At 72.2% G+C, this 56,779-nt stretch carries 48 protein-coding genes (1 of these 48 cut by a window edge); 32 read left to right on the forward strand and 16 right to left on the reverse strand.

Features of this window, described 5'->3' with window-relative positions; translation table 11 throughout:
• Window positions 1-340 precede the first annotated feature (340 nt).
• Entirely contained in the window at window positions 341-1,042 is a 702-nt protein-coding gene (locus AB0C84_RS26085) for a class I SAM-dependent methyltransferase (protein WP_361071174.1), read from the reverse strand.
• Window positions 1,043-1,324: 282 nt separating this feature from the next.
• Between AB0C84_RS26085 and AB0C84_RS26090 the strand changes: the two genes are divergently transcribed.
• The 5 genes from AB0C84_RS26090 (at window position 1,325) to AB0C84_RS26110 (ending at window position 5,961) form a co-directional block, all read left to right on the forward strand.
• Window positions 1,325-2,536, forward strand: coding sequence for a DUF6004 family protein (locus AB0C84_RS26090; protein ID WP_312879732.1), 1,212 nt, complete (start codon window positions 1,325-1,327; stop codon window positions 2,534-2,536).
• Window positions 2,537-2,668: 132 nt separating this feature from the next.
• Window positions 2,669-3,553, forward strand: coding sequence for a 50S ribosomal protein L11 methyltransferase (locus tag AB0C84_RS26095; RefSeq protein ID WP_361071178.1), 885 nt, complete (start codon window positions 2,669-2,671; stop codon window positions 3,551-3,553).
• Complete coding sequence (locus tag AB0C84_RS26100) at window positions 3,553-4,218, forward strand: PQQ-like beta-propeller repeat protein (RefSeq protein ID WP_258943037.1); 666 nt, start codon at window positions 3,553-3,555, stop codon at window positions 4,216-4,218. Before AB0C84_RS26095 ends, AB0C84_RS26100 begins: the two co-directional genes overlap by 1 nt.
• Window positions 4,199-5,530 (forward strand): AarF/UbiB family protein, encoded by a 1,332-nt coding sequence (locus AB0C84_RS26105; protein ID WP_361071182.1) that lies wholly within the window; start codon window positions 4,199-4,201, stop codon window positions 5,528-5,530. The genes AB0C84_RS26100 and AB0C84_RS26105 overlap by 20 nt, the downstream gene beginning before the upstream one ends.
• Window positions 5,531-5,601: 71 nt before the next feature.
• A complete protein-coding gene (locus AB0C84_RS26110) occupies window positions 5,602-5,961 on the forward strand; it encodes a metalloregulator ArsR/SmtB family transcription factor (RefSeq protein WP_361071185.1) in 360 nt (119 codons plus the stop codon).
• 48 nt (window positions 5,962-6,009) lie between these two features.
• On the opposite strand, the gene AB0C84_RS26115 is transcribed toward AB0C84_RS26110, so the two are convergent.
• Window positions 6,010-7,161, reverse strand: a complete 1,152-nt coding sequence (locus AB0C84_RS26115) for a nucleotide disphospho-sugar-binding domain-containing protein (RefSeq protein WP_361071188.1) — start codon at window positions 7,159-7,161, stop codon at window positions 6,010-6,012.
• Window positions 7,162-7,248: 87 nt separating this feature from the next.
• Here AB0C84_RS26115 and AB0C84_RS26120 point away from each other — a divergent pair, with 87 nt between their 5' ends.
• The 4 genes from AB0C84_RS26120 to AB0C84_RS26135 all read left to right on the forward strand — a co-directional run bounded on the left by AB0C84_RS26120 (window position 7,249) and on the right by AB0C84_RS26135 (window position 10,246).
• Window positions 7,249-7,728, forward strand: coding sequence for an SRPBCC domain-containing protein (locus tag AB0C84_RS26120; RefSeq protein WP_361071191.1), 480 nt, complete (start codon window positions 7,249-7,251; stop codon window positions 7,726-7,728).
• A 47-nt stretch (window positions 7,729-7,775) separates the two neighbouring features.
• Window positions 7,776-8,264, forward strand: coding sequence for an EF-hand domain-containing protein (locus tag AB0C84_RS26125; protein WP_361071194.1), 489 nt, complete (start codon window positions 7,776-7,778; stop codon window positions 8,262-8,264).
• 109 nt (window positions 8,265-8,373) lie between these two features.
• Window positions 8,374-9,210, forward strand: coding sequence for an ABC transporter permease (locus tag AB0C84_RS26130; protein WP_361071197.1), 837 nt, complete (start codon window positions 8,374-8,376; stop codon window positions 9,208-9,210).
• Window positions 9,211-9,325: 115 nt separating this feature from the next.
• Window positions 9,326-10,246, forward strand: a complete 921-nt coding sequence (locus AB0C84_RS26135; protein ID WP_361071200.1) for an arylamine N-acetyltransferase — start codon at window positions 9,326-9,328, stop codon at window positions 10,244-10,246.
• A gap of 52 nt (window positions 10,247-10,298) precedes the next feature.
• Here the strand turns inward: AB0C84_RS26135 and AB0C84_RS26140 are convergent, their stop codons facing one another.
• From AB0C84_RS26140 to AB0C84_RS26150, 3 genes are read right to left on the reverse strand one after another with little or no spacing between them, the layout of a single operon-like run.
• Entirely contained in the window at window positions 10,299-11,354 is a 1,056-nt protein-coding gene (locus AB0C84_RS26140; RefSeq protein WP_258943029.1) for a glucose-1-phosphate thymidylyltransferase, read from the reverse strand.
• Entirely contained in the window at window positions 11,351-11,959 is a 609-nt protein-coding gene (locus tag AB0C84_RS26145) for a dTDP-4-dehydrorhamnose 3,5-epimerase family protein (protein WP_361071203.1), read from the reverse strand. The genes AB0C84_RS26140 and AB0C84_RS26145 overlap by 4 nt, the downstream gene beginning before the upstream one ends.
• A 38-nt stretch (window positions 11,960-11,997) precedes the next feature.
• Window positions 11,998-12,732 (reverse strand): FkbM family methyltransferase, encoded by a 735-nt coding sequence (locus AB0C84_RS26150; RefSeq protein ID WP_361071206.1) that lies wholly within the window; start codon window positions 12,730-12,732, stop codon window positions 11,998-12,000.
• A gap of 165 nt (window positions 12,733-12,897) precedes the next feature.
• Here AB0C84_RS26150 and AB0C84_RS26155 point away from each other — a divergent pair, with 165 nt between their 5' ends.
• The 12 genes from AB0C84_RS26155 (at window position 12,898) to AB0C84_RS26210 (ending at window position 30,621) form a co-directional block, all read left to right on the forward strand.
• Window positions 12,898-14,400 (forward strand): radical SAM protein, encoded by a 1,503-nt coding sequence (locus AB0C84_RS26155; RefSeq protein WP_361071209.1) that lies wholly within the window; start codon window positions 12,898-12,900, stop codon window positions 14,398-14,400.
• Window positions 14,401-14,552: 152 nt separating this feature from the next.
• Window positions 14,553-15,203 (forward strand): winged helix-turn-helix transcriptional regulator, encoded by a 651-nt coding sequence (locus AB0C84_RS26160; protein WP_361071212.1) that lies wholly within the window; start codon window positions 14,553-14,555, stop codon window positions 15,201-15,203.
• 379 nt (window positions 15,204-15,582) lie between these two features.
• A complete protein-coding gene (locus AB0C84_RS26165; RefSeq protein ID WP_258943024.1) occupies window positions 15,583-16,314 on the forward strand; it encodes a hypothetical protein in 732 nt (243 codons plus the stop codon).
• Between the two features lie 2 nt (window positions 16,315-16,316).
• On the forward strand, window positions 16,317-17,600 hold the full coding sequence (locus AB0C84_RS26170) for an AarF/UbiB family protein (RefSeq protein WP_361071216.1): 1,284 nt from the start codon (window positions 16,317-16,319) through the stop codon (window positions 17,598-17,600).
• Between the two features lie 648 nt (window positions 17,601-18,248).
• A complete protein-coding gene (locus AB0C84_RS26175; RefSeq protein ID WP_361071409.1) occupies window positions 18,249-18,596 on the forward strand; it encodes a transposase in 348 nt (115 codons plus the stop codon).
• 508 nt (window positions 18,597-19,104) lie between these two features.
• On the forward strand, window positions 19,105-19,689 hold the full coding sequence (locus AB0C84_RS26180) for an LmbU family transcriptional regulator (RefSeq protein ID WP_361071219.1): 585 nt from the start codon (window positions 19,105-19,107) through the stop codon (window positions 19,687-19,689).
• Window positions 19,690-19,896: 207 nt separating this feature from the next.
• Window positions 19,897-20,853 carry a DUF1702 family protein gene (locus tag AB0C84_RS26185; RefSeq protein ID WP_361071222.1) on the forward strand — a complete coding sequence of 319 codons (957 nt, stop codon included), beginning with the start codon at window positions 19,897-19,899 and terminating at the stop codon, window positions 20,851-20,853.
• Window positions 20,854-20,857: 4 nt separating this feature from the next.
• A complete protein-coding gene (locus AB0C84_RS26190) occupies window positions 20,858-22,804 on the forward strand; it encodes a VCBS repeat-containing protein (RefSeq protein WP_361071225.1) in 1,947 nt (648 codons plus the stop codon).
• Window positions 22,801-23,850 (forward strand): enediyne biosynthesis protein UnbU, encoded by a 1,050-nt coding sequence (locus AB0C84_RS26195; RefSeq protein ID WP_361071228.1) that lies wholly within the window; start codon window positions 22,801-22,803, stop codon window positions 23,848-23,850. The genes AB0C84_RS26190 and AB0C84_RS26195 overlap by 4 nt, the downstream gene beginning before the upstream one ends.
• Window positions 23,847-29,471, forward strand: coding sequence for an SDR family NAD(P)-dependent oxidoreductase (locus AB0C84_RS26200; RefSeq protein WP_361071231.1), 5,625 nt, complete (start codon window positions 23,847-23,849; stop codon window positions 29,469-29,471). Before AB0C84_RS26195 ends, AB0C84_RS26200 begins: the two co-directional genes overlap by 4 nt.
• Window positions 29,468-29,938, forward strand: a complete 471-nt coding sequence (locus tag AB0C84_RS26205; RefSeq protein ID WP_361071234.1) for an acyl-CoA thioesterase — start codon at window positions 29,468-29,470, stop codon at window positions 29,936-29,938. Before AB0C84_RS26200 ends, AB0C84_RS26205 begins: the two co-directional genes overlap by 4 nt.
• On the forward strand, window positions 29,935-30,621 hold the full coding sequence (locus AB0C84_RS26210) for an NAD(P)-binding domain-containing protein (protein WP_361071237.1): 687 nt from the start codon (window positions 29,935-29,937) through the stop codon (window positions 30,619-30,621). The genes AB0C84_RS26205 and AB0C84_RS26210 overlap by 4 nt, the downstream gene beginning before the upstream one ends.
• 35 nt (window positions 30,622-30,656) lie before the next feature.
• Here AB0C84_RS26210 and AB0C84_RS26215 read toward each other — a convergent pair whose 3' ends face one another.
• Genes AB0C84_RS26215 through AB0C84_RS26225 form a run of 3 tightly spaced genes read right to left on the reverse strand, consistent with a single transcriptional unit; the run spans window position 30,657 to window position 34,626 of the window.
• Window positions 30,657-31,880 (reverse strand): cytochrome P450, encoded by a 1,224-nt coding sequence (locus AB0C84_RS26215; protein WP_361071240.1) that lies wholly within the window; start codon window positions 31,878-31,880, stop codon window positions 30,657-30,659.
• Between the two features lie 51 nt (window positions 31,881-31,931).
• The gene (locus AB0C84_RS26220; protein ID WP_258943014.1) at window positions 31,932-33,017 is read right to left on the reverse strand and encodes a methyltransferase; all 1,086 of its coding nucleotides are present in this window, start codon (window positions 33,015-33,017) and stop codon (window positions 31,932-31,934) included.
• 19 nt (window positions 33,018-33,036) lie between these two features.
• Window positions 33,037-34,626 carry a CoA-transferase gene (locus AB0C84_RS26225; protein WP_361071244.1) on the reverse strand — a complete coding sequence of 530 codons (1,590 nt, stop codon included), beginning with the start codon at window positions 34,624-34,626 and terminating at the stop codon, window positions 33,037-33,039.
• Window positions 34,627-34,855: 229 nt separating this feature from the next.
• On the opposite strand from AB0C84_RS26225, the gene AB0C84_RS26230 reads away from it, so the two are divergent.
• Both AB0C84_RS26230 and AB0C84_RS26235 read left to right on the forward strand, forming a co-directional pair.
• Window positions 34,856-36,364: a TldD/PmbA family protein gene (locus AB0C84_RS26230; RefSeq protein WP_361071247.1), complete on the forward strand. Its 1,509-nt coding sequence runs from the start codon at window positions 34,856-34,858 to the stop codon at window positions 36,362-36,364.
• Complete coding sequence (locus AB0C84_RS26235; protein WP_361071250.1) at window positions 36,361-37,767, forward strand: metallopeptidase TldD-related protein; 1,407 nt, start codon at window positions 36,361-36,363, stop codon at window positions 37,765-37,767. The genes AB0C84_RS26230 and AB0C84_RS26235 overlap by 4 nt, the downstream gene beginning before the upstream one ends.
• Here AB0C84_RS26235 and rfbB read toward each other — a convergent pair.
• A complete protein-coding gene (rfbB, locus tag AB0C84_RS26240) occupies window positions 37,751-38,764 on the reverse strand; it encodes a dTDP-glucose 4,6-dehydratase (protein WP_361071253.1) in 1,014 nt (337 codons plus the stop codon). The two genes, AB0C84_RS26235 and rfbB, sit on opposite strands and share 17 nt — an antisense overlap.
• 89 nt (window positions 38,765-38,853) lie before the next feature.
• Window positions 38,854-40,191 carry an acyltransferase gene (locus AB0C84_RS26245; protein WP_361071256.1) on the reverse strand — a complete coding sequence of 446 codons (1,338 nt, stop codon included), beginning with the start codon at window positions 40,189-40,191 and terminating at the stop codon, window positions 38,854-38,856.
• 289 nt (window positions 40,192-40,480) lie between these two features.
• On the opposite strand from AB0C84_RS26245, the gene AB0C84_RS26250 reads away from it, so the two are divergent.
• Together AB0C84_RS26250 and AB0C84_RS26255 are read left to right on the forward strand one after the other, a co-directional pair.
• On the forward strand, window positions 40,481-41,482 hold the full coding sequence (locus tag AB0C84_RS26250; RefSeq protein WP_179848710.1) for an aldo/keto reductase: 1,002 nt from the start codon (window positions 40,481-40,483) through the stop codon (window positions 41,480-41,482).
• A gap of 41 nt (window positions 41,483-41,523) precedes the next feature.
• Window positions 41,524-42,297 carry a class I SAM-dependent methyltransferase gene (locus AB0C84_RS26255; protein ID WP_361071260.1) on the forward strand — a complete coding sequence of 258 codons (774 nt, stop codon included), beginning with the start codon at window positions 41,524-41,526 and terminating at the stop codon, window positions 42,295-42,297.
• On the opposite strand, the gene AB0C84_RS26260 is transcribed toward AB0C84_RS26255, so the two are convergent.
• Complete coding sequence (locus AB0C84_RS26260; RefSeq protein ID WP_361071263.1) at window positions 42,272-43,060, reverse strand: methyltransferase domain-containing protein; 789 nt, start codon at window positions 43,058-43,060, stop codon at window positions 42,272-42,274. The two genes, AB0C84_RS26255 and AB0C84_RS26260, sit on opposite strands and share 26 nt — an antisense overlap.
• A gap of 45 nt (window positions 43,061-43,105) precedes the next feature.
• Here AB0C84_RS26260 and AB0C84_RS26265 point away from each other — a divergent pair, with 45 nt between their 5' ends.
• Window positions 43,106-44,596, forward strand: coding sequence for an NDP-hexose 2,3-dehydratase family protein (locus AB0C84_RS26265; protein WP_361071266.1), 1,491 nt, complete (start codon window positions 43,106-43,108; stop codon window positions 44,594-44,596).
• Between the two features lie 4 nt (window positions 44,597-44,600).
• Here AB0C84_RS26265 and AB0C84_RS26270 read toward each other — a convergent pair whose 3' ends face one another.
• Window positions 44,601-45,428 (reverse strand): ABC transporter permease, encoded by an 828-nt coding sequence (locus AB0C84_RS26270; protein ID WP_179848713.1) that lies wholly within the window; start codon window positions 45,426-45,428, stop codon window positions 44,601-44,603.
• 13 nt (window positions 45,429-45,441) lie between these two features.
• Window positions 45,442-46,485: an ATP-binding cassette domain-containing protein gene (locus tag AB0C84_RS26275; protein WP_361071270.1), complete on the reverse strand. Its 1,044-nt coding sequence runs from the start codon at window positions 46,483-46,485 to the stop codon at window positions 45,442-45,444.
• 184 nt (window positions 46,486-46,669) lie between these two features.
• Between AB0C84_RS26275 and AB0C84_RS26280 the strand changes: the two genes are divergently transcribed.
• Genes AB0C84_RS26280 through AB0C84_RS26290 form a run of 3 tightly spaced genes read left to right on the forward strand, consistent with a single transcriptional unit; the run spans window position 46,670 to window position 49,657 of the window.
• Window positions 46,670-47,908, forward strand: a complete 1,239-nt coding sequence (locus AB0C84_RS26280) for a macrolide family glycosyltransferase (protein WP_361071274.1) — start codon at window positions 46,670-46,672, stop codon at window positions 47,906-47,908.
• Between the two features lie 53 nt (window positions 47,909-47,961).
• Window positions 47,962-49,014 carry an NAD-dependent epimerase/dehydratase family protein gene (locus tag AB0C84_RS26285; protein WP_361071277.1) on the forward strand — a complete coding sequence of 351 codons (1,053 nt, stop codon included), beginning with the start codon at window positions 47,962-47,964 and terminating at the stop codon, window positions 49,012-49,014.
• Window positions 49,001-49,657, forward strand: coding sequence for a hypothetical protein (locus tag AB0C84_RS26290; RefSeq protein WP_361071280.1), 657 nt, complete (start codon window positions 49,001-49,003; stop codon window positions 49,655-49,657). The genes AB0C84_RS26285 and AB0C84_RS26290 overlap by 14 nt, the downstream gene beginning before the upstream one ends.
• Before the next feature lie 23 nt (window positions 49,658-49,680).
• Here AB0C84_RS26290 and AB0C84_RS26295 read toward each other — a convergent pair whose 3' ends face one another.
• The gene (locus tag AB0C84_RS26295) at window positions 49,681-50,352 is read right to left on the reverse strand and encodes a DNA alkylation repair protein (protein WP_361071283.1); all 672 of its coding nucleotides are present in this window, start codon (window positions 50,350-50,352) and stop codon (window positions 49,681-49,683) included.
• Window positions 50,353-50,694: 342 nt separating this feature from the next.
• Between AB0C84_RS26295 and AB0C84_RS26300 the strand changes: the two genes are divergently transcribed.
• The 3 genes from AB0C84_RS26300 to AB0C84_RS26310 all read left to right on the forward strand — a co-directional run bounded on the left by AB0C84_RS26300 (window position 50,695) and on the right by AB0C84_RS26310 (window position 53,965).
• Window positions 50,695-51,396 carry a DUF899 family protein gene (locus AB0C84_RS26300; RefSeq protein WP_361071286.1) on the forward strand — a complete coding sequence of 234 codons (702 nt, stop codon included), beginning with the start codon at window positions 50,695-50,697 and terminating at the stop codon, window positions 51,394-51,396.
• Window positions 51,397-51,456: 60 nt separating this feature from the next.
• A complete protein-coding gene (locus tag AB0C84_RS26305; RefSeq protein ID WP_361071289.1) occupies window positions 51,457-52,680 on the forward strand; it encodes a cytochrome P450 in 1,224 nt (407 codons plus the stop codon).
• A gap of 151 nt (window positions 52,681-52,831) precedes the next feature.
• Complete coding sequence (locus AB0C84_RS26310) at window positions 52,832-53,965, forward strand: nucleotide disphospho-sugar-binding domain-containing protein (protein ID WP_338743103.1); 1,134 nt, start codon at window positions 52,832-52,834, stop codon at window positions 53,963-53,965.
• Here AB0C84_RS26310 and AB0C84_RS26315 read toward each other — a convergent pair.
• Both AB0C84_RS26315 and AB0C84_RS26320 read right to left on the reverse strand, forming a co-directional pair.
• The gene (locus AB0C84_RS26315; protein ID WP_361071293.1) at window positions 53,946-55,184 is read right to left on the reverse strand and encodes a DUF885 domain-containing protein; all 1,239 of its coding nucleotides are present in this window, start codon (window positions 55,182-55,184) and stop codon (window positions 53,946-53,948) included. The genes AB0C84_RS26310 and AB0C84_RS26315 overlap by 20 nt on opposite strands.
• 33 nt (window positions 55,185-55,217) lie before the next feature.
• A protein-coding gene (locus AB0C84_RS26320; protein ID WP_361071296.1) for an ABC transporter substrate-binding protein crosses the window boundary here: on the reverse strand, window positions 55,218-56,779 show its 3' portion. It continues 199 nt past the right edge of the window; 1,562 of the gene's 1,761 nt are visible here — the last part of the coding sequence; its start codon lies off the right edge, out of view; its stop codon occupies window positions 55,218-55,220.

Here is a 56,779-nt window from a genome sequence, read left to right on the forward strand (position 1 = left end):
TCGGTGCCGATGTAGTTGTGGTTGAGCATCCTGGCCTCTTCCTGAGCCAGAACAACAACCCGCCGCGCGCGGTCGGTGAACCTCTCGAACATCTCCTCGCTCCTCCCGGGGCCGCCGGTTACTATCAGATTCTAAAGTGATTTGGCGAGGATCGGTGGATGTTCGCAGTGGGCGTAAGAGCCCGGGACGTCCCCGGCCCCGGCCGGTCGTCCGCGCGCCGGCCCGCGACCTGGAGGGGATCCATGTCTCTCGAGAACCATCCCATGGTCGACGCGCTGGTCTCGGGTCGCACCGATCAGTCCGGCGACCCGCGCGCCCCGCACGAGCGCCCCGAGCGCGATCAGTCCCGCTTGCGGATCAGCGTGACGCCGTCCCCGATCGAGAGGATGACCGCCTCGACCCGGCCGTCCGCGGCGACGTGATCGTTGAACTCGCGGATCGCCCGGGTGTCGGCGTCCCTCGCGCGCCTGGTCTCCGAGACCTCCGCGGGGGGAGTGTCGGCGACGGGGTCGACGACGTGGCCGCGCCACAGGACGTTGTCGGCGAGGACGGCGCCGCCCGGCCGCATGCGCGGGAGCAGCTCCTCGTAGTAGGCGATGTAGTTCTCCTTGTCGGCGTCGATGAAGGCGAGATCGACGACCGGGCCGGGGGCGAGCGTCCGTAGTGTGTCCAGCGCGGGGCCGAGCCGCAGCTGGATCCGGTCCGCCACGCCGGCCTCCGTCCACGCCTCGCGGGCGATCCGCGCCCATTCCTTGTCGACGTCGCAGCAGAGAAGGTCGCCGCCGGGGGCGAGCCCCCGGGCGATGCACAGCGCCGAGTAGCCGGTGAACGTGCCGATCTCGATCGCCCGGCGGGCCCCCATGAGCCGGGCCAGCAAGGTCAGGAACGCCCCCTCGTCGGGCCCGATCTGCATCCGGGCCACCGGGCCGAGCCGGGCGGTCCGCTCCATGAGCCGGCGCTGCGCGCCGTCCGCGGGGAGGCTGTGCGCGGTGAGGTAGTCGTACAGTTCCGCCGTCACCGGCGTGGTCTTGAGCGCGCACATGGACCTGGCCTCTCCGTGATTCTCCTAGAAACTTTAATAAATTGTAGCAACATCCTTCTCATTTCCAGGGGGCCCGCGCCGTCCTCATCGGCCCGCCGTGCTCGCTTTGAGCTGGTCAGTTAAGTGCCCACTGAAATCCTCCGCCGCGCGGGCGCTGGCGGGAGGGTGTCGGGGTAGGGCTTGACGACGAAGAATCGCTATATAAAACTTCAGCGACAGGGCCCCGTCAACGATCCGCGGACCAGGCAGGTGCCCACCACACGTTCTCGACAGACGCTGGAGGTGTCTGGTTTGAGCTCTCTCCGTGAGACGTACGAGTCCCTCAACCTCGAACCCAAGCCGATTCGTCCGCACATCCTCGCCGCGGCCACCGTCGTGTTCGGCGACGACTACTACGCCGGCCGGCGGGAGACCATCAACCTGTCCGGCTTCGTCCAGCTGAACAAGTGGCCGATGCCGGGCTTCGAGCACCGGGTGGACGAGAAGGGCCACGCCGAGCTGGAGACCGAACTCATCAGCGCGCCCGAGGTCGGCATCAAGGGGTACAGCTACGAGCTGGACGACCGCATCCAGGTCCTGTCCAACCCGTTCCTCCCCAACTCCGGCCACGTGCGCCAGATCGTCCCGGGCAAGAACTTCCCGGCCGAGTTCTACATCCGGCGCTTCGGCATCCTGGAGACCAGCACCCTGCGGCTGGCCCACCGCAACGTCATCGACATCTACGGCGTGGTCGACAGCATCCCGCCGTACAAGAAGCCGCTGACCGGCCCGTACCTGGGCAGCCCGCGCGGCGACGGTCCGTTCGACGTGGTGCAGGCGCCCAACGTGGTGCGCGGGACCACCCTGCCCGAGGCCTGGTACCCGGCCAACGACGACAACGAGCCGGTCGGCCTGACGCCCACGGTGTTCTTCGCCGCGAGCGCCGGCCCCTGCATGTCGATGCTGGTCGACCCCTCCATGATCATGCAGGTCTCGCTGGAGGGCCAGATCGAGGTCGAGGTCGACGGCAGGACCGAGGTCATCGAGCTGGAGGGCGACTACCGCAAGGCGGCCGGCACGGAGATCCTCCTGTTCGGCCCCGACAAGCACGACGAGGGCCAGGGCGTTCTCGCCCAGATGGCCCGGGTCGCCATGGTCGGCCACAACGAGGCCCTCGGCGGCCGCGTGATGCTGCGGGCGAGCTGGCCGCGGCCGTCGGGCGGCACGCTGGGCGACGGCACCGAGGACAGCCTCAGCCGGGTCCGGTTCCCGAGCGAGCTGCACATCGACGCCGAGTTCGAGCTCGTGACGCCGCACGGCAACCTGTACGCGGCCCGGCCCGCCCACGTGGCCGGCAAGCTCAGGGACCTCGAGGCCACCGGCAGCGAGCTGAGCATGGTCGGCGCGGACGCGCCGCTCGTCACCACCGACGGCACGGTCAAGGCACGGCTGACCGGCGTCCGGCTGGCGATGCGCGACGCCCACGTCGGTGAGACGGCGGCGGTCAACATCTGAGGTTTCCCGCGAACCTCTTGACGTGTCCGGCGGGACTGGATCTGATGGAAATTCCAATAGTTCCAGTCTCGCCGGGACGTATGTGCGGCCCGCCCCGCCGGCCGTTCCGGGTACCTGCGAAGGGGAGGCGTCGTGGACCAGCGACTGCTGCTGATGCACCAGGCGATGCTCGCCGACCGGCCCCGGCTGGAGGCCTACGAGCGGGCGCTCGAAGACGCGATACCGCCCGGCGGGGTGGTCGCCGACGTCGGGGCCGGCACGCTCGCGCTGTCCCTGCTCGCGCTGCGGTGCGGCGCCGAGCACGTCTACGCCGTCGAGGCCGACCCTGAGACGGCCCAGGTCGCGGCCAGGATCGCCGAGCAGAACGACCTCAAGGGCCGGCTCACCCTCGTCCAGGGAGACGCGCGCCGCGTGCGGCTGCCGGTCAAGGCGGACGTCGTGGTCTCGGAGATGATGGGCAACCTCGGGCCGGAGGAGCAGATGATGGAGGTCCTCGGCTCCTTCGCGCGGCGCAACCTCGCCCCCGGCGGCCGGGTCGTGCCGGAGCGCCTGGTCACCCGGCTGGCGGCCATCGAGTTCGACGGCGAGGGCTGGGGGCTCTGGAACGAGGACTTCTTCGGCTACCGGCTGGACGCGGTTCAGGATTGTGTAGTTCCCGCCGCCCAGCTGCACTTCTTCCAGCGCCCGCCCACGATGCTCGGCGAACCGGCGGCCATCGCCGACCAGCACGGCGGCAAGGGGGCCTACCAGCGGGCGAGCCGGCGGCTGACCATCAACCGGGCCGGCCGGCTGCACGCCATCGCCGGATACTTCACCGCCACCCTCGCGCCGGGCGTGACGCTGTCCAACCTCCCCTCGTATCCGGGCTGCAACTGGGCGGTCTGGATCTGGCCGCTGCGGCACACCGCGGTGGCGGCGGGGGACGTCCTGCACGTCCGGATGCACCGGCCCGATGACGTCCGGGCGGCCACCGACTGGCGGCTCGAGTGCGGCCTCAGCAAGAAAGGAGGGGGCTGATGCCTTACGCGGCGGGGTCGGTGCGCGACATCCCGGTTCGCGGCGGCCTGAAACTGTGCGGGCTGACCTGGAGCGGGCAGTACCTCTGGTACTCGGAAGCGGTGCAGAACCAGATCGCGGCGATGGACCCCCGGACCGGCGAGGTGGTGCGGAGGATCCCGTGCCCCGGCGTCCGCACCGACCTGACCACGCTCGGCGGCAGCCTCGTCCAGGTCGTGGGCGAGCGGCGGACCCTGCGCGTCTTCGACCCAGAGTCCGGCGACGTCGTCGGCGAGCTGCCCAACCCGCGGCCGGGGCGGCAACTGTGCGGGCTGGAGGCCACCAGCCAGGGCGTGTGGACGGGATACGAGGACCTGCAGGTCATCGACCTGCGCAGCGTCGAGGACCTGCGGCTCATCGCCAGCTACCCGGTGCGTCGCCCGGTCGCCGGGGTCACCGTCTCCGACGACTACCTGGCCTACGCCGACTACCGCGGATGCTCCATCAACCTGATCGATCTGAACCAGGGGCGCGAGGTGGCCTCGATCACGGTCAACGGCAGTCCCACCGGGATCGCCTGGGACGGCAGGCTGATCTGGTACTGCGACCACGCGACCCTCCAGCTGCGGGCGATCGAGGTGCCGGGAATCACCGGAGGCAGGCAGCATGACGACGACAGGCGCTGAGCGGCGACCGGCGGTCCCCGCCGCACGCGTGGCCCCCGCACGCCTCGCGCTCGCCGGCCGGGGCGCGCGCGTGCTGGCGATCGTCGCCGTCACCCTCGTGCCGGCCGGGATCGCCGGCCTCGTCCGGACGGCGCTGCGCGGACGCGCGGCGGGACGCCGGTACCTCTACCGCCGGACGGCCGTCCTGCTGATGAGGCTCGGCCCCACGTTCATCAAGGCCGGCCAGGTCCTCGGCACCCGGCGGGACGTGCTTCCCGCGGAGCTCTGCGACGAGCTGTCCGTCCTCCAGGACTCGGTGGCGCCGCTGAACCGCGCCGAGACCCGCCGCGCCTTCGCGGAGGCCTACGGGACGCAGCCCCTCGGCGGGCGCTTCGCCCGCGTCGACCAGCGGCCGGTCGCCAGCGGGAGCGTCGCCTCCGTCTACCGGGGCGCGCTCGCGTCCGGCGACCAGGTGGCGATCAAGCTGCGCCGCCCCGGCATCGACCGGGTGATGCGGCAGGACCTGGCGCTGATGAGGGCGGGCGCCGGGCTGGCGGCCCGCCTGCCCGTGTTCCGCGGCGTCCCGGTCACCGACGTGGTGGACAACATGTGCGCCGCCGTCCTCGGCCAGCTCGACTTCGGCCGGGAGGCCGACAGCCTGACGCGGCTGCGCGACAACCTCGCGCCCGTGCCCCGGGTGTGGGTCCCGCAGGTGCACCAGGCCGAGTCGAGACCGCGCTGCATCGTCATGGAGTTCATCCCGGACCTGGACGTGGGCGCCGCGGCGAGATGCCCCCTGGCGATGCGGAAGCGGTTCGCGGTGTCGGCGCTGACCGCCATCTACCAGATGCTGTTCGTCGACGGCTTCGTGCACTGCGACATGCACCCCGGGAACCTCTACTTCACCCGCCAGGGGCAGGTCGTCGTGCTCGACGCGGGGTTCAGCGTGCAGCTGACCGAGCGCCTGCGCCGGCTGTTCGCCGAGTTCTTCATGAACATGTCCACCGGCCGGGGCCGCCGCTGCGCCGAGATCGTCATCGAGAGCTCGGCGGGGGTGCGCGGCGACGCCGACCTCGAGGGCTTCATCGTGCGGATGGCCGACCTGGTCGAGCGCAGCCACGGCCTGCCGGCCAAGGAGTTCAGCCTGATCGCCTTCGCCACGGAGATGTTCGACCTGCAGCGCCGGTTCGGCATCCACGCCGCGCCCGAGCTGATCTTCCCGCTGCTGTCGCTGCTCGTCATCGAGGGGACCATCCGCGAACTCGACCCGGAGATCGACTTCCAGGAGACCGCGAAGCCCGTCCTGAACCGCGGCCTCTTCGGCGCCCGGTAGCGGCTCGGGAGCGCGCACGGCCGGCGGCCGGCGTTCGAGGCCGAGTTATATAAGTTTGATATTATTATCCCGTGCACGCGTTCGATGTTCTCGGCGATCCGGTCCGCCGCCGCATCCTGGAGCTGCTGTCCGGTGGCGGACACTCCTCCGGGGAGATCTGCGCCGTCATCCAGGAGGAGTTCGGCATCTCCCAGCCGGCGGTGTCGCAGCATCTGAAGGTGCTGCGCGACAACGGGTTCGCCTCCGTCCGGCCCGAGGGGACGCGGCGGCTGTACGCGATCGACCCCGCGCCGCTGCGCGAGGTCGACGGTTGGCTGGAGCAGTTCCGGCGGTTCTGGTCCCAGCCGCTCGACGCACTGGCCACGGAGGTCGCCAGGGGACGGCGCGAGAGCCGCGGCCCGGCCGGGAGCCGGGCGCCGGGGAAGGGCTGATCCCCCTCAGTCGCCCCGCCCCAGGCGGCGCGATGGCGAACGGATCGGCTACAGGCGCGCGACGAGGTCGGTGAGCTCGGCGGCGACGGCCGTGGGAGAGGGCAGGCCCGCGACCTCCGTGCGGACCTCGGCGGTAGCCGTCCGCAGCGTCTCGTCTCCGAGCAGGCGTTCCAGCATCGTCGCGGTGATCTCATCGGCCGGCGCCGTCAGCCCGATCCCCCGGTCGCGCACGTCCTGCCCGATGGCCTCGGAGGCCACGTCCTGCGGGTCGAGCGCGACCATCTGGGGGACCCCGGCCTCGACCGCGGTCAGGACGGTGTTGGCGCCGCCGTGGTGCACGACCGCCGAGCACGTCCGGAACAGCTCGCCGAAGGGGACCCAGCCGTCGGCGGGACGGACGTTCGGCGGCAGCGTGCCGAGGGCGGAGGTGTCGACGTTGCCGAGGGCGAGCACGAAGTCGGCGTCCACCTTCGACGCGGCCTCGATGACCGGCGGCAGCGTGCCGAGGCCGAAGAACCTGGCCGAGAAGCCGCCGCCGAGCGAGAGCACGACTCTCGGCCGCCGCGGCCGCTGCCGCCAGAGCCCACCTAGGACCCCGCCGCCGTCGTAGGAGTGCCCGCCCATGAACCCGCCCTCGGGCCTGGCGTGCAGCATGCTCGGCGGCAGCCGCTCCAGGATCATCGCGGGCCGCGGGATCGCCGGTATCCCGTACTCGTCGCACTGGTCCGACAGCAGGCCGGCCGTCAGCTGATGGGTCCGCCCGGTGGTGAAGGGCCCCAGGTTCCGCTGGACGGCCGGAACGCCGAGCCTGGCCGCCGCCATCGCCCCGGCGGTGGTCGTCTGCTCGTAGACGACGAGGTCCGGCCGCCACTGGTCGACCACCTCCATGGTCCCGGGGACCAGCGGCCGGTTGAACCCGGCGAACATGGGCGCCCGGGGGGAGATGTCCCTGTCCGGCCCGACACTCCGGAACCACGTCTCCGCGAACTCCGGATCGTCCTGGAGTACTTTCTGGGCGATCGCCACGGCGTCGTAGCCCGGCGCGACGTCGACCACCGGCAGGCCGGCGCCGGTCGCCCACTCGGGGCGTTCCGCGAGCGCCACGAGCACCTCGTGACCCGCGGAGCGGAAGGCCCAGGCCAGGGGCACGAGCGTGAAGACGTGGCCGGCCGCGGGGACGGAGATGAACAGCACGCGCATGGTGGGATCCTCCCTGGGGGCGTGGACCGGGCGCCGACGAGGAAATCTCCGGTCTACTCCTCCAGGAGATTACTATATATAGTTCAAGTGTCTAGCGAGCTGGAGGAGTTCGTGACGCCGCCGATCTGCCCGCCCGACCTGTCGGCCAGGCCGTACCGCGCGATCGTGGACCATCCCGCGGGCGTTCCGGCCGGCACGGTGTTCCGCGCCTGGACGGAGCGCTTCGACCAGTGGTTCGCCCAGCCGGGTGAGATCGTGATGAGGGCCGAGGTCAACGCGCCCTACTTCTTCCAGACGTTCCACGAGGGGCGGCGCCATCCGCACTACGGCCGGTTCCTCCGGGTCGACCCGGGCCGGCTGATCGAGCTGACCTGGCTCAACGAGGCGGGGACCCGCGGGGTCGAGACGGTGCTGACCGTCGAGACGTCGCCCCGGCCGAGCGGCTCCCTACTGCGCCTGACGCACGCGGGCTTCCCGGACGACAGGACGAGGGAAGAGCACGAGACCGCGTGGAGATCGATCCTCCTGAATCGCCTCGACCCCGTGCTGCGAGGGGCGGAGGCCTGACCGGTGGCGACGCGCGCCACGCGTTCCCGACCCGAGGAGTGTTCCGCATGGCCACTGCCGAAGAGTACGAAGCCCTCTTCAAGGCCTTCGACCACGACGGCGACGGCGTCATCGAGCAGACCGACGTCGACCTGCTCGTGCAGCGGTGGTGCCGCGCGCTGCACGTGGTGCCCGGCTCTCCCCAATGGCTGGCGATAACGAGACCGTCCAACAGGCTGTGGCAGCACCTGGAGGGAACCGTCGACGCGGCCGGGGACAAGAAGGTGAGCAAGCAGGACTGGGTCGCCTCGCACGAGCTGCCGGGCTTCATCGAGAACGTCGCCATCCCATGGGGCGTCGCCGTGTTCGACATGGGCGCGGACGCCGACAAGCGGGTCTCCCTCCAGGTGTGGATGACGACGCATTCGGCGACGGGTTACCCGCAACTGGAGAGCCTGGCCGGGTTCCAGCGCCTCGATGAGGACGGGGACGGGTACCTCGACAGGGATCCCTTCGTGAAGTACATCGAGGCCTTCTACCACCGAGAGCACGCCTGATCCCTCCCAGGGCGGTCCGCGGGGCATGGCATTAGACTTGCCTTATATAAGCTGCGGGTTTATCATTTGCCCTGGACGGCCTGAGCGCGGAGTGAGGGAGGCGGGCGAGATGACGACGTCCCAGCCGGTGGCGGGCGAGACAGTGCGCGGACCCCTGCTGACGCCCCGCGAGCGCCCGCCGAGGGTGGGCGCTCTCTCGGCGTCGCTGACCTTCGCGTCCCGCTCGCTTCTGAAGATCAAGCGAGCGCCTGAGGGGCTGTTCGGCGCCCTGCTGCAGGCGGTCATGTTCACCCTGCTCTTCACCTACCTCTTCGGCGGTGCGATCGCGGGGTCTCCCGGCAGGTACCTGGACTTCTTCCTCCCCGGGGTGTCGGTCATCGCGATCGTGCTCGCGAGCATGAACACGGGGTTCGTGCTGAACGTGGACATCGACCAGGGGGTCTTCGACCGGCTGCGGTCGCTGCCGGTGTGGCAGCCGTCGGTGCTGGTCGGGGCGATGCTGGGAGACGTGGTCCGGTACGCGGTGGCGTCGGTCGTGCCGCTGCTGCTCGGGCTGGCGCTCGGGTTCCGCCCTGACGGCGGGCTGGGCGGCGTGGTGCTGGCGCTGCTGTTCCTCCAGGTGTTCGCCTTCAGCCTCGCCTGGGTCTGGGCCCTGGTCGGCGTGGCGGTGCGCCAGGCGGCGTCGGCGCAGATGCTCATCATCACGCTGGACTCGGTCCTGCTGTTCGGCAGCAACATCATCGCGCCGCGCGAGACCATGCCGTCGTGGCTGCAGACCGCCATCGGGGTCAACCCGATCACCCACGCGGCGACGGCCGTGCGCGGGCTGATGCAGGGCACCGAGACGGCGGGCCAGATGGGGCGGGCGTTCCTGGCCTGCGCGATCCTCGTCGCGGTCTTCGCGCCCCTGACGGCGTACGCCTACTCGCGGCGCGGCCGCGCCTAAGCGGCGAGCGGCCGCCGCGCCTCCCTCCGGGACGCGAGTACGGGCTGTGCTACGTTATTTTAAAGTCAGCTCGGTGGAGCGGTGGCGCGACCGCACCCGGTCCGGACGGAGGGTCATGCCTGGCCAGCACACTTCGGGTCCCGCGCCCGTCCCGGCGGAGCCGGGCGGGCCCCGGTACGTCGCCGACTACCTGGAACGCCTCGGCGTCGGCGACCCGGGCGGGCCGTCGCGCTCCGGGCTCTTCGTGCTGCACCGGGCCCACGTGGAGCGGGTGCCGTACGAGGTGCTGGAGATCCAGCTGGGACGGCCGACCACCGCGGACCCGCGTGACGCGGCCGGCCAGGTGCTGAAGGGGCGCGGCGGGTACTGCGTGCAGCTCAACGGCGCGTTCTCCACCCTGCTCGCGGCGCTCGGATACGACGTCACGTGGCACCGGGCCGGCGTTCACGCGAGCCGCAAGCTGCCGCCGGTCGGCCCGGCCGAACCGGCTCCGCACCTGGTGCTCACCGTGAGCGTCGAGGGTGAGTCCTGGATGGTGGACGTCGGCCTCGGCGACGGGCTGCACGAACCCCTGCCGTTGCGTCCCGGCGAGTACCGGCAGGGACCCTTCGCCTTCCGGCTCGGTTCCTCGGAGTTCGGGCCCGGCTGCTGGCGCTTCGAGCACGACCCCGGCGGCGCGATCGCCGGGCTCGACTTCTCGACGGCGCCCGCCGGTCCGGCGGACTTCGCCGAGTGGCACCCCTACCTGGCCACGGACCCCGAATCGCGCCTGGTGAGGACGGTCGCGGTGATGCGGCGCGACGCGACGAGCGTCGACAGCCTGACGGGATGCATGCTGCGGCACACCGACGACTCCGGCGGGACGACGAGAGCACTCGGCACCTCGGAGGAGTGGTACGGCGCGCTCGCCGAGGTCTTCGGTCTCCCGCTGGCGGACGTGGGCCCGCAGGAGCGGACCGCGCTGTGGGCGAAGGTGCGGGGCGCCCACGAGGCCTGGCTCGAAGCGCGGGCCCGGCGCTCCGCCGCCCGCGCCTGAGCGCACCGCACGGTCCCGGGCGAACCGCACGGTCCCGGGCGCACCCGCCGGGCTAGGCCGGAACCTCGACCCGCGTGTCGTCGCCGACGACCAGCCGGGGCCGGGCCGAGGCGCTCACGCTGGCGTTGCGGCCGATGATCGAGTCGTGCAGGCCGGCGAAGCCGGAGACGGACGCGTTGTCGAGGACGATGGAGCCGGCGACGCCGGTGCGCCGCAGGACGCAGCCCCGGCCGATCGACGTGCGGGGACCGATGTGGCAGTCCTCGATGACCGAGCCCGCGCCGACGATCACGGGGCCCTCGATGCGGGAGCGCACGACCCGCGCCCCGGCCTCGACGACGACCACGCCGCCGACCTCGCTGTGCGCGTCGACCTCGCCGGCGATGCCGGGCTGCAGTGCCTCCAGGAGCCGCCGGTTGCAGTCCAGGACGTCCTCCGCGCGGCCGGTGTCCTTCCAGTAGCCGCCGTACTCGGTGGCCCGCACGTCCGCGCCCCGGGCCAGCATCCACTGGACGGCGTCGGTGATCTCGAGCTCGCCCCGGGCGCTCGGCTCGATCGACGCCACCGCCTCGTGGATGGCCGGGGTGAAGAAGTACACCCCGATGAGTCCCAGGTCGCTCCGGGGCTCTTCCGGCTTCTCCACCAGCCGCTCGACCCGGCCCTCGACGTCCAGCTCCACCACACCGAAGGCGCGCGGGTCCGCCACCTTGTGCACCAGCACCTGGGCGTCGGGCCGCTGCGCGGCGAAGTCGCCGGCGACGTCCGCGACCCCCTGGGGCAGCATGTTGTCGCCCAGGTACATCACGAAGTCGTCGTCGGCCAGGAAGGCGCGGGCCAGGATCACGCAGTGCGCGAGGCCGAGCGGCCTGTCCTGGTGGATGTAGGTCACCCGCGCGCCGAACCGGGAGCCGTCGCCCGCGAAATCGATGATCTCCTGCGCCCGGTCGCCGACGATGATGCCGATGTCCGTGACGCCGAGGGCGCGGATGTTGAGCAGGACGTACTCCAGGACCGGCTTGTTGGCGATCGGCATCATCTGCTTGGCCATGGAGTGGCTGAAAGGGCGCAGCCGCATTCCCGATCCACCCGACAGCACCAGAGCTTTCATCGGTTGCTTCCTCGCAGGCGCGTAGAAGGATCGCCGCTCTCCCGCCAACGGGGCAGGAGGCCGGCGGATACGGTTTCGGCCATGCTGGGCGCCGCCGCGTCCCCGTCGGACAGCAGCGGCGGCTCCGTCGTCCCCCAGGGAAGCGCGAGGTCGGGATCCAGCGGGTTGATGGAGATCTGGGCTTCGGGCGCGTAGGTGCTGGAAAGGGCGTAGCAGACGCAGGTGTCGTCGGTGAGCGCCAGGAAGGCGTGGCCGGCGCCTTCGGGGATGTAGACGCTCCGGCCCGACCCGGCGTACAGCTCGTTGACCGCGTGGTGCCCGAAGGCCGGGGAGCCGACCCGCAGGTCGACCACGATGTCGCGCACCGCGCCGCTGACGCAGGTGACGTACTTGGCCTGTCCTGGCGGGACGGTCACGCCGCGGATGCCGCGGAGCGTGTTGCGCCGCGACGTCGAGCAGTTGATCTGCCGCGGGACGAAGGGGCGCCCCAGCACGGCTTCGAGGACGTCGGCGCGCATGACCTCGAAGAAGCCGCCCCGCCGGTCCGAGTGGTGGTCGGAGGTGAGGACGTAGGCCCCGGGAACGGCCGTCTCACGGACGTGCATGGCGCGCCGATCGTGGCAGTCGCATCGTGGGGCCGCCCTCAGCCCCGGTCGGCGCGGTAGGCGGCACGCAGGGTGGTCGAGGGGGCCAGCCAGGCCATGTCGGCGACGTTGGCCCGCGCGTGGGTCCAGTTCGCCACCAGCCTCCAGCCGCGGCCCTGCATGTAGGCCGCGACGTTCTGCCGGGTCGCCCCGCAGTGGTAGCGGGCCTCCGCGCTGCCCTCGATCACGGCCAGGTCCAGCCGGTCCAGGTCCGCGCCCGCCAGCACGTCCAGCTCCGCGCCCTGGGCGTCCACCACGAGCACGTTGCAGCCGTGCTGGACCTCGCGCACCGGAATGACATCGGTGGTGTCCAGCCGGGTCACCGTCATCGGAGGCAGCGGCGCGAGCAGGCTGGCCTGCTGGTCGTACTCCGTGACGTGCAGGGTGGCCGTCCCGCGCTCCCGCCCCGCGGCGGCCATGACGACCTCCTGGGCGGGCCGGCCCTCCCCGGGCTCCGGCCGGCCGGCCAGATGGCGCCCGAGTTCGCGGGCGAGCGCAGCGGAGTGGTCGCGGTTGGGCTCCACCATGACGAGTCGCCGGAAACCACACCGGACGAGCGCCGGGACTTCCTGCCCGACATGCGCCCCGACCTGCACCACTCCCACCGGATCCACGCCGAGCCGGCCCATCAGCCCCGGGAGCTGCCGCTCCCACCGGACGTACACCGGGGCGGCCGACCGATCGACCTCGGTCAGGGCACGGCCCTGCGGGGCGGGGGAGGACCCGTGGGACATCGACGTACCTCCAGAGAGGGCGGACACCACCCGCGCGGTGTTAACTTTAGAAGCATATAGTACAGTGAGGTTGCACGGCGGGCCCGGGCGGTCCTCCTCCGAGATCGCGTCCGCGGCCGGCGGGACGCGGCACGGACCGGGACGCCGCCGGGTGAGGAGTCCTGCATGGCCTTGCGTGATGTACGTGTCCTGCTTCTGTATCCGCCGAACCAGAGCGCCCCGGGGACGGTGTGCAAGCCGAACGGGTCGCTCGCGTACCCCAACCTCGGCGGCGCGCTGCGCGACCACGGCGTGGACGTGCGCGTGTTCGACGCGTGCGTCGGGGACGACTCCGACGAGCTCGACGGCATATTCGACAAGCCCGTCCAGCTGCCGAGCGGCTTCCTGCGGACGGGCGTCAGCGACCAGCGGATCCTGGAGGAGGTCGCGGCCTACGACATCGTGGGGATCACCTCGATCTTCACGGACCAGGAGACGATGGTCCTGCACTGCGCGCGGCTCATCCGGGCGGCCTTCCCGGAGAAGGTCCTCGTCTCGGGCGGGGTCAACGCGCGGTCGCGGCTGCCGCAGTTCTTCCGGGCCGGGTTCGACGCCGTCTGCCTCTCCGAGGCCGAGGGCACGATCGTCAAGATCGTCGACGAGGTGCGGCGGTCGGCCCGCCCGGACTTCGCGGGGATCAGCGGTGTCGCGGTCCTGGACTCCGGCGAGATCCGCGTCAACCCCGCGCGCCCGGACGACGTGGTGTGGGATCTGGACACTCTTCCCATGCCCGCCTGGGACCTGCTGCCGAACGAGCGGTACTGGACCATCGCCCGGCCGCACTCGGGCGTGTGGGAGTCCGGCACGGAGCTGCGCTACGCGGACATGATGACCTCCCTCGGCTGCCCCTTCCACTGCGCCTACTGCCATATCGCGGGGGAGCAGGAAGGGAGCGTGAGCGGCCCCATCGGGCGGTACCGCGCCAAGTCCGACGATCGCGTGCTGCGCGAGCTGGACGTCCTGAAAGGGCTGGGCGTCGAGCACGTGATGATCGAGGACGACTCGCTCCTCGGGAACAAGAAGCGCGCCCTGCGGCTGCTGGGGAAGATCCGGGGAGCCGGGGTCGACATCTGCGATCTGAACGGCATCAACATCATCCACCTCCTCAAGCGGTGGAAACCCGACCACGAGGTATTGGAGGCCCTGGCCGAGGCCGGGTTCACCCAGCTCAACCTTCCGTTCGAGTCGGGCAATCTCCGGATCCTGCGCAAGTACGCGAGCAACAAGCTGAACATCGAGATGGCCGACATCGAATCGCTGATCGTGGCATTGAAGGACTACGGCTTCAAGATTTTCGGCAACTACATGATGGGGTATCCCGACGAGACCATGGAGGAGATCCAGTCCACGATACGCATGGCCCGCGATCACGTGTCCTTCGGACTCGACGCCGCGAACTTCTTCATCGTGGTCCCGCTTCCGGGGACGCCCCTTTTCGACACGGCGATTTCGGAAGGGCATCTTCGGCGCGACTTCGATCCGGACACGATGAACATCTACCGGGCGAACATGACCGGAACGGTCGTACCGTCGCATGTCCTTGAGGAGTTGCGCAGCCGTGCGTGGGAGGAGGTCAACTCCCCGACGTGGAAGAACGCGAAGAAGGCGTGGGCCGCGACCGAGAGTTGACGGCCCCGGGCGGCGACGCGCCGGCGGCGGTCCCGGAAAGGCGGGCCGCGGCGCGGAAGGGACCCGCGCCGGCCGGCATCGCCGAAGGTTCCGCGAAGTGCGCCCCTCTGGGTATACACTTCTAAAGTGAACCTGGGAGGCGGTAGGAGTACGTGAATCAGCGTCGGAACTACGGACAGTACTGCGGCCTCGCCGGCGCGCTGGACATCGTCGGTGAGCGCTGGACGCTGCTCATCATCCGGGAACTGCTCACCGGCCCCTGCCGCTACAACGAACTGCTGGCGAATCTGCCCGGTCTCGGGACCAACCTGCTGGCCGACCGGTTGAAGTTCCTCACCGAGGTCGGGCTCATTCGGCAGCGGTCCCGCGAAGGTTCGAAAGTCAAGGCGTACGAACTCACGGAGCAGGGCGAGGGCCTGCGCGAGGCGGTGCTCGTGCTCGCGCGCTGGGGGCTCGGCGTGCTCACCGAGCCCAAGGCCGAGTACATCGTGCGCCCCCGGTGGGCGGTGCTCGCGGTGGAGGCGATGGCCGCACCGACCGTGGAAGGCCCCGACGAGCAGTACGAGTTCCGCATCGACGACGACGTGTTCCACATCACGGTGTTCGAGGGCAAGGTGGCGGTCGCGCACGGGAAGGCGACCGAAGAACCGGCGCTCGTCGTCCACACGGACGCGGTGACCTTCGTCGACATCGGCGCCGGGCGCCTGGACCCGCTGGAGGCGACGCTCACGAAGCGCATCGTCATGGAGGGCGACGAGGACGCGATCATCCGCTGCTCGCGCCTGCTCGGCCTGGTGGCCTGAGAGCCGCTCCCGCAGGCGCCGTATCGGCGGCCGCCTTCCGGCCTTCAAAGACAGATCTCGATAGCCGCCCGCCCCTGCCGGTAAAATCGCGCGCGCCCGGGCGGCGGTCTTCGATGTCGCGTTCTACGGCGGGATCTTCCGTCGCCGCGCCGCCGGCCGCGCCGGACTTGGACGTCCTATCTTGACGCCGTCGCGGCGATAGCTTTTACTGGCGGCGAGCGCCTCTATTTCCGTGACGACATGACCAAGCGTTGCACCGGCGCAGAGTAATGAGCCCACTACGTGATCGCCATCGACATGAGACCGTCAGCCGATTCTGATCGCCGATAGCACGGAAAGCGAAGAGCGCGTCGCGGCCGTCATCGGGAAGGTGCCATCAGTGGACTATGTGCGCATGGCCAGGCCGGCTCGTCCGAATCTCAGCGCGGGCGGCCTGACATCATATGGCTTCGCCATCGAGGCCGCGATCGGCCGGCGACCCATGCGCTATCTCGTCGGCCGCCGTTTTGTCGGGCCTTCGGCGGTGACCGGTCTATTCGTACTTCTCCCGCAGATCCTTGCCGGAAGCCATGTCTGGATAACCGAGAACTCCGATCGCGGCGAATGTGAAGTGGAAACACATATACCCACGATGAAGAATTCGGTGCGCCCGGTCGAACGCTATCTTTTCGACTGCCTTCCGCTCACCGACATCGGATACCTGGATCTCATGGCCTGGCGCTATCCCGGGCTGGGCGCCACTCCCGAGGACGTCGAGGTCGACATGTCCTGGAGCCGGTGGTCCGCGGCCGAGCCGCGGTGCTACCTGGGGCCGGTCACCACGCCCGGCCTCACCGTCACCGAGGCGGTCGACCACGAGACCGGCATGGTCGTCGCGCGCGCCGTCGACCGCCTCCGGGAACCGTTCCGCCGCTGGGAGGTCGTGGAGATGGGCCGCCCGGACGTGGGCGGGTTGCCCGAGCGGGTCAGGGCCTCCCGCACCCGGACCGGTGGATGGACGGACTTCCGCCGTGTCGGGGAGCCGGTCCCGGTGCCGCGGGAGGCGTTCGACGCCGGGCCCGCACGACTCCGGGAGGCGCTTGAGCACGGGCTCTCCGGAAAGGCGGCCTGAGGATGGCGGATCGCGCCGGTGTTCGCGCACTGGCGGCGCGAGCGGTCCGGATAGGCGCGTTCGGCGGAGCGGCCGCGGTCCGCATGGCCGCCATCGCCGCGACGTCTTCCGGGAGCACCCGCGGAACGCGGCTGGCCGCCGAGCTCGCGCGTCTCACGGAACGGCTGGGCGGGGCCTTCGTGAAGGCCGGGCAGATTCTCGGGACCCGCGTGGACCTCGTGGGGGAGACGGTCGGGACCGCGCTCGGCAGGCTGCACGACAGCGTGGAGCCGATGACCCCCGAGGAGGCGCTGCGGACGCTCCGCGCCGGGCTCGGACCGATACCGCCCGAGCTCGTGAGGGCGGTCGGGGGGCCGTCGGTGGCCGGCGGCTCGATCGCCTGCGTGTACCGCGCGGAACGCGGGGGCCGGGCGGTCGCGGTGAAGGTGCGCCGCCCCGGCGCGGGCGCCGCGATCGCGGCGGACCTGGCCGTGCTACGGGCCGTCGCCGCCGTCGCCGCGCGGCTTCCGCCCCTCCGCCGGGTGCCGTTCCTGGAGATCGTCGACCAGATCGGCGACTGCCTCATGGCCCAGCTCGACTTCGGCGCGGAGGCGGCGAACCTGCGCCGGCTGCACGACGATCTCGCCGAGGTCCCGGGTGTCGTCGTTCCGAGGCCCGTCCCCGAACTGTGCGGAGACGGCGTCATCGCCATGGAGTTCATCGAGGGACTCGACCGCGGCGCGATCGAATCCCTTCCCGCACGGGTCCGAGAGGCGCAGATCACCTCGCTGGTGCACGCCGTCTACCGGATGCTGTTCATCGAGGGCTTCCTCCACATCGACCTGCACCAGGGGAACACCTACTTCATGCCCGACGGCACCGTCGTGCTCCTGGACGCCGGTCTGGTCTTCCGGATGAGCGCCGAGGCCCGGGAGAGGTTCACCGGGTTCTTCGCCGGCATGATCCGGGGGGACGGGGAGGTGTGCGCCGACATCCTGCTGTCCACGGTGCGGCGCACGGAATCGGAAACGAACATCGAGGCCTTTCGTGGTGAGGTATCCGACCTTGTCATGCGAAATGTTGGCATGGTGGCCCGAGATTTCGATCTCCCCGCGTTCTGCCTGGACCTCTTCGATCTGCAGCGGAAATACCGCCTCTACGCCGAGCCGGAGTTCATTTTCCCCATGCTCTGCCTGCTCACCTTGCAAGGTGTGGTCAAGCGCCACCATCCGATGATGGACTTTCAGTTGGAGGCCGCGCCTTTCGTGATGCACGGTCTTCTCGTGACAACCGGCGCGACCGGCTGAGGTGGCGCCCCGGCAGGGACACGCGGTGAAACCGCGCAACGTGCGCTGTCGGCGGCTCATCGGTGCCGTGCGGGGCGCACGGGGCCGGCTGTGGGCGACGGCCCGGGCGGCGTGATCCCGGCGAGATTATCCGCGGCGGCCCATTCGTCATCTGGTAAGCGGCCGGAGCGATCGGCCGCGTCGTGCGGGACACGCGCGGAAGCACGCTTCCGGCGTGGCTCGCGGGGCACCCCAATTAGAGCGTCTACGTAGCGCCGTGGGGACGAGCAGGGGATTTCGTGGTCCTGTCCCGCGGCGGGCCCGCTCGCCGCCGCCTCGGGCCAACACGACGCCGGCGGAGCCTGCCGGAGCAGGTCCGCGCCCCGGTCGGCGGTGCGAGGCGGTGCGGCCGCCGCCGGCGGCGCCGGATCCGGGCCCCGGACCGAACGAATTTTACGGAGACGTCCAGCGTGCGCGCGATGAACGAGATCACGCAGAGCCCAACGCCATTGAGCTGATCTTTTGTGGTGAGACAACTTCATAGCGTGGCTTCGCGCTGTTCGGGCCGACGCGATGCGTCCCCGCGGCTTCCCGAGCCCGCCTGTCCGAGATTACTAAGAGCATGTCTCATGTGGTCGGCCGGTGGATGCGGCATGATCGGTGCTCGTGATGTCGGACCTTGCGATCCGGCTGGTGCCGGATGAGCTGTGGGAGATCGTCGGCCCTCTGATCCCGGAGTTCGCGCCGCGGCGGCAGGGTGGCGGGACTGCGCCCGTGGACGATCGGATGGTGTTCACCGCGATCGTGTACGTGCTGACGAGCGGGTGCGCCTGGCGGCACCTGCCGGCCGAGTTCGGGGTGAGCGTGCCGACCGCGCATCGGCGCTTCGCGGCGTGGTCCAGCGCGGGGCTGTGGCCGCGCCTGCGCGACGCCGTGCTGGAGGTGCCCGGGACGCGCGGTCAGCTCGAATGGGCTGCGGCGATCGTGGAGGCGGCCACCGCCCGGTCGGCGACCTGACCGGCGCCGGCAGGGCCCGTGCGGTGCCGGCGGCGCCCGCCACGGAAAACTCACCTCTTCCACGTGAGACACGCTTGAAAGGTCAATGGCAGCGGTTCATCTCGATGAGATCACCTCGGCAAGGCGTTAATCACCGATTCGCCCTATTGACAACCTGCTGAAATAGTTTGACGATGACCATCATTGCTGCTCGCAGCGAAGGCTGGAGACGATCGCAGGTGGGCGGCCGACGGGCGTTAGGCGCGATCGGAGGGGGGCGGCCGCCGGTGGTGGGCGATCGGAGGGGGCCGAAATCAAGTCTGCCGGGAATTCGTATGCGCCACGGCCAAGGGGACTGGTAGAAGCCGTGGTCGAAATATTTTTCTCCAGCCTGTGACCTGAAGCGGCAACATGCAGCGTCTGGCGACTGTTCGGGAGGATATTCGTGTCCGGCTCCGGGAATGGGCAGCGTTACACATCGCCTCATCGGTCCCCCATAGAAGAGGCAAACCGGGTCTCCGCGGCCAGAATGGTCCTCGACCAGTCGGCGAGGCCGCGGCGGAGCGGTCTGGAGCTGCCCCCTCGCCTTCCCTTTGAGACATGGCAGCGGATCGGACGCCAGATATCCCTTATTTCGGACTGCTCGCGCTGGTGGCTCGGCGACTGGCTCATCTACGGAGAGCGGCATTACCCGAACCGGTACCGGATGGCCATCGAGGCCACCTCGCTCGACTACCAGACACTCAAGAACTACGCTTGGATCGCGCGCCGCATCCCGAGGTCCCGCCGGCGGGACCAACTCAGTCTCCAGCACCACGCCGAGGTGGCCGCACTCCCGCCATCCGAACAGGAGCACTGGCTCCAGCAGGCGGCGGAACTGGGCTGGACGAGAAGAGAACTCAGAAAGCGCCTGCGAGGAATTCGCAACGGCGGCGACAGCAAGAAGCCGGTCGAGGCTACCGTTCGCATCGACGTGCTCGCTGAGCGCCAACGCCGCTGGCAGGAGGCCGCGGAAGCGATGGAGCTCAGCCTGGCGGAATGGATTGTGGTCATTCTCGACCAGGCTGCGGGCCAGCTCGACGAGGCCGTCGCGAAGAACGAAGAAGAGGCGTGACTTTTCGCCTTGCCGCGTGTATGAGTAGAAGGGCGTAAGGCCGCTCATACGCACTGCGCGGAAGTTGCTGGGGCGCTAGTCGGTCGTCTTTTCGGCGACGCTGCCCCATAAGACCGCCCCGGCCGATGGCCACGGCGGTCGCCGCCGGCACGGCGGAAAAATCCCCGGCTGAACGCCGCCGGTCAGTATTGCCACTGTGGGGTTGGAATGGCCGCTGTAGGGAATCTGCTGACGCCGCCGTTGCGCGGCTTCCTGGAAATCGATCCGAAGACCCTCGACGTCGGGCGCCTGGGTTTTCCGCCGGGTGATCCGCAGGCTCGTGCCCGCCTGGCGGACGTGGTGCAGAGTTTCGCCACCGGATTCAACACCGCCCTCGGCGCGGATCCGGCGAGCCTGGATTTCACGGTGCTGCCGCACGATCTACGCGGATTCGCCTTCGAAGGCGCGGCCATGGGCGTCGCCCTGGTCGACCTGGCCACGTTCTCGGGGGGCCGCAGGGTGCGCCTGCTGGCCGAAGGGCCGGGCGCGCGGTACATCCACCTGATCCACGTCGGAGTCGGCTGGGCGTACGCGCGCACGCATCTGCATCCGTGGACGGGCATCCGCTTCGGGCGGCCACTGCTGCGCTGGCTCGTATGGGACGGATGGGGTTTCCACCAGGCTTTCTTCAAGTCCCAGCGGGTGCTGGTCCGGCACTGGGTCGAGCGGCCGGCACGCGGAAATATGCGGACAATTCGTGATCAGGGCGTCGGTCGGGCGCTGTGGTTCTACGCCGGCGGCGACCCGGCCGGAGTGGCCGACACGATCGGTGCCTTCCCGGCCGCCCGCCGGTCGGACGTGTGGGCCGGCATCGGGCTGGCCGCGGCGTACACGGGGGCGCTGTCCCCGGAGCGGCTGGGCGAGCTGCTGGACCGGGCCGCGGGCTTCGAGGAGCACATCGCGCAGGGCGCCGCGTTCGCGGCGAAGGCGCACGTGGTGTCGCTGGAGGTGCCGGAGCGGTCCGCGGCCGCGATCGAGACGCTGACCGGAGCCGCCCCCGCGGTCGCCGCGGCGTGGACGGACGAGGCGGCGGTGACCGCCGAGCGGTGTGGCGACGGCCCGGAGGGCTACGAGGTCTGGCGCGCGAGGGTGCGCCAGGCGTGGCGGAAGCACAACGAGGGGTGAGGGCATGACCAGAAGGATTCGGGTGTGGCTGGCCCCGATCTGCGCGGCGCTGCTCATCGTGGCGGGCTGGTACAACGCCCGGCTTCCGTCGGTGGCGCGGGCGGAGAACGAACGGCTGGCGAGCCGGTTCGCCTTCCAGCGGCAGCCGCTGAACGGCACGGCCTCGCCCCGCGACATACGCACGGTCGCCCCCGCCTACAAGGGGATCGACCACTGGATCTCCTCGGTCGGCGCCGCGGTGGCGCTCGCCGACATCGACGGCGGCGGCCGGGCCGACGACGTCTGCCTGGTGGATCCGCGCGATGACAGCGTCATGCTGACCCCTGCGCCGGGCACCGGGGCGCGGTTCCCCGCGACGAGCCTCGCTCCGCACGGCCTGCCGTACGACAGGACGATGGCGCCGATGGGATGCGTGCCCGGCGACTACAACGAGGACGGCCGCATGGACGTCCTCGTCTACTACTGGGGCCGTTCGCCGGTGCTGTTCCTGCGCACCCCGGCGGCGCTCGGCAAGAGCGACGCCTTCGCGGCGCAGGAGCTGGTGCGCCCCTACAAGGTGTGGAACACCAACGCCGTGTCGCTTGCCGATCTGGACGGTGACGGCCACACCGACATCCTGGTCGGGAACTACTTCCCGGACCGGGCACGGGTCCTCGACCCGACGGCGCGCCAGAGCGAACTGCAGATGCAGGGCTCGATGTCCGCGGGCGTCAACGGCGGGGTCAACCGGGTCCTGCGGTTCCGGTCCGCGCAGGGCGGCGACCGTCCTTCGGCCGTCTACGGCGAGGAGCGCCGTCCCTTCTCCGACGAGGTCGCCAGGGGCTGGACGCTGGCGATCGGGGCGCAGGACCTCGACGGCGACGGCCTGCCGGAGCTGTACTACGCCAACGACTTCGGCCCGGACCGCCTGCTCTACAACGAGTCCCGGCCGGGGAAGATCAAGCTCCGCCTCCTCAAGGGCGTGCGCCACCTCACCACGCCGAAGTCGATGCAGCTGGGCAGGGACTCCTTCAAGGGCATGGGCGTGGGGTTCTCCGACATCAACGCCGACGGCGTGCCCGACATCCTGGTCAGCAACATCACCCAGGAGTACGGGCTCCTGGAGAGCAACTTCGCCTGGGTGAGCACCCGCGAGAAGGTCGTGGGGCCGGACGGCCCCGCGTACTACGACGATCACAGCGAGCGGCTGGGGCTGTCCCGTTCGGGCTGGGGCTGGGACATCAAGGCCGGCGACTTCGCGGGCGAGGGGCGCGACCAGATCATCCAGGCCACCGGCTTCGTCGAGGGCAAGGACAACCGCTGGGCGCAGTTGCAGGAGCTGGCGATGTCCAACGACGAGGTCCTGGCGCACCCGCGCCTGTGGCCCAACGTGCAGAAGAAGGACGACATCTCCGGCAGGAACCCCAACCGGTTCTTCGTGCGCGGCTCGGACGGCCGGTACCACGACGTCGCCGGCCGGCTCGGTGTCGGCGACCGCGGGGTGTCGCGGGGCATCGCGCTCGCGGACGTGGACCACGACGGGCGGCTCGACTTCGCCGTCGCGAACCAGTGGGGTCAGTCGCACCTCTACCGCAACGTCCGCAGTGCGCAGCGGCCCTATCTCGGGCTGAGGCTCCTCCGCCCGTCCGAGGCATGCGGCGCGCGGCCCGGCGGTTCCGCCGCGCCGCTGCCGGCCGGCTCGGCCGGGGTGCCGGCGGTCGGCGCGAAGGTCGTCCTGGACTCCGGAGCCAAGGGCCAGCGGACGGGCCAGGTCTATCCGGCCAACGGCCATGCCGGCGTCTCCTCGCCGGAGCTGCTGTTCGCGCTGGACGGGGCCGCGGCGCCGGTCCCCGTCACGGTCACCTGGCGCGACTCCTGCGGCAACCGGCACACCGGCAAGGTCCAGGCGACTCCGGGCTGGCACAGCATGCTGCTCGGCCCCGACGGTTCGATCAGGGAGATGGACTCGTGAACTCGGCGAACGCGGAAACCACGACCGGCCCGGCGCCCGCCGCCCCGGCCAGGCCCGCCAAGGATCCGCGGATCGTCGCGCTGCGCCGGTTCGCGATCTCGATCACGGTCTTCAACATCCTCGGGCACACGGTCCTCGGGTTCGAGCCGTCATGGGCGACGCCGCTCGCCGCGATGGCCGTCGCGTACGTCATGGAGCTGGGGCTGGAGACCCTGGACGCCTGGGCGACGCGGCGGCCGGTGAAGTACGCGGGCGGGCCGGTCGCCTTCGTGAACTTCCTGATGCCGGCCCACATCACCGCGCTGGCCTGCGCGATGCTCCTCTACGCCAACGCGCGGCTGGGCCCGGTCGTCTTCGCGGTCATCGTGGCCGTCGCCTCGAAGTATCTGGTCAGGGTCCGGATCGGCGGACGGCCGCGGCACGTGCTGAACCCCTCCAACTTCGGCATCGCGGTGGTCCTCGTGCTGTTCCCCTGGGTCGGGATCGCGCCTCCGTACCAGTTCACCGAGTGGGTCGGCGGACCGCTCGACGTGGCGATCCCGGCGCTCATCCTCGCGGCCGGGACGATGCTGAACGCCAAGCTCACCAGGAAGATGCCCCTGATCCTCGGCTGGGTCGGCGTCTTCGCGCTCCAGGCGCTGGTCCGGACCCCCATCGAGGGCACGGCGACGCTCAGCGCGCTGCTGGCGATGACCGGCGTGGCGTTCGTCCTGTTCACCAACTACATGATCACGGACCCGGGGACCACGCCGGTGCGGCCGCGCAACCAGGTCCTCTTCGGCGCGTCGACCGCCCTCGTGTACGCACTCCTGGTCCACCTCCACGTGGTGTACGGACTGTTCTTCGCGCTCGTCATCGTGTGCGTGCTGCGCGGCGCCGCCCTGGCGATCATGGACGTGCGGCAGCGCGCCACCGCGCGCCCGGCGGCGCCCGGATCCGAGTCCGCGGCCGAGTCCGGGGCCGGCCCCGGATCCGAGCCGCGGTCCGTGCCCCGCCCGGCGCCCGCCCGCGGGGGCGTGCTGGCGACCGGCGAGGAGGCGAAGTGACCGTCGCGAGCGACGTGATCGCCGTCGTCGGCCTCGGGTGCCGCCACCCCGACGCCGCCACCCCGGAGCAGCTCTGGGAGACGGTGATGGCGCGGCGGCGGGCGTTCCGGCCGCTCCCGCGCGAGCGCCTCGACCTCGGCGACTACGGCGACCCGGCGGGGGGACCCGACACGACCGATCTGCGGTACGCGGCGGTCCTCGACGGCTGGTCCTTCGACCGCTCGCGCCACCGCGTGCCCGGGCCGGCGTACCGGGTGACCGACCTCGCGCACTGGCTCGCCCTGGACGTCGCCGGGGACACGCTGACCTCCGCGGGCCACCCCGAGGGGCGCGGGCTGGACCGCCGGCGCGCCGGCGTGATCCTCGGGAACACCCTGACCGGCGAGTTCAGCCGGGCGGCTCTCATGCGGCTGCGCTGGCCCTACGTCCGCAGGAACCTGGTCTCGGCGCTCGCCGCGCGCGGCTGGGAGGCCGAGGAGCTCGGCGGCCTCCTGCGGGAGGTCGAGGCGTCCTACAAGGAGCCGTTCGCCGAACCCAACGACGAGAGCCTCGTCGGCGGCCTGGCCAACGCCATCGCGGGCCGGGTGTGCAACCACTTCGACTTCCGCGGCGCGGGCTACACGGTCGACGGCGCCTGCTCCTCGTCCCTGCTCGCCGTCATCACGGCCTGCACCTACCTGCGCGACGGCGATCTCGACTTCGCGCTCGCGGGCGGCGTCGACCTCAGCCTCGACCCGTTCGAGCTGGTCGGGTTCTCCCGGCTCGGCGCGCTGGCCGGCTCGGCGATGCGGGTGTACGACGCCCGGCCCACCGGCTTCCTGCCCGGCGAGGGCTGCTCGATGGTCGCCCTGATGCGCGCCGGGGACGCGGCCGCCGCCGGGCGGCGGCCGATCGCCCTCATCAAGGGCTGGGGGATGTCCTCGGACGGCAACGGCGGACTGACCCGGCCGGACGTGTCCGGGCAGCGGCTCGCGCTGGAGCGCGCCTACGCGCGCGCGGGCTTCGGACCGGAGACGGTGGCGCTGTTCGAGGGCCACGGCACCGGCACCGAGGTCGGCGACCGCGCCGAACTGCACGCCCTCTCCGAGATCCACGACGGCCGGCGGAGGCCGCGGCCGGCGGCGCTCGGCTCCATCAAGGCCAACATCGGGCACACGAAGGCGGCCGCCGGCGCCGCCGGGCTGATCAAAGCGGCGCTGGCGCTGCGGCGCCAGGTGATCCCGCCGACCACCGGATGCGACGAGCCCCACCCGCTCCTGTGCGAGCCCGGCGCGCCGCTGCGTGTCGTCCGCGAGGCCGAGCCCTGGCCGGACGCCCCGCTGCGGGCCGGCGTCAGCGCGATGGGCTTCGGCGGCATCAACACCCACGTCGTCCTGGAGGCCGCGGACGTCCGCCGCACCACGGCGCGGCTGGCGACCCGGGACCGCCGGGTCGCGCGCGAGCCGCTCGACTGCGAGGTCTTCGCCCTCTCCGCCGACACGGACGCCGAACTCGCCGCCGTCCTGGAGCGGGTGGCGGCGCGGGCGGCGACGATGTCGTTCGCCGAGCACGCCGACCTGGCCGCCGCCCTCGCGGAGCGCGCGCACGGTGACGCGCCGGTGCGCGCCGCCATCGTCGCCCGGGACCCCGCGGAGCTGTCCGCGCGCGCGGAACGCGCCGGCGAGCTCCTCGCCGGGCTCGGCGCGCGGGGATTCGCCGCCCGGCCCGGCGTCTACGTCGGCCGTGGCGCCCCGGGCCGGGTCGGGCTGCTGTTCCCGGGGCAGGGCGCGCCCGTCCGGGACCGCGCCGGGGCCCTCGGCGTGGTCCTTCCCGAGACGGGGGAGTACTTCGAGGAAGGGCTCCCGGAGGACCCGGTCGACACCGCCGTCGCCCAGCCCGCGGTCTTCCGCGCCTCCACGGCGGCGCTGCACTGGCTCGACCGGCTCGGGGTCGCGGCGGCCGCGGCGGTCGGGCACAGCCTCGGTGAGATCACCGCCCTGCACTGGGCCGGCGCGCTGAGCCGCCGGGACGCCCTGCACCTGGTGACCAGGCGCGGCCGCATCATGGCCGACCACTCCGAGGCGGGTACCGGGATGGCCTCCCTCGCCGCGCCGCCCGGCGCGGTCACCGAGCTCATCGACGACGCCGACCTCGTGATCGCCGCCGACAACGGCGCCGTCCAGGTCGTCGCCGGCCCCCTCACCGAGGTCGACCGCGTCGTCAAGCGGGCCCGCGCGAAGGGGATCACCGCCGGAAGGCTGCGGGTCAGCCACGCCTTCCACTCCCCGGCGGTCGCCGCCGCCGAGCCGGTGCTCGCGCGCCACCTCGCCGATCTGGAGGTGGCCGGACTGCCCGGCCGTGTCTACTCCACGATCACCGGCCGCGAACTGACCGCGGCCGACGACGTCCGCGCGCTGCTCGCCCGGCAGCTCACCGCGCCCGTGCGGTTCCGCGAGGCGCTGGAGCTCCTGGCCGCCGACTGCGACCTGCTCGTCGAGGCCGGCCCCGGCCACACCATCACGGCGATGGCCCAGTCGGTCACGGACGTGCCGGTCCGCACGCTCGACGCGGGCGCCGGGTCGGCGGCCGCGCTCGGCGACGCCACCGCCGCGCTGTTCGCCGCCGGCGCCGTCTCCGACCTCACGGCGCTCTTCGCCGAGCGCTTCCACCGCCCGTTCGACCTCTGGCGGGATCCGGAGTTCCTCGCCAATCCCTGCGAGAGCGCCCCGGCCGACGGCCTCGATGGCCTCGACGGCCGGTCCGGCCGTCCCGCGCCGGACGCCGCGGCCCCGGCCGGCCCCGCCACCGCCGCGGCGCCGGCGGCGGAAGCGCCGCCCGGAGCGGACGCCGACGTGCCCTCCGTGGTACGCGGGCTCATCGCCGAGGCGCTGGAGCTTCCCCCCGATGTGATCGGCGACGGGGACCGGCTCCTCGGCGACCTCCACCTCAACTCCCTTCGCGTCGTCCAGCTCGCCGCCGAGGCCGCCGAGCGGACCCGCCGGGCCGTGCCGGCCGCCCCGCCGCTGTTCGCCGAGGCCACGGTCGGCGCGTTCGTCCAGGCGATCGAGGAGCTGCCCGCCGCGGAAGGCGAGACCGGTTCGCAGGGGCCGCCCGAGGGCGTCCGCGAATGGCATCGCGTGCTGGTCGAGTTCACCCGTCCCGTCGAGCTGGACGCGGAGCCCGCGTCCTGCACCTGGCGCGTCTTCGGCGGCGGGCGGCTCCGCGCGCTCGTCGAGCCGCGCCTGACCGCCCTCCCCGAGCAGGACGCTCGCTCGGCGGTCGTCGCGTTCCTCCCCGAGGACCCTGACGACCGCGCGATCGACGCGCTGCTCGAAGCGGCCCACCTCGCGGTGGACACCGGGGCGCCGTTCACCGTCGTGGACTCGGGGGACACGGCGTCGGGTTTCGCGGGCACCATCGCCGCCGAGTACCCCTCCCTGCCGGTCCGCTGGATCCGGGTCCTGGAGGCCGCCCCCGCGGACGCGATCGGCGCCCTGCTCGCGGTCTCGTGGCAGGGCCATTCCGAGATCGTCGTGGACGAGGACGGACGCATCGGCACCCCCGCGTACCGGGCCGCCGGTCCCGCGCAGACCGGACGGGCGCCGGACGCCGCGCCTCCGCTGTCCGCCGGGGACGTGCTCGTGGTGACCGGGGGCGGGAAGGGCATCGGGTTCGCGGGCGCGTGCTTCCTGGCGCGGCGCTGGGGAGTGCGGCTGGGACTCATCGGGCGCAGCGGGCCCGACGGCGACGCCGAGCTGCGTGACAACCTCGCCCGGCTGCGGGAGGTCGGCGTCGAGTTCTGCTACCAGCCCGCGGACGTCACCGACCCGGAGTCGCTCCACCGCGGCGTCGCCGCGATCGTCGACCGGCTCGGACCGGTCAGAGGAGTGATCCATGCCAGCGGCCTGAACCGCCCGGCGCGGTTCGGCGAGATCGGCGCCGCCTGGGCCGAGCACGCGGCGCCCAAGCACCACGGGCTCCGTGCGCTCCTGGGCGCCGTCGACGCCGGGGGCCTGCGGCTGCTGCTCACCTTCGGCTCCGTGATCGGCCGTTTCGGCCTTGCCGGGGAGGCGCACTACGCCCTGGCCAACGGCCGCATGCGGGAGCTGGTCCGGACCCTCGCCCGGGACCTGCCGGACTGCCGGGTCGCCAACCTCGACTGGACGGTCTGGTCGGGAGTCGGCATGGGCGAGCGCCTCAAGGTGCTGGACGACCTCGCCCGCGCCGGCGTGGCGCCGGTCGCGCCCGACCGCGGGACCGAGCTCCTCGCCCGGGCGGCCGAGGCGCGGCCGCCGTCGCACTCCATGGTGATCAGCGGACGGCTGCCGCAGCTCGGCCGCGCCGGGGAGGAGGCCCTGGACGGGCACCGCTTCCTGCGGCGGGTGCGCGCGTGGACCCCGGGCGTCGAACTGGTGGCCGAGGCCGAGCTGAGCCTGTCCGCCGACCCCTACCTCGACGACCACCGCATCGACGGTGTGGCCGTGCTGCCCGCGGTGTGCGTGCTCGAAGCGATGGCCCAGGCGGCGGCCGCGCTGACCGGCCGTCCCGTGGCGGGAGTGGCGGACTCCCGCTTCGACCGTCCCGTGGTCGTCCCCGAGCACGGGACCCGCACCGTCCGTGTATGCGCGCTCGTCCGCGAGGACGGGGACGTGGACGTCGCGGTGCGCAGCGACGAGACGGGCTTCGCCGTCGATCACTTCACCGGGACGGTCGCCTCGGCGGACTCCGGGCCCCCGGAGATCCCGGCCGGGACGGCGCCGGTGCCGGCCCACACCGGCGACGACATGTACGGGCCGCTGTTCTTCCACGGCCGGCGCTTCCGCAGGCTCCGCCGTTACCTCCACCTGGAGGCCACCGCGTGCACGGCGGTGCTGGACGGCGACAGGCCCTGGCGGTTCGGGGAGGGCCTCCCGACGGACCTCCTGTTCGGTGACCCCGCCCGCAATGACGCCTCGATCCACGTCCTCCAGGGGTGCGTCCCGCATCGGCGGCTGCTGCCGGTCGGGTGCGCGCGGTTCGCCGTCCACCGGAGCGGGGCCGGAGAGGGCGAGCTGACGCTCGCCGCGGTCGAGCGCGAGCACTCCGGCGCCGACTACACCTACGACGTGGTCGTGCGCGACGGCTCCGGCCGGCCGGTCGTGAGCTGGAGCGGGCTTCGTCTCCGCGACGTCGGCCCGCTACCGGTCACGACCTTGCACCCGGTTGTCGTCGGGCCCTACCTGCAGCGCACGCTCGACGCCCTGCTCCCGGAGCGCGACCTCCGGTTGGCCGTCGAGGCCGCCGGGCCGGACCGCGAGTACACCTCCGGCGGGCCCTGGGCCGTGCTGGTGGACGGGGAGCCCGTCGCGTGCGCGTGGACCTCCGATCCGGCGCCGGAGCCTCCCGCGCACTGGACCGGTCTCGCCGACCGGCTCGGCCGCCTCGCCGGCGAGCCGGAACAGCAGATCCGGACCCGCCTCCAGACGGTCGGCGCATGCCTGTCCGGGCCGGCGGGCCCGCCCGGGCTCACCGTTCAAGGGGTCTACGAGAACGGATGGGTGGTCCTTCAGACCGGGGGCGCGGACATCGTGTCCGTGGTCCTTTCCGTCGAAGGCGAAGCCGGGCCGGTGGCGATGGCGATCCCCGTCAAGGGGGCCTCGTGAGGGCGTACTTCGAATACCGGCACCGGGTGACGTTCGCCGACACCAACCTCGTGGGGAACGTCTACTTCACGAACTACCTGTCCTGGCAGGGGACGTGCCGGGAGCTGTTCCTCGCGGAGAAGGCGCCGAAGACCGTGGCTCGCCTGAACGGCGACCTCGCGCTCGTCACCTCGTCGTGCTCGTGCGAGTTCTTCTCCGAGCTTTATGCGCTCGACACCGTGTCGGTGCGGATGTCCCTCGTAGGAATGGACTTCTCGCAGATCACCATGGGTTTCGAGTACTACCGGCTCACCGATGGGCCGGCCCAGCTCGTGGCGCGCGGCGAGCAGACCGTCTCGTGCACGCTGAGAGCGGAGGACGGCCTGACCACCGTCGAGGTCCCGGGCGAGCTCCGGACGGCCCTCGACGCCTACGCGCCGGATCCGCGGGGAGCCGGCCGCCCGCGTCCGGAGACGTCGCCGCGATGAGGTTCCGCGAACCCGCCGCGGGCGCGGAGGCCCGCGCGCCGGTCATCGGCATCGTCGGCTGCGGGCGGATGGGCACGGCGCTCGCGGAGACCTTCGCGGCCCAGCGGCGGCCGGTCCTGCTGGCCAGCCGGGACGGCCGGTCCGCGAGCGGTCTCGCCGAACGGCTGCCGGGCGCCGGGGCCGGCGGCCTGGAGCGGGTGGCCCGCGAGGCCGACATCGTGGCCCTGGCCAGCCCCCTCGCCGCCATCCAGGCCGAGATCGCACCGCGCATCCGCGCCCACGTGGTCGGCAAACCGGTCATCGACATGTCCAACCCGTGCGGCCACGACCTGCTCGGCCACGGCTCCGCCGCCGAGCTGATCGCCCGCCTGCTGCCCGGCGGCTCGGTGGTCAAGGCGTTCAACTGCCTTTCCGCACGGCAGCTCGCCGGCGTCGCGCACAACGGCGTCACCCTGACGGTCCCCATCGCCGGAGACGATCCCCGCGCCAAGCAGGCGGTCCGGTCGATCATCGAGCCCGCAGGACTCGACGTTGCCGACGCGGGCGGCCTTCCCGGCAGCCGCTGGATCGAAGCGCTCGCGCAGCTGCTCATGCGCCTTGAGAAGCAGCCCGGACTGGGCGACGCCGTCGGGTTCCGATTGCTACGCCTCACTGCATGCGAAGCCACCTGGACGAGGCCGTAGCTCCAAATTGCGACCGGGTACTGCTCGCTGAGCGTCTAGTCGATCGCGATCGGGAAGTGGTCGATGCCGCGTCCCACCCACGAGTCGCGGCGGACGGGCTCTCCGGCGGGCCGGATGCGGGGGAAGCGGCGCAGCAGCCGGGGGAGCGCGATCCGCGCCTCCAGGCGCGACAGCGGCGCCCCGAGGCAGAAGTGGCCGCCCGCGCCGAAGGTGAGCGGCGCGGTGTAGGGGCGGTCCGGGTCGAAGCGGTCGGGACGGTGGAAGCGCCGGGGGTCCCGGTTGCCGGCCGCCAGGATGGCGACGACCTTCGTGCCCGCGGGGACGGTCGTCCCCAGCAGTTCCACGTCGGCCCCGGCCCAGCGGCTGGTCGCCTGCACCGGCGGCTCGAACCGCAGCACCTCCTCCGCGTAGGCGGAGGCGAAGCCGGGTTCGGCGCGCAGACGGCCGGCCAGGTGGGGATGCTCGAAGGACAGGAGCAGCGCGTGCGCCATGAAGAAGTTCGTCGTCTCGAACCCGGCCGTCAGGAGCAGCATCATGTTGCCCACCAGCTCGTCGCGTTCGAGCCCGCCCCCGTCGTCGTGCACCCGGACCAGGGAGCTGACGAGGTCCGCCTCGGGGCAGCCGCGGCGGCGCTCGATCAGCTCGTCGAAGTACACGGCCAGGTCGTCCATGGCCGCGTCCGCCGGGGCGAGCTTGGAGGCGTTCGTGATCCCCTCCAGGGCGGTCGTCACGTCGGCCGCGATGGACCGGAACCACGCCTGGTCGCGCTCGGGCACCCCGAGCAGCCCGCTGATCACCGCGATCGGGAGCCGCGAGGCGAACCCGGCGATGAAGTCGACCGGCGCGCCGCCCGCACCCTCCTCCGCCAGCGAGTCCAGGAGCCGGTCGGTGATCTGCTCGATCGCCGTCTCGTAGCCCGCCACCCGCCGGGGCGTGAACTCTCCCCGCAGCAGCCGCCGCAGGCGGGTGTGCGCCGGGGGATTGCTGTAGAGCATGGAGTCGGTGTACGCGCGCAGCGAGGAGTGCGCCCGCCACGCCGGGTAGAAGAGGTCGAAGCTGTCCCCGTCCTGGACGCGCAGCCGCGGGTCCCGCAGCACCCGGTCGCACTCGTCGTACCCGACGGCGGCCATCACCCCCGGTTTGATCCGCACCAGGTCGCCGTGCGCCCGCATCTCCTCGTACAGGGGATACGGATCCCGGAGCCCCTCGCCCGTCAGCGCCGCGAGCGCCTCGCGCGGCCGCATCGTGCCCGTCGCCATTGCCTCGTCCCTTCCGCGAGATTCCTCGTGGTCGCCGCGTCGCGGCGGCGGTCACCTGCCGGGGTGGAGCTCGACGATCGACACCGCTCCCGCGGGGTGGACGGCGGCGACGCCGAGCCCGGCCTCGGCGGCGAGCGCGGACAGCTCCGGCAGCGACCGCACCTTCCCGCCGCAGTAGGCGAGCATCCGCAGGTCCAGCCCGGTCGGCCCGGAACCGTCCGGACCGACGTTCTCCACGACGAACACCGAGCCGTCCGTGCCCGCCGCCTCCGCGCAGCGGGCCAGGACGGCGCGCGCGGGGTCGTCGGCCCAGTTGTGGACGACCAGGGACAGGACGTAACCGCCGGCGCCCGGCGGGAGCGGGCCGAACATGTCGCCCGCCTCGACCTCGGCGCGGTCGGCGACGCCCGCCGCGGCCAGCGCCTTTCGCGCCGCGTCGGTGGCGGGGGGCCGCTCGACGAGCACGCCTCGCAGTCCTGGATGCGCGGTGAGCAGCGCGGCCAGCAGCGTGCCGTCCCCGCCGCCGACGTCCACCACGCGGCCGAGGGACGCCCAGTCGTAGGCCGACGCGATCCGGCGCGCCCGGTCCGCGCCGCCCGGGCGCAGCACGGCGCGGAAGGCGGCCTCGTGGCGGGGCTCGGCGGCCAGGTCGTCCCAGAAGGACAGGCCGAAGCGCCGCGGATAGGCGGGCTCGCCCGTGCGCACGCTGTGCAGCAGTTCGACGTAGCACAGCTCGGCCCGGCCGCCCTCCTCGACGTCGAGGCAGGCGCGCAGGCCGCCCGGGTGGTCGTCGCGCAGCGGCTCGCCCAGCGCGGTCAGCGCGTACCGGCCGGAGTCGTCCCGGCTCAGCACGCCGCGCACCGCGAGGTAGCGCATCAGCCGGGCGAGCCCGTCGGCGTCGGCGCCGGCGGCCTCCGCCAGTTCGGGCACGGTCCGCAGCCCGGACGCGATGTGGTCGGCGATGCGCAGCGTCGCCGCCACCCGCACCGCCATCGGGGTCGCGAGCTGGGCCATCGCCCACAGCGCGGGGACGGCCTCGTCCGCCGCCGCCGACACGGGTCCCGCGTCGTGGCGCCGCCGTGCGGGGTCCCCGGAGCGTCGGCCGTGCGGTTCGTCAGGCGTGACCATTCGGTTCATCGATCTCCCCGGTGCGCGGCTAGGGACGGAACAGCTCGGAGGGCATGGTGGTGATGCCGGCGGCGGTGCGGACCGGGAACCCGATCTGCCCCAGGACGTCCCGCCGGACGTCGACGCCGGGCGCCACCTCCGTCAGCACGAGTCCTTCGGCGGTCATCTCGAACACGGCGCGTTCGGTGACGACGATGGCCCGCTGGCCGCGCTCCAGACCGGCGCGGACCGCGTAGGTGATGTGGTCGACCTCGGGCACGAGCTTCTGGATCTCGCCTTCCCGCAGGATGTCGAGCCGCCCGCCGTCGCAGGAGACGTCGAGGCCCTTGGTGGTGAGGGTGCCTCCGAGGACGATCCGCCGCGCGTTGTGCGCGATGTCGACGAATCCGCCGCCGCCCGGGCTCGTGCCCGCGAAGCGGCTGACGTTGACGTTCCCGGCGGCGTCGAGCTGGGCGAAGGAGAGCGCGGCGAGCGCGCAGCCGCCGCCGTCGATGAAGTCGAACTGGTAGGTGCCGTCGACCAGCGCCTCGGGGGAGTAGTTGGCGGAGAACTGCCAGCCGCCCATGACGACGCCGCCGAAGGAGCCGTGCTCGGTGGTGAAGGTGTAGTCGCCCAGCCGTCCGTCGTGGAAGGCGCCGTCCTCCGCCATCGCGAGGATCGCGCTCGACGCGGCGCCGAACCCGAGGATCGTGGTCTCGCCCGGGCGGATCTCCCGCGCGACACGGCGCGCGATGACCTTGCCGGGGCCCGGCCGCAGGCGCGGGAGGCGCTCGACGGGGTGCGGCACCGGCCGCAGGTACCCCGGGTCGTTGCGCACCTCCGTCCCGATCAGCTCGCCCGCCGCGACCACGACGCGGTCGACCAGCGCGCCGGGCACCTGCACCTCGCGCGCGGGCCGGGAGCCGCGCGGCACGATCCGGGACACCTGCGCGATCACGGTGCCGCCGCTCGCCTTGACGGCGAGCGCGAGGGCGAGGGCGGCAGAGGTGAGCGGCAGGTCCTCGAAGGACAGGTTGCCCTGGGCGTCGGAGCTGCTGGCCCGGATGATCCCCACGTCCAGCGGCCAGGTGGGGTAGAGCAGGAGCTCCTCGCCGCGCAGCTCGACGACCTCCACCAGGTCGTCCTTGGCCCGCCCCGTGAGGCGGCCCCCGCCGTGCCGCGGGTCGGCGAAGGTGCCGAGGCCGATGCGGGTGAGGTACCCCGGGCTCCGCCGGGCGACCTCCCGCAGCCAGTGCATGGCGGCGCCGATCGGCCAGCTGTAGGCCTCGATCCGATCGTCGCGTATCAGCTCCGTGAGCGCCGGGCGGGTACCGGTGCGCGGGTGCCTCGGATTGATGTAGGACCCGGCGACGATCCGGCGCATCAGCCCCTCGCGGGCCACGCCGTCCATGCCGCCGATGTCCATGGCGTCGCCCGTGGCGCAGGGGAAGAAGAAGGTCAGGTCCCGGGGGGAGCCGAGCCGCTCGAAGCGCTCGCCGATCGCGCGCAGCACCGCGTCGGGCGTGATCCAGCCGATGACGCCCGTGCTCGCCACGGACTGCCCGTCCCCGACGAGGGCCGCCGCGGTCGCCGCGTCACAGACCTTGCCCCCCACGGCAGCAGCCGCGACATCGTCCATCGCGTCCCCTCGGCTTCGCACCGGTCCCGGTCGTCCCGTCGCGGACGTGGTTCCCTCCGACCGGACGGCGTCAAAGAGCAATACTATCAAAAACTATAGTTATCTCCCAGATCGGCGATTGGAGATCCCCGCTTCACTCCCAGCTTTCGTGTCGGTGGTCGGCCTTTTCGATCGCGAGACAATATGTTTTTCTAGTAGGACGTGCCGGAGGCGTGGAAAGAGAGGCAGCGTGCGACGTGGTCTGGACGCCTCGTTCTCCGCCCTTCCCCTGCACGCGCTGGCCGATGCGGCGCTCGCCCGCGCGTCCGAGCTCGGAGCCGAGCACGCGTCCTTCCGCCTCGACCGCGTCCGCACGGCCCGGCTGCTGCTGCGCGACGGCGTCCTCGGCGGCGGACAGGACGCCACGGACACGGGGCTGGCCGTGCGCCTGTGGCATCGGGGCGTCCCCGGCTTCGCCGCCGCCGCCGAGCTGACGCCCCGGGCCGCCGCCGGCGCCGCCGAGCGGGCGGTGGCCGTGGCCCGCGCGTGCTCGGCGATCGGCGGCGGCTCCGGTGAGCCGGTCGGCGAGCCGGTCCACCCCGCCGCGACGTGGATCTCCTCATACCGGGTCGATCCGTTCGAGGTGCCCGAGGAGGAGCGCATCGCGCTCATGGCCGGCTGGAGCCGCCGGCTGCTCGCCGCGCCGGAGGTCGACCACGTGCTGGCCTTCCTCACGCTCGTCCAGGAGAACAAGTTCTACGCCGATCTCGCGGGCACGGTGACCGCCCAGCAGCGGGTCCGGGTCCATCCGCTGCTGTTCGCGCAGGGGTCGGACCCGCGCGGCGGCGGGGCGGCGACGCTGCGCACCCTCGGGCCTCCGACGGCCCGGGGCTGGGAGTACCTGTCCGGCGACGGCTGGGACTGGGAGCGCGAGCTGGCCGAGCTGCCCGCGCACCTCGCCGCCAAGCTCCGCGCCCGCCCGGTGCGGCCGGGCCGCTACGACCTCGTCATCGACCCCTCCAACCTCTGGCTGACCGTGCACGAGTCGGTCGGCCACACCACGGAGATGGACCGCGCGCTGGGCCACGAGGCGTCCTCGACCGGCACGACGTTCCTCTCCCCGGACGGGCTCGGCTCGCACAGGTACGGCTCGCCGCTGATGAACGTCACCGCGGACCGCACGGCCGAGCACGGCCTCGCGACGGTCGGCTTCGACGACGAGGGGGTGGCGGCGCAGTCGTGGAGCCTGGTGCGCGACGGGGTGCTCACCGGCTTCCAGCACGACCGGCGCACCGCGGGCCTGGCGGGCCTCGAACGTTCCAACGGCTGCTCGTTCGCCGAGTCCGCGACGCACGTGCCGCTGCCGCGGATGCCCAACGTCGGGCTCCGTCCCGCGCCCGGCGGGCCGTCCACCGCCGGCCTCATCGCGGGGATCGAGAACGGGATCTACCTCGCCGGCTCCGACAGCTGGTCCATCGACATGCGGCGCCAGAACTTCCAGATGACCGCCCAGCGATGCCATCGGATCCGCAACGGCAGGCTGGACGGCCAGCTGAGCGGGGTCGCCTACCAGGCCTCCACGACGGAGTTCTGGTCGGCGCTGACCGCGCTCGGCGGCGAGGACACCTACCGGCTCTTCGGCGCCGACCTGTGCGGGAAGGGCCAGCCGATGCAGGTGGCCGCCGCCAGCCACGGCTGCCCCGCGGCCGTGTTCACGGGGATCGAGGTCATCGACACCGGTGCGGAGGGGCTGCCGTGACGCTCGCGGAGCTGGCCGTCGAGGCCGGCAAGGACGCCGACGCCTACGTGGCGATCGTCGACGAGGCCTCCACCGCGCACGCGCGGTGGGCGGGCAACGCGCTGACGTCGAGCGCTCTCACCGCCGACACGAGGCTGACGGTGATCGCCGTCAGTTCGGACGCGCGGGGCACCGCCGCCGGCGTCGTCTCCCACCGCGGCGCCGTGGACGAGGACGCGGTGCGCGCCGTCGTGGCGGCGGCCGAACGCGCCGCGCGCACGGCGACGCCCGCCGCCGACGCGCGCCCCCTGCTGACCGGCGACGCCGTGCCCGCGTCGCCGGACTGGACCGAGGCCGCGCCCGCGGCCTCGGTCGACGTCCTCGCCCGGTTCGCCACCGGCCTCGCCGCGACGTTCGAGCGGGCCCGCGCGGAGCACCGCCTCCTGTACGGTCACGCCGAGCAGCGGCGGCACACCACCTGGCTGGCGTCCTCCACCGGGCTCCGGCTGCGGCACGTCCAGACCGCGGGCGTCGTGGACCTGACCGCCAAGACGGAGGACGGCGTCGCCTCGACGTGGACCGGAACCGGGGCGGCCGACCTCGGCGAGATCGATCCGCTTCCCATGTACGAGGGGCTCAGCACGCGGCTCGACTGGGGACGCAGGCGCGTCGAACTCCCCGCCGGGCGTTACGAGGTGCTGCTGTCCCCGTCCTGCGTCGCCGATCTCATGGTGCGGCTGTACCGCGCCGCCGGGGCGAAGGACGCCGCCGACGCGCGCACGGTGTTCCGCGGCCCGGACGGCGGGATCCGGATCGGCGAGCGCCTGACCCGCGCGCCGCTCACGCTGCGCAGCGACCCGCAGGAGCCGGGACTGCGGTGCGCGCCGTTCGTCACCGCCCGGGGCTCCGCGGACGTCGCGCAGGTGTTCGCGGACACCGTCTCGGTGTTCGACAACGGGCTGCCGCTCTCAGCGACCGAGTGGATCCGCGACGGCGTCCTGACCGGTCTGGTCCAGACCCGCCACTCCGCCGATCTCACCGGGCTGCCGGTCACGCCGCAGGTCGGCAACCTGGTGCTGGAGGGCCAGGGGGAGGGCCGGTCGCTCGCCGAGATGGTCGCGACCACGAGGCGTGGGCTCCTGGTGACCTCGCTGTGGTACGTCCGCGACGTGGATCCCCGGACCCTGCTGCTCACCGGGCTCACCCGCGACGGCGTCCACCTGGTCGAGAACGGCGAAGTGGTGGGGGAGGCGAACAACTTCCGCTTCAACGAGAGCCCGGTGGACCTGCTGGGGCGGGTGACGGAGATCGGCCGTACCGAGCAGGCCCTGCCCAGGGAGAGGGACGACTCCACGCCCCGGACCGCCATGCCCGCGCTCCGGGTGGAGGACTACACGATGTCGGCGGTCAGCGAGGCGACCTGAGCATCGGCCCCGGCGCCTCCCGGAGCCCGGCCTTCAGCGGCTCCCACCAGGCCCGGTTCGCGCGGTACCACTCGACGGTCGCCTCCAGCCCGTCCTCGAAGCGCACGCGCGGGACGAAGCCGAGCCCTTCCTCGATCTTGGTGGTGTCGAGCGCGTACCGGCGGTCGTGCCCCTGGCGGTCGGGGACGTGGTCGACCCTCTCCCAGCCGGCGCCGCACGCCTCCAGCAGCAGGGCCGTCAGGTCCTCGTTGGACAGCTCCTTCCCGCCGCCGACGTGGTACACCTCGCCCGGGCGGCCGGACCGCAGCACCAGGTCGAGCGCGCGGCAGTGGTCCGACACGTGCAGCCACCCCCGCCGGTGGCGGCCGTCGCCGTAGAGCGGCACCCGGCCGCCGTCGAGCAGGTTGGTCACGAACAGCGGGATCACCTTCTCGGGGAACTGGTAGTGGCCGTAGTTGTTGGTGCACCGCGTGACCACGACCTCGAGGCCGCGGGTCCGGTGCCAGGCCAGCGCCAGCAGGTCCGACCCGGCCTTGGCCGACGCGTAGGGCCCGTTGGGCAGCAGCGGAGCGTCCTCCGCCCACGCCCCCCGGGCTATCGACCCGTAGACCTCGTCGGTCGACACGTGCACGAACCTGGCGACGCCGTGCCGCTGGGCCGCCTCCAGCATGTTCTGCGTGCCCAGCACGTTGGTGCGCACGAAGGGGGTGGCGGTGTCGATCGAGCGGTCCACGTGCGATTCGGCGGCGAGGTGGACGATCGCGTCCTGCCCGGCCACGGCCGCGTCGACCGCGTCCGGATCGCAGGTGTCGCCGTGCACGAACCGGTAGCGGGGATGCCCGGCGACGGGGGCCAGGTTCTGCGGGTTGCCCGAGTACGTGAGCGCGTCCAGTACGGTGACGTGCGCGCCCGCCGTGCCCGGCAGTTCGCCGCGCAGCGTAGCCCGCACGAACTCCGAGCCGATGAAACCGGCGCCCCCGGTGACCAGGAGTCTCATCGCCCCGCCTCCTCGGCGTTCGCTGGTGGTGGCACGCCCGCGGCGGGCGGGACGTGCCGGGGCATCGTCCCGCCCGCCGCGGGCGTCGATCAGGCCTGCGCGTCCCGGGGGGCGCGCATCGCCTCGGCCCGGACGGGCGCCTCGGCGGGAGTGCTGACGGCGACGCTCAGCTCGACCGGCGCCTTGCCCAGGCGCGGCCGCAGCATGTGGAACGGCTTCTCCACGATGATGTAGCTGGCGTAGCCGACCATCACGCACAGCGCCAGTTCGACGCCCAGGACTTCCCAGTAGCCGCCGATCTCGGGGGCGAAGAGGGGCCCGACGAACTTGGCGTACACGAAGATGTGCCAGAGGTAGACGCTGTAGGAGATGCGGCCGAAGAACCGCAGCAGCGAGTTGTCCAGCATCAGGCCCGCCAGCCGGAAGCGGACGCCCGGCACGGTCAGCGGCGCGAAGACGGCCACGGAGAAGGCGAGGAAGAGCCAGTAGTCGGCCGCCGCGGCCGGCGCCGCGACGTAGTCGACCAGGCGGTAGTCGGCGAGCGGGGAGAGGCAGGCCAGGACGAAGATGAGCAGCGCCCCCAGCCAGAGTTTGGCCGGATGCCGGCCGATCAGGCGGTACACCCGCGGCACCGCGTCGGGGCGCGTCTCCGCGGCGGCGGACAGCACGGCCAGCATCATGCCCACCGAGAGCCAGCCCATGTAGCTCATCGGCCAGAAGTACTGCGTCGGCCACAGCTTCATCGGGTCGTCCCGGAATTGCGGGAAATGGAGCCAGGTGAAGAAGCCGAAGCCGATGAACACCGGGACGGCCAGCGGCACGAGCAGCCGCTTCACCCGGGCCTCGTGGGATTCGGCGCGCCGCGCGTACCGGTGGAGGAGCCATGCGAACGCGGGCATGGCCAGGTAGAACAGGAAATCGTTGGCGTTGCTCCAGGTGTGCATCATCCCCATGGGAATGGCGCCCTTCTCCCAGATCTGCAGCAGGAGCAGCGGGCGGACCCATTCCCAGACCCCGTGGACGGTGTCCCGGTTGAGCACGAGGAGAGCGGTGATCGTCAGTACCCAGTAGGCGGGCAGGATCCGCAGCGCCCGGCGCCAGAAGTAGCGCTTGACGTTCGGCTTCCGTTCGCCGGTGAGCGTGTACAGCGCGAACGCGCGGTACAGCAGGTAGCCGGTCATCACGAACCAGATCGGGAAGGCGACCGCCACCCGGTTCAGCATGATGGCCCAGACGCCGTTGCCGGTCGAGTGCATGTAGCTCCAGCCCTGCACGCTGGTCGCCACTCCGGTGTGGCCGAGGACGACGAGCAGCACGACGGCGCCGCGCAGTCCTTCGAGTTCCGGGATGAACTTCCGAGGCCGGTCCGATGCCGGGTCGGGTGCGGCGGCTCCCACAGCATCCCCGCCGGATGCCTTCGTTACCATGGGCGTTTCTCCCATCTCGCGCGACCCTGGATTCGACGGGTCGAGGCGAAGAGCGGATCGGATCAGACGATCCGTCGAGGCCGGCCGGCAGGCCGGTGCCGCCCGCAGAGCCGCGCGTTCCCCGTCACCGCCCTCGGGCCCATGTGGACCGCCTATGCCCGCCAAAGGTCCTACACTTGAGAAAACGATAGCATCGGCGTCGTAGAACGCAATAGTAGGCGACATAGGGGAATCTGACTTGAATAACTAGTATCGTGAAAGGCCGATCGAGAGCCTGAGGAGGCGGTCGATGCCCCATCCCGGAGAGTTCCGCGCGTCGCTGGGTTCCACCGGCCTGGAGATCGGCCGCCTCGGCCTCGGCACCGTGAACTTCGGCGGCCGCGTCGACGGGGCGGACGCGCACCGCCTCCTGGACCACGCGCTGGCGAACGGCCTCAACCTCGTCGACACCGCCGACATCTACGGCTGGCGCGTCTACAAGGGCCACACCGAGGAGGTGATCGGGAGCTGGCTGGCGGCGCGCCCGGGCCGCCGGGACGAGGTCGTCGTGGCCACCAAGGTCGGGAGTCCGATGAGCGACGACCCGGCCGACCGCGGCCTGTCGGCGCGGCGCATCGTCGCCGCGTGCGAGGCCTCCCTGCGCCGGTTGAACACCGACCGGATCGACCTCTACCAGATGCACCAGGTCGACCGCTCGGTCCCCTGGGACGAGATCTGGCTGGCCATGGAGCTGCTGATCCGCCAGGGCAAGATCCGGCACGTCGGCTCGTCCAACTTCGCCGGATGGGACATCGCCCTGGCCCAGGAGACCGCCGCGCGCCGCCGCGTCCCGGGGCTCGCCTCGGAACAGTGCGTCTACAACCTCGTCACCCGGCACGCGGAGCTGGAGGTGATCCCCGCGGCGGCGGCCCTCGGGCTCGGGGTGCTGGTCTGGTCGCCCCTGCACGGCGGCCTGCTCGGCGGCGTGCTGCGCAAGAAGGCGGAGGGGACCGCGGTCAAGTCCGCGCAGGGGCGCGCGGTCGACGCGCTGAAAGAGCACGGGACCGCCATCGCCGCCTACGAGCGGTTCTGCGCGGACATCGGGCGGGACCCCGCCGAGGTCGGCCTCGCCTGGACGCTCGCGAGGCCGGGGGTGACCGGGGTGCTCATCGGCCCGCGCACCCCCGACCACGTCGACGGCGCGGTCAGGGCGCTGGACAAGCCCCTGACCGAGGAGGAGACCGACCGGCTGGACGCCCTCTTCCCGCCCGTCGGCCGGGGCGGGCCGGCGCCCGCCGCGTGGATGAGCTGACCCCGCCTTACGCGATCTCTGCCGCTGGGAGGACGAGACAGGTGACCGCACCGAACCACCGGGATCCGCGCTCGCTGGCACGCGAGTCGGACCAGGAGCGCGACGTGCGCGAGCGGCTCACCCGGCTGCTGCGCGACACCCCGATCCCCGCCGAGTACCTGATCGACAACCTGGCGCTGTACCTGCGGCGCCACCAGCTCACCGATCTGCTGTGCATGGACGCGCTGTACCGCATGATCCTCGACGTGCCCGGCGTGATCATGGAGTTCGGCGTGCTCCACGGGCGGCACCTGGCCACGCTGACCGCGCTGCGCGGGTGCCACGAGCCGTACACCTCGGTGCGGCGCGTCATCGGCTTCGACACCTTCACCGGCTTCCCCGACGTCGCCGACGTCGACAGGGCCGGGCCCAACGCGGTGGCCGGCCGGTTCGCCGTAAGCGAGGGCTACCCCGACCACCTGCGCGAGGTGCTCGACGCGCACGAGTCCGGCGAGCCCTTCGCGCACGTCCGGCGGACCGCGGTGGTCCAGGGCGACGTCCGCGAGACCCTGCCGCGCTATCTCGCCGACAACCCGGAGACCGTGATCGCGCTGGCCTACTTCGACCTCGACCTCCACGCGCCGACCCGCGCCGCGCTGGAGGCGATCCGGCCCTATCTGACCAGGGGCAGCGTGCTCGCCTTCGACGAGATCGCCTACTCCAAGTGGCCCGGGGAGACGGCCGCGCTGCGCGAGGCCGTCGGCCTGGACGGGGTGGCGCTGCGCACCCTCCCCGGCCGGGAGCCGCCCATCACGTACCTGCGCTGGGGCGAGTAGCGTCCGCGGCCTCCCGGGCCTCGGGCCGGCCGCGGCGGACCCCGACGAACAGGCCGTAGCCGTTCAGGCCGGCCTCCTCGTGCTCGACGTCGCATCCGGAGTCCTGGAACGCCGCCCGGAACTCGTCCGCGGTGAACATGGTGAAGGTCTCCACGGTGCGGAACGCGCGGACGCCCGCCGGACGGCCCACCGTCCAGCGCACGTCCATGTGCGCGGCCCGGTCCCGCCGGGTCGAGTGGGAGACCCGGGCGACGACCGTGTCGCCGTCCCGCACCAGGTCGGCCCCGACGAACCCCTCGATGAACCTTTCCGGCGGCCACCAGGGCTCGATGACCAGCACCCCGCCGGGAACGAGGTGGCCGGCCATGGCCCGCACCGCGGCGCGCATGGCGGCGACGGTCGGAAGGTAGGCGATCGCGGTGTAGAGGCACGTCACCGCGTCGAAGGCGCGGCCGAGGTCGAAGCCCCGCATGTCGCCGTCGTGCACGGTCACCCCCGGCAGCCGCCGCACGGCACGCTCGCGCATCGCGCGCGAGATCTCCAGGCCCTCGACATGGTCGAAGCCCGCCCGGAACGCCTCCAGGTGGGCCCCGGTGCCGCAGGCGACGTCGAGAAGGGACCGCGCGAGGGGACGGTGGGCGCGGATGCGCCGCGTCACCTCCGCCGCCTCCGCGCCCCAGTCCTTGCCACGGTGCCGGTACGTCAGCTCGTAGACCTCGGCGTGCTCCGGGCCGAAGGCGGCGTCGCGCTCCGAGGCGGGCACGGGGTCTCCCTTCCCATCGCTAGGTGCTATATATAAATTAAGTAAATGGTACAGCCGAGCGCGAACGGCGGCCAGCTCCGGCGGCCGTGGACGGAGGCGGGCATGGCGGGCACGAACGCGGGCACTCGGCTGAGGGCGGCGCCGAGCGGGGAATCCGACGAGCTGGGCCGGCGGCTCGCCGCGTCGGCCGAATACCGGCCCCGACCGGCCGGCGACGTCGTCGAATGGCTGGCCGGACGCCGCCGCAGCGTCCCGGTCGAGGTGACGCGCATCCCGTTCGACCGCATGGCCGGATGGTCGTTCGACCCGGGTTCGGGCGACCTCGTGCACGAGAGCGGCCGCTTCTTCACCGTGGGCGGCATCCACGCCCGCACCGACTACGGCGCCGTTCCCGAATGGCGGCAGCCGATCATCTACCAGCAGGACGTCGCGATCGTGGGCATCCTCGCCAAGGAGATCGACGGCGTCCTGCACTTCCTGATGCAGGCCAAGATCGAGCCCGGCAACGTGAACACGGTGCAGCTGTCGCCGACGGTCCAGTCCACGTCGAGCAACTACCTGCGGACGCACCGCGGCGCCCGGTCCAGGTTCGTCGAGTACTTCACCGAGCCCGGGCGGGCCCGGGTGCTGGTCGACGTCCTGCAGTCCGAGCAGGGGGCGTGGTTCTGGGCCAAGCGCAACCGGAACGTGGTCATGGAGGTCACCGGCGACGTCGAGCCGCACGACGACTTCGCCTGGATGACGCTCGGGCAGATCCTCGACCTCCTGCATCACCCCAACGTCGTGAACATGGACTCCAGGACCGTGCTGGCCTGCCTGCTGGCCTCGGCCTCGTCCATCGTGCGGCCGGGCGACGGGGCCGCGGCCGCCTTCGCGGCGCCGCCGTACGCCTCCGGGGAGGACGCGTTCCTCTCTCCGGTGCAGGTGAGGAGCTGGCTCACCGAGCGCAAGTCCGCGTACACGCTCGCGACGCGCGCGGTCCCCCTCGACTCCGTGGACGGATGGGAGCGGGGAGCGGATGCGATCCGCCGTCCCGACGGCAGGTACTTCAGCGTCGTCGGGGTGGAGGTCCACGCGGGCAACCGGGAGGTGTCCGACTGGTGCCAGCCGTTGCTCGAACCCCGCGGCATCGGGCTGGCCGCTCTCGTCGTCCGCCGCATCAACGGGATCCTGCACGTCCTCGCCCGCGCCGACCTCCGTCCGGGATGCCGCGACACCGTGGAACTCGGTCCCACCGTGCAGTGCACCCCCGAGAACTACGAGGGGGCGAGCGGTGAGACACGCCCCCGGTATCTCGATCTCGTCCTCTCCAGAAGTGTCAAGGTGCGGTACGACGTGGTGCAGTCAGAGGAGGGCGGCCGGTTCCGGCACGCCCAGACCCGTCATCTCGTGGTCGAGGTCGGCGGCGGCTTCCCCGCCCGGACGCCCGCGGACTTCTGCTGGCTCACGGTGCCCCAGGCGATGGCGCTGGCGCGCCAGAGCTACCAGGTCAACATCGAGGCCCGGAGTCTCCTGCTCTGCCTGCACGCGCTGTGAGCGCCTAGTGGCGGCTGCGGCCGTACCGGTACACGGTCAGCGGCGCGAAGACCGCGACGAGGATCGCGCAGGCCAGGAACGCCCAGCCCATCTGGCCCGCGGTCACGGTGCCGTCCATCAGCCCGCGCATGGCGGTCGTCGCGACGCTGACCGGATTGACCTTGATCAGCGCCTCCAGCCAGCCCGGCATCGTCTGCTGCGGCACCATGACGTTGCTGGCGACGACGAGGATGAACAGGAGCGTCCAGCTGAGCGTCTGGGCCGCGGTCGGCGTCCGCACGCTGACCCCGACGAAGGTCCCGATCCAGGCGAGGCTGAACGCGAACACCTGGAGGAACAGCAGCGCCAGCACCACGCCGCCCACGCCGCCGTCAGGGCGGAACCCCAGCACCAGCCCGAGCAGCAGCGGCACGACCGACGCCACCGCGTACCGCACGACGTCCCCCAGCATCGCCCCGACCAGCACCGACGACTGCCACACCGGCAGGGAGCGCACCCGGTCGAAGACCCCCTGGTCGACGTCCTGGTTCAGCACGATGCCGGTGTACGCCGTCGTCAGCGCCACCGCCATGACCATGACGCCGGGCAGGAAGAAGTGCAGGTAGCGGCCGGGCGATCCCGCGATCGCCCCGCCCACCAGGTAGGTGAACGAGAGCGTGAAGACGACCGGGAGCATGAGGGCGTCCACCAGCTGGTTCGGTGAGTGCTTGATCTTCAGCAGCGCGCGCCACCCGAACGTCATCGACGCCGACAGCGCGCCGGCCCTCGGCGGGCGCTCGCCGGGCGCCGCCAGCGGCCCCCGCGCCCGCGTCATCGGCTGGGACGTCGTCATCTCGCCGGCCTCCTCACTTCGCCGTCTGCTTGTCGCCGGCCTCGGCCTCGGCCTCGGCTTCGGCCTCGGCCCCGTCCACGGCCTCGGCCTTCTCCGCCTGCCCGTCGCCGGTGACCGGGTGACCGGTCAGGGCGAGGAAGACGTCGTCCAGGCTCGACTGGGCCATCGAGAAGTCGTCGAGGGCGATCCCGGCGTCGGCCAGTGCCGTGACGGCCCGGGCCGCCTGCTGCGCGTCGGTGACCCGCACCGACAGCCTGTGCGGATCGGAGTCCGCGCCCGGCTCCACGGCCAGGGTGCGGGAGAGCATCTCTTCGGCTTGGGCGCGCTGCCCGGGATCCTGGAGCCGCAGTTTCAGCGCGCCGGTGCCGATCTGGGACTTCAGCCTGCCAGGCGCGTCCTCCGCGATGACCTTGCCGTGGTCGAGGACCGCGACCCGGTCGGAGAGCCGGTCGGCCTCGTCGAGGTACTGCGTCGTGAGCAGCACGGTCGTGCCCCCGGCGACCAGGGTGCGGATGATGTCCCACACCTGGTTGCGGGCCCGCGGGTCGAGGCCCGTGGTCGGCTCGTCCAGGAAGAGCAGGTCCGGGGTGACGATGATGCTGGCGGCGATGTCGATCCGGCGCCGCTCGCCGCCGGAGCAGGTCTTCACCGGGCGGTCCGCCACCTCCGACAGCTCGAAGGCGTCCACCAGGTCGTCGGCCCGCTGCCGCGCCCCGGCCCCCCGGTGCCCGAGCAGCCGCCCCACCATCGCGAGGTTCTCCCTCCCGGTGAGGTCCTCGTCGATCGAGGTGGACTGCCCCGTGACGCTCACGCGGGACCGCACCGCGTCGGCCTCCCGCACCACGTCGTGGCCGAGCACCCGGGCCGTGCCCTCCGTCGGGCGCAGCAGCGTCGTCAGGATCCGGAGGAGGGTGGTCTTGCCGGCGCCGTTCGGCCCCAGCAGGCTGTGCACGATGCCGGTGGGGACGGCCAGGTCGACGCCGTTCACCGCCCGCGTCTCGCCGAAGGTCCTGACCAGCCCGGACGTCTCGACAGCGAGGGTCGAATTCGATCCCACGGTTGTGCCTCCCGTCGCCACCAGAAGATCAAGCTCATCCTAAAGCAGAAGCTTATATAAGTCAACGCCTAAGGAGCGTGGCCGGGCGGCGCGCGCGTGCCGGGTGATCGGCGTCTTGCTGACTTGAAAAAACTATAGTAGTGTCCGTTTTCATGGCTCATCTCGCCCGATCCGGGGAATCGTGATGCGACCACGCCACATTCTTTTCGCCGTCACCGGCGGGTACGGGCACATCCGCCCGACCTTCGGCGTCCTCGACGAGCTCTCCGCCCGGGGACACCGGATCAGCTTCGTGACCTCCGGCGACTATGTCGACGACCTGGCGAAGGTCGGCGCCCGGCAGATCCGCCACCGGTCGATATTCGAGGACGGCGTCGACCTGCCGGAGATCGTCGAGCAGGAGGACGCCGAGGCGCTGACGGTGAGCGCGTTCGTCAACGAGAACCTCGCGATGCTCAGGGCGGCGGAGAGCGCCCTGGACGACGACCCGCCGGACCTGGTCGTCTACGACATCTTCCCCCTGATCGCCGGGCGCCTGCTGGCCGCCAGGTGGCAGCGGCCGGCCGTGTGCGTCAACGGAGGCTTCGCCTCGAACGAGCACTACTCGGTGTGGGAGGCGCTCAGCGCGGTGCACGGGCACCGGCCCATAGTCGAGACCGAGACCTTCCAGCGGATGATGTCCGAGCTTCTGCCGGAATATGGCATCGACCGTTCCCCGGCGGAGTTCTGGAACGCGATCGAGGACCTGAACGTCATCTTCCTGCCGCGGTCGTTCCAGGTGAAGAGCGACACATTCGACGACCGTTTCGTCTTCGTCGGGCCGAGCTTCTCGCAGGGGCGGCTCCAGCCGGGGTGGCGTCCGCCGAACGAGGACGACGACGTGCTCCTCGTGTCCCTGGGATCGACGTTCAACGGGCATCCGGAATTCTTCCGCAGATGCGCGCAAGCGTTCGCGGGAACGCCGTGGCATGTCGTCATAGTGACGGGGAACGGCACCGACCCCAAGGCGCTGGAGCCGTTGCCGCCCAACGTCGAGGCGCACCAGTACATCTCGTTCATGGAGGTTCTCCGCCACGCGAAGGCGTTCATCCTGCAGGGCACGCTCGGCGCCACCATGGAGGCCGTCCACTGGGGCTGCCCGATGCTGTTCTTCACCGAGTACGCGGTCGAGGCCAGGCCTTTCGCCGAGCGGTCCGCCGAACTCGGCCTGGGCCATGTGCTGCGGCCCGAGCAGGTCGACGGCGCGAGCCTGGTCCGGGCGGTGGAGGACCTGGTCGCCGACGACGCCGTCCGCGGCCGGATCGCGCGGATGCGCGCCGAGGCCCGCGACGCCGGCGGCGCGGCCCGGGCCGCGGAAGTGATCGATTCGTACGCGCGGCGGGCCGCCTCCCCGTCGGGCGGCGCGTCCGGCGCCGTCCGCTGACAGGGCGGCGGTCGCCTCGTTCAGGCCGGTCGTAGCGGGAAGGCGGTACACCGATGGCGGTCGTGGTCACCGGCGGCTGTGGCTTCATCGGCAGCCACCTCGTCGAACGCCTCGCGCGGCAGGGCGAGGACGTCATCGTCTACGATCCCGCGCCGCCGCCGCCCGATCTGGACTGCGGCGGGGCCGCCGTCCGCCACGTCAGGGCCGACATCCGCGACGAGCGGGCGCTGGCCGACGCCATCGGCCCGGACGTGCACACCGTCTACCACCTCTGCGCCCTGGTCGGCGTCGACCAGTACCTCGACGACCCGCTCGAAGTGATCGACGTGGCGGTCTCCGGCACCCGCAACGTGCTGCGCTCGGCGTCCGCCGCCGGGGTGAAGGTCGTCGTCTCCAGCACCAGCGAGATCTACGGCAAGAACCCCGACGTCCCCTGGGCGGAGGACGCGGACCGGGTCCTCGGCAGCGTCGCCGCCGACCGGTGGTCCTACTCCGCGAGCAAGGCCGTCGCCGAGCACATGGTCGTCGCCTACGCCCGCCACCGGGGCCTGCGCGCCTCGGTCGTGCGGTACTTCAACGTCTACGGGCCGCGGCAGCGCCCGGCGTACGTGATCAGCAAGACCGTCCACCGGGTCCTGCGCGGGCTGCCCCCGCTGCTGTACGACGACGGCTCCCAGACGCGCTGCTTCACCTTCGTCGAGGACGCGGTGGAGGCCACGCTGCGGGTCGGCGCCGCCGAGATCGCCGACGGCCAGTGCTTCAACGTCGGCAGCGACCGGGAGACCTCGGTCGCCGACGCCGTCCGGCTGGCGACCCGGCTGGCCGGGGCGGAGTTCGCCCCGATCCGCGTGAGCACGGACTCGGCGCTGGGCAGCGCCTACGAGGACATTCCCCGGCGCGTCCCGGATGTCGGGAAGGCCAGGGACCTGCTCGGCTGGCGCAGCCGCATCCCGCTGCGGACCGGCCTCGCCAGGACGATCGCGTGGGCCCGGGAGAGCCCGTGGTGGCTGGACGCCGTCGCGGGCGCGCCCCCGCGGCCGCTGGTACCCACAGGCGTGACGACGGCCGCGGACGGCCGGAAAGCGAGGGGACATGACATCGGGTGAGACGGCGGCGACGGCCGCGGGCGCCGGCGCCCTGCCCGCCCCCGCCGCCTACATGTGCGGGCTGACCTGGGACGGCGCCCGGCTGTGGCACTCGGACCAGGACGCGGAGAAGATCTTCGCGATCGACCCGGCGACCGGGGGCGTGACCAGGACGTTCGCCTGTGACAGGGTCCGGGCGGACCTGGCCTACGACGGCGCCCGCCTGTGCCAGGTCGGCGGCCGCCCGAAGCGGATCGTCCTGATCGACCCCGACGACGGCGCGATCACCGGGGAGAAGGAGGTGCTCCCCGCGAGCGGCAGGCTGACCGGGATCGAGTTCGGGCCGGAGGGCCTGTACATGTGCCTGCGCGGTCCGACCGTGGTGCAGGTCAGGGACTACGACACGATGACCGTCGTGCGGGAGTTCCCGGCGGCGGGGGAGTCTCCCTCCGGACTCACGTACGCCGACGGCGTCGTCGTCTACGGCGACTTCGACGACGCCGTGCTCCGTGCGATGGATCCGGCGACCGGCGAGGAACTTGGAGTCCTGCCCGTTCCGGGCCGCCCGACCGGGCTGACCTGGGACGGCAGCCGTCTCTGGTACTGCGACTTCCCGGCGCGCGCGATCCGTCCTCTGGAACTGTCGGCGATCCTCTCGGACTGAACCGGACTCCCGGGCGCGGGCCCCTACTTCCCCTTCTTCCTGCCGACCACTTCGCTGATCCAGATGGGCACGAACGGAGACGTGCAGTTCGGGGGAGTGGGGTAGTCCTTGAGCACCTCCAGGCGCTCACCGATCTCGATCGCGCGGGCGCGGTGCTCCTCGTGCTTGATCCCGATGTTGCCCAGGCAGTCGTTCATCGCCCACTGCAGGCGGTCCGGCGCGTCCTTCATCTCCGCCTCGATGACGTCGAGCAGCTTGTCGAGGTCGAGGCCGTCGGGCTTGCGCATCACGCGCTCGGTGGTCAGCGCCCAGCCGGCGCTCGCGATCACCGGATCCGCGTCGTCGAGCCAGGCCAGCCGCAGCTCCTCGGAGTGCGGGCTCTTCTTCACCACGTAGTTGACGAGCCAGTCGTGCACCTTGGGGGTGCGCGCCTCGCGCAGCATCGCGTCGAGCTCGTCGCGCTCGAACGCCTTCGGGCGGCAGATCAGCGTCGCCAGCAGCCGCGCCGAGCTGTCGTCGGTCTTCCAGAGCTCGCGCGCAAGGTCCTGCTGCGTCTTCAGGCGCTTTGCGACGGCGCGCAGCTTGCTGAGATTCACGGCGTGGTCGTCGCCGCGCTTCTCGTTCACCTCGCGCGCCTTGGGGTCCTCCAGCTCGGCCAGCTCGGCCATCACCTCGGCCACCGCCGTCTCGGCCATCCCGGTCTCCTGTGCCTCGTATCGCGAGCGTCTGACTAAATTGGCATAGTTGACAATTGCCGGAATATCGAGCTTAACATGCGGTGCTTTTCCCTTCAACTCTCCCCGGTCATCGCCGAGAGGTCTTTCGCCTTCTTTATGTGGACAGTTGCTATGTGGCGGATGGCGGCGTATCGGCCGATCTCATCCCGTATTCGAGAGCGCGGAGACCGTCGCGGCCGAGTGCCCTTCCCGGCCGCCACGCCGCCGGACGAGGGCGAACCCGGCACGTCGGCGGGGTCATTATCGTAGAGTCCGTTGTCGAATTGACACGTGCCGCCGACGGACCCGAAGGGGCCAGCGATGAGCGACGACGAGCCGAAGATCCCGCCGATGTGGCCGGTTGGGGCGAGCCAGGAGTACATCGACGCGCGGATCGAACTGGCGAAGGCCGAAAGGCTGCTGCGCGACCGGGTCGAGGAGGTCGCCGCCGCGCGGCGCCGGATGCCCCGGGGCGCCGTGCTCGGCGACTACACCCTCACCGCGGGGCCGGCGGACCTCGAGAAGGACGAGCCGACCGAGCCGGTGACCGTCCGCGAACTGTTCGGCGACCGCGAGACCCTGGTCGTCTACCACCTCATGTACCACCCCGACGACGAGGCGGCGTGCCCGATGTGCTCGATGTGGGTGGACGGCTTCAACGGCGTCGCCGCGCACCTGGCGCAGCACACCGCCTTCGCCGTCATCGGGAAGGCGCCGCTGCCGAAGCTGCGCTCCTGGGCGCGGCGGCGGGGGTGGGACGAGGTGCGCGTCCTGTCCAGCCACGGCACGTCCTTCAACGCCGACATGAATGCCGAGCGCCCGGACGGGGCGCAGCGGCCCATGATCAGCGTCCTGGCCCGCGAGGGTGAGGAGGTCCGCCACTTCTACACGCTGCCGGCCGACTTCCTCGACGGCGCACAGCGCGGCATCGACCTGCTCTCCCCGGTCTGGAACGTGCTCGACCTGCTGCCCGGCGGCCGCGGCGACTGGTACGCCGGCAACGCGTACGCGGGGCGCGACTGAGCCACGACCCCGGGTCCGTTCGGTATATTTTTTCTTAGTACCGATCGATCGGGGGTCCCGATGACGACTCAGCCCGAGGACGCCGTCGGCGTGTTCCCCGTCGCCCGCGCGTGCCCGTTCAGCCTGCCTCCGGAGTACGAGCGGCTGCGATCGGGCGGGCGCGCGGTCCGCGCCCGCATGGCCGGGGGGAACTCGGCGTGGCTGGTCGCGCGGCACGAGGACGCGCGCAAGGTCCTCAGCGATCCGAGGATGAGCGTCGATCGCCGCCGCGAGGGGTTCCCCCGGTTCGCCCCCGTCACCGAGGAGGAGCGGCAGGAGTCCTTCCGCGCCTTCCGGCCGCCGATGAACTGGATGGACCCGCCCGAGCACACGGCCGCCCGGCGGTCCGTCCGCGCCGAGTTCTCGCCCGGGCGGGCGGAGGCGCTGCGCCCGCGCGTCCAGGAGATCGTCGACCGGCGGCTGGAGCTGATGGCGGCCGCCCCGCGCCCGGTCGACCTGGTGCGCGAGCTCGCGGTTCCGGTGCCGTCACTGGTGATCTGCGAGCTCCTCGGCGTGCCCTACTCCGTGCACGGCCACTTCGAGGAGCGCACCGCGCGGATGTTCAGCCACGCCACCCCGGCTGCGGAGCGCACCCGGGCGGCGCACGAGATCCGGGCCCTGCTGGCCGAGCTGGTGGCGGACAAGGAGCGCGACCCGCCCGACGACCTGCTCGGCCGCCTCATCGCCGCGGGGCGGCGGGAGGGCACGGCCGACCGCGAGGCCGTCGTGAGCATGGCGTTCGTGCTGCTCGTCGCCGGGCACTCCACCACCGCCGACATGATCGCGCTCGGCGCCCTGACCCTTCTCGAACATCCGGACCGGCTCGCGTGGATGCTCGCCGACCCGGCCAGGACCCCCCTCGCCGTCGACGAGCTGCTGCGGTTCCTGTCGGTCGTCAATGCCTCCACGGCGCGCACGGCGCTGGCGGACGTCGAGGTGGGCGGCGTCACGGTGCGCGCGGGGGAGGGCGTGGTCGTCCTCGGCCCCGCGGCCAACCGGGATCCGGAGGTGTTCGAGCGCCCGGACGACTTCGACCCTGGGCGCGGCGGCGGGCGGCACCTGGCGTTCGGCGTCGGCAGGCACCGGTGCCTCGGGCACCATCTCGCGAGGATGGAGCTGCGGATCGTGTTCGACGCCCTCTTCCGGCGCCTGCCGGGACTGCGGCTCGCGGTGCCGTTCGACGCGCTGTCGTTCAAGGAGAAGGCGAACATCCACGGGGTGCGCGAGCTTCCGGTCACCTGGTGAGGCGCCACCGCCTCCGCACCGCCGCGGATATTGAACCGGCGAAGATCATAGTTTAAATTCTTATAGTGGCGTTCGCGCGCCGGGGTGCCCGGACCGGGCGCCGTCCGGTCCTGCCGCGGGCGCGGACACGGGGAGAAGGGATCTTCCGGATATGCGTGTGATGTTCTGCTCTCACCCAGGTCTCGGGCACTTCTTCCCGCTCGTTCACCTCGCCTGGGCGTTCCGCACGGCGGGCCACGAGGTGATCGCCACGATCGCGGGACCCACCGAAGGCGCGGCGGGCTCCGGTGTGGAGATCGTCGACGCCGCGCCCGGGTTCAGCATGGAGGCCGTCAACGAGCGGCTGGCCCGCGAGCACCCGGAGTTCGTCCGGACGGTCGCGACCAAACCGGCGATCAACCTCGACGAGTGGGGGCCCGGGTTCGCCGCGATCAACCGCCCGCTGATCGACGGGATCATGGCGCTGACCGACGACTGGGGCCCGGACCTGGTGGTCTACGACCAGGGCACCACCGCCGGCCTGTTCGCGGCGGCGCGCGCCGGGGCGCCCGCCGTCCAGCGGAACGTGAGCGCCTGGCGCACCCGGGGCATGCACGAGGCGGCCGCGGCCCACCTGCCCGACGTCTGCGAGCGGTACGGCGTGACCATCTCCAAGCCGGCCGTCACCATCGAGGAGTTCCCGCCCAGCATGCTCGCCGGTGAGCGGCCGGAGGGATGGTTCATGCGCTGGCTGCCGCACAGCGGCGGATCGGTCGTCGGGGACCGGCTGCTCCAGCCGCCCGAGCGGCGGCGCGTCGCCGTGAGCATGGGCACGGTCGAGCTGCAGATGCTGGGCACCGGGACCATGCGCACGATCATCGACGCGGCGGCCGGCGTCGACGCGGAGTTCGTGCTGGCGCTCGGCGGGGTCGACATCGGCTCGCTCGGCCCGCTGCCGGACAACGTCAGCTCCGTCGGCTGGATCCCGCTGCACCACCTGCTGGCCACGTGCACCGCCATCGTCCACCACGGCGGCGGTGGGACGGCCCTGACGGCGATCGACGCCGGCGTCCCGCAGCTCATCACGCCCGACCCCCGGGACCTGTTCCAGCACACGACCCTTGAGGCGGTGCGGAAGCGGGGCATCGGGTTCGTGAGCGAACGCGAGGACGTCGACGCCGACCTGCTCACCCGGCTGATGACGGACGAGGGCATCCGCGCCGCGACGGCGGAGGTCCAGCGGGAGATGGCGACGCTGCCCACGCCCGCCGCCACCGCTCAGCGCATCATCGAGCACCTGTTCTGAGTTCCTGGGAGCCCGTGGCCGCCAGGTCGGCGCGGAGGTCGGACGGCAACAGCGGCTCGTCGAGGAGCCTCTGGTACCGCTCGACGAGGGACGTCCGGCCCGCGCCGGCGTCGAGCCACGCGCCCACCAGCCGCGGGCCCTCGATGTACGTCACCGAGTAGGCGCGCCAGAGCGGATCGGTGAGGAACCGCGTCATCCGCCGGGCGTGGTCCGGGGGCACCAGGAGCCACCGTTCCAGGTAGTCGGTGACCTCGTCGGGGTCGGCTCCGCGGTCGTGGAGCATGACGGCCGCGTCCTGGCGTGCGGGCATCAGCAGCCGGATCAGCCGCAGGACCTCCTCCACCAGCTCGCCCTCGACCCGGACGCCCGCGCCGGCGAGGATGTCGGCGGTCCAGCGGCCCCAGCCCGGGCCCGGCACCGCCGCGTCGGCCATCTCGGCGGTCCCCTCGGCCATGAGGGACTGCGGGGTGTTGACCAGCGAGATCAGGTGCTCGTCGTGCCCGGCGCCGTCGACGAGGCCGGCCTCCTTGCGGCAGTGCTCGGTGTGGTGCCCGGGGTAGGACTCGTGGATCGCCAGCAGCGGCAGCGCGGCGATGGTGCGGCCCGCCTCCGCGTTGAGCTCCACCCTCGAGCGGAACCCGCCGAGGTAGCGGTTGTAGGCGTTCCAGGGCTTGTCGTGCACCACCACGTACTCGACGCTCTCCTGCTCCGGCAGGCCGAACACCGTGCGGGTCATGGCGCGCAGTTCGCCGGACACCGCCTGCACGGCCCGTGCCAGCCGGTCCGGGGGGACGGCGTTGCGCTCGTAGAACGCCGCGGTGCGGGCGCGCAGGTCCCCGGGGCCCGGCAGCAGCGCGCCGATCGCCTCGTGGATCTCCGCGTAGCGGCCGGGGTCGCCGAGTTCGATGTCGACCTCGAAGTACGTCCGGACCTCGTCCCCGAACGCGATCTCCTCCCCGGCCATCCGGCGCGCCGCGCAGTTCAGCGCGGCGAGTTGCGCGGACAGGAACCGGCGCCGCGGCTCGGCCAGGCCGCTGTCCGGGAGCGCGGCGAGCAGCCGGGCGGACTGGGCGGCGAGCCCGGACGCGCCGGGCCTCGGCTCGGCGTCCACCCGGCGCGACAGTTCCGGGTCGCCGTACCAGGAGTCGACGAACCCGTCGGCGAGCCGGCCGAACCGCAACCCGAGTTTCAGGTACTCGGTCACCACGTCGTCGAGCATCCGCGCTCCCTGGATCGCTGTGGTCCGCCGCCGTCACCCCGCGGGATCGTCCGGCGGGTCGAGCCAGACGCCGGCGAGGTCGTAGGAATGGCCGAACGCGGGCATCGGGACGGCGCCCCGCACGCGCGGGCCGCGCAGGCGCGGGACGACCGGCCGCTGGAACAGGACGGGCACGACCGCGGCGTCCTCCAGCACCGTCCGTTCGGCCAGGTTCCAGGCCGCGGTCGACCGCGCGGGCTCCTCGATCGTGCCGAGCGCCCGCTCGATCAGGCGGTCGACCTCCGGACGGCGGTAGCGGCCGCGGTTCGCGGAGTTGCGGGAGTCGCCCGACTGGAACATCGGCTGCAGGAAGACCCGGCCGTTGGAGGGGTACCAGTCCGGCGACCACGACGAGGCCGCGACGTCCCACTCGCCCGCCGCCGCGCGGCGCGGATCACCGAGCAGGGCGTCCCGGGCGTCGTGGTCCAGCGCCACCAGCCGCACGGTGACGCCGGCCTTCTCCAGGTCGGCCGCGTACGACCGCGCGACCGCGGCGTCCAGGGTGGTGTCCAGGTGGACCGCGGTGAGCGCGAGGCCGTTCTCATGGCCCGCCTCGGCTAGCAGCGCCCGGCATTTCTGTGCGTCGCCCCGGCTTCCCGGGGTCGCGTAGAGGTCGAGTTCCTGGTGCGCGTCGTTGCCCGGAGGGACGACGGAACCGGCGATCCGCACCAGCGCACCACGGCCGGACCGGCGGTACAGGTCGGCGATCGCCGCCTTGTCGATCGCGTACGAGAGCGCGCGGCGCACCCTGGCGTCGGCCAGCGCGCCGCCCGCCCCGGGGCTCTGCACGTTGAAGACGAGGTACGGGTCGAGGGAGAGGCCGAGGCCGTCGCCCGGATCGGCCGGCTCGGCGTCGTGCGGCTCGGCGACCGGCCCGCCCCACGGCAGGTCGGCCGCGCCCGACGCGATCCGCTCGGCGACCTGTTCCGGCGCCGCGTCCTCGACCGTGACCTCGACGCCGTCCAGGTACCGGTGCCGGAGGGGATCGGTGTCCTGCCGCCAGACGGGGTTGGGTTCGAGGCGCAGCTCGCGGCCCGGCACGAGACGGACCGGCCGGTACGGCCCATTGCTCCGGAGGTTCCGGTGCAGTTCCGGGCTTCCGGGCAGGAACGCGTCGTACTCGGCCGGGGCGGGCGACGCGCACGGCAGGGCCATGATGGCGGCGAAGTCGATGGCCGGCCGCATGAGCTCGATGACCAGCGACTCGTCGTCCAGGACGAAGACGCCGGGGATGTCGTGGGAGTTCTGGAAGGCGGCCAGTTCCTCGGCGGTCGGGTCGTCGCGGCGGACCGCGGCGGCGTAGTCCTCGCAGTACTGCGCCATGCCCCTGATCGTGCTGGTGAAGTAGGGCAGGGCGGCGGGCCTCGTGAGCGGGTTGGCCAGCCGCTTGAGCCCGCGCACGACGTCGTGCGCCGTGACCTCCCGCGCGGGCGCGGTGTCCCAGAGGACGCCGCGGCGCAGGTGCACCACGTAGTTCGTGTGCCGCGCGCCCATCCCGGTGTTGTAGGTGGACGGGACGTCGGTCGCGAGATCGGGCGCCGGGGCGATCGCCCGCC

The sequence above is a fragment of the Actinomadura sp. NPDC048955 genome, assembly GCF_040649435.1.
GTDB classification, from domain to species: domain Bacteria; phylum Actinomycetota; class Actinomycetes; order Streptosporangiales; family Streptosporangiaceae; genus Spirillospora; species Spirillospora luteofluorescens.

Excerpts from the sequence above, each read along its gene's own strand:
- AB0C84_RS26085 (WP_361071174.1), bottom strand. The coding sequence starts at position 1,042 with ATGTGCGCGCTCAAGACCACGCCGGTGACGGCGGAACTGTACGACTAC.
- AB0C84_RS26100 (WP_258943037.1), top strand. The coding sequence starts at position 3,553 with ATGCCTTACGCGGCGGGGTCGGTGCGCGACATCCCGGTTCGCGGCGGC.
- AB0C84_RS26105 (WP_361071182.1), top strand. The coding sequence starts at position 4,199 with ATGACGACGACAGGCGCTGAGCGGCGACCGGCGGTCCCCGCCGCACGC.
- AB0C84_RS26115 (WP_361071188.1), bottom strand. The coding sequence starts at position 7,161 with ATGCGCGTGCTGTTCATCTCCGTCCCCGCGGCCGGCCACGTCTTCACG.
- AB0C84_RS26125 (WP_361071194.1), top strand. The coding sequence starts at position 7,776 with ATGGCCACTGCCGAAGAGTACGAAGCCCTCTTCAAGGCCTTCGACCAC.
- AB0C84_RS26130 (WP_361071197.1), top strand. The coding sequence starts at position 8,374 with ATGACGACGTCCCAGCCGGTGGCGGGCGAGACAGTGCGCGGACCCCTG.
- AB0C84_RS26135 (WP_361071200.1), top strand. The coding sequence starts at position 9,326 with ATGCCTGGCCAGCACACTTCGGGTCCCGCGCCCGTCCCGGCGGAGCCG.
- AB0C84_RS26140 (WP_258943029.1), bottom strand. The coding sequence starts at position 11,354 with ATGAAAGCTCTGGTGCTGTCGGGTGGATCGGGAATGCGGCTGCGCCCT.
- AB0C84_RS26145 (WP_361071203.1), bottom strand. The coding sequence starts at position 11,959 with ATGCACGTCCGTGAGACGGCCGTTCCCGGGGCCTACGTCCTCACCTCC.
- AB0C84_RS26150 (WP_361071206.1), bottom strand. The coding sequence starts at position 12,732 with ATGTCCCACGGGTCCTCCCCCGCCCCGCAGGGCCGTGCCCTGACCGAG.
- AB0C84_RS26155 (WP_361071209.1), top strand. The coding sequence starts at position 12,898 with ATGGCCTTGCGTGATGTACGTGTCCTGCTTCTGTATCCGCCGAACCAG.
- AB0C84_RS26170 (WP_361071216.1), top strand. The coding sequence starts at position 16,317 with ATGGCGGATCGCGCCGGTGTTCGCGCACTGGCGGCGCGAGCGGTCCGG.
- AB0C84_RS26175 (WP_361071409.1), top strand. The coding sequence starts at position 18,249 with ATGTCGGACCTTGCGATCCGGCTGGTGCCGGATGAGCTGTGGGAGATC.
- AB0C84_RS26180 (WP_361071219.1), top strand. The coding sequence starts at position 19,105 with ATGGTCCTCGACCAGTCGGCGAGGCCGCGGCGGAGCGGTCTGGAGCTG.
- AB0C84_RS26185 (WP_361071222.1), top strand. The coding sequence starts at position 19,897 with ATGGCCGCTGTAGGGAATCTGCTGACGCCGCCGTTGCGCGGCTTCCTG.
- AB0C84_RS26190 (WP_361071225.1), top strand. The coding sequence starts at position 20,858 with ATGACCAGAAGGATTCGGGTGTGGCTGGCCCCGATCTGCGCGGCGCTG.
- AB0C84_RS26210 (WP_361071237.1), top strand. The coding sequence starts at position 29,935 with ATGAGGTTCCGCGAACCCGCCGCGGGCGCGGAGGCCCGCGCGCCGGTC.
- AB0C84_RS26215 (WP_361071240.1), bottom strand. The coding sequence starts at position 31,880 with ATGGCGACGGGCACGATGCGGCCGCGCGAGGCGCTCGCGGCGCTGACG.
- AB0C84_RS26220 (WP_258943014.1), bottom strand. The coding sequence starts at position 33,017 with ATGAACCGAATGGTCACGCCTGACGAACCGCACGGCCGACGCTCCGGG.
- AB0C84_RS26225 (WP_361071244.1), bottom strand. The coding sequence starts at position 34,626 with ATGGACGATGTCGCGGCTGCTGCCGTGGGGGGCAAGGTCTGTGACGCG.
- rfbB (WP_361071253.1), bottom strand. The coding sequence starts at position 38,764 with ATGAGACTCCTGGTCACCGGGGGCGCCGGTTTCATCGGCTCGGAGTTC.
- AB0C84_RS26245 (WP_361071256.1), bottom strand. The coding sequence starts at position 40,191 with ATGGTAACGAAGGCATCCGGCGGGGATGCTGTGGGAGCCGCCGCACCC.
- AB0C84_RS26250 (WP_179848710.1), top strand. The coding sequence starts at position 40,481 with ATGCCCCATCCCGGAGAGTTCCGCGCGTCGCTGGGTTCCACCGGCCTG.
- AB0C84_RS26265 (WP_361071266.1), top strand. The coding sequence starts at position 43,106 with ATGGTACAGCCGAGCGCGAACGGCGGCCAGCTCCGGCGGCCGTGGACG.
- AB0C84_RS26270 (WP_179848713.1), bottom strand. The coding sequence starts at position 45,428 with ATGACGACGTCCCAGCCGATGACGCGGGCGCGGGGGCCGCTGGCGGCG.
- AB0C84_RS26280 (WP_361071274.1), top strand. The coding sequence starts at position 46,670 with ATGCGACCACGCCACATTCTTTTCGCCGTCACCGGCGGGTACGGGCAC.
- AB0C84_RS26285 (WP_361071277.1), top strand. The coding sequence starts at position 47,962 with ATGGCGGTCGTGGTCACCGGCGGCTGTGGCTTCATCGGCAGCCACCTC.
- AB0C84_RS26290 (WP_361071280.1), top strand. The coding sequence starts at position 49,001 with ATGACATCGGGTGAGACGGCGGCGACGGCCGCGGGCGCCGGCGCCCTG.
- AB0C84_RS26295 (WP_361071283.1), bottom strand. The coding sequence starts at position 50,352 with ATGGCCGAGACGGCGGTGGCCGAGGTGATGGCCGAGCTGGCCGAGCTG.
- AB0C84_RS26300 (WP_361071286.1), top strand. The coding sequence starts at position 50,695 with ATGAGCGACGACGAGCCGAAGATCCCGCCGATGTGGCCGGTTGGGGCG.
- AB0C84_RS26305 (WP_361071289.1), top strand. The coding sequence starts at position 51,457 with ATGACGACTCAGCCCGAGGACGCCGTCGGCGTGTTCCCCGTCGCCCGC.
- AB0C84_RS26310 (WP_338743103.1), top strand. The coding sequence starts at position 52,832 with ATGCGTGTGATGTTCTGCTCTCACCCAGGTCTCGGGCACTTCTTCCCG.
- AB0C84_RS26315 (WP_361071293.1), bottom strand. The coding sequence starts at position 55,184 with ATGCTCGACGACGTGGTGACCGAGTACCTGAAACTCGGGTTGCGGTTC.